The organism is Candidatus Hydrogenedentota bacterium, from assembly GCA_019695095.1.
Taxonomy (GTDB): Bacteria; Hydrogenedentota; Hydrogenedentia; order Hydrogenedentales; family SLHB01; genus JAIBAQ01.
Genome location: JAIBAQ010000011.1, coordinates 1 through 57,671, shown reverse-complemented (window position 1 = coordinate 57,671; position 57,671 = coordinate 1). Strand labels below are relative to the sequence as shown.

Here is a 57,671-nt window from a genome sequence, read left to right as displayed (position 1 = left end):
TTGCGGGGCTGTTCCTCAATTATGTTGTAATGATTGTAGTGGGGTATTTGACACTTCGCGGTAAACCCTCAGGTCAGACTACCGTTCGATAGGCGGATTCCTCGGGACTGAATTCCGACTCGAACACACCACGGCGGTAGCACGAGAATTTCCACGATGGTCGGCATAGGAGTCTTGCATCCAACGGTTGAAGACCGGCGGACCGCCCTCCGGATTCTTCTCGCCTGAACGAGGACTGAGTCATGACATCGCTTATAGATAACGTGCTAGCGCTGGAATCACAAGCCGATCAGGTCTTGTCGGACGCACGCAAAGAGGCAGACCGCATCGGTCAACGCGCGTCTGAAGAGATTGATAAGCAGCGCCACGAAATCGATATGGCCGCGAAGGCAAAGACAGAGTCGCAGCGCGCCGCCATCGAGGAGCAACTGGCGGCGGACCTTGCGCGCATAAAGTCGGAACACTCCGCAGCCCTCGCGCGATTGGACCAGATTGCCGCTCAGGTCATCCCGAAGCAGGCCGATCGCATCGTTCACGCGTTTCTTGAGGATTGACCATGGCCATCGATCGGATGAAGAAGATCTCGATTGCCTGCCCCCGGAACGCGGCTTCGCGTCTCTGCAAGACGCTTCACGGGCTGGGGACGGTCGAACTGGTCGATACCCTTGACGCACACGGCGTGGCGGATGATGTCCCGTTGAAGCATCACGAGTCTTCGACCAAGGATTGCGATCAGCAATTGGCGAAGATCACGGCGATTCTTGCGCTTATCGACGAGTTTGTGCCGGAGCAGAAGGGGTTTGTCGAAGGGTTGACCCCGTTGCCGATGCTCATTGAAGCATCCGAACTGGACCACGCGGTCAATTCGTTCAATTTGGATGCGGTACACGCGGAAGCGAACGAGCTGGAGGAAGCCTACAAGCGCACGTTGCGGCGTGAAGCGGAAATACGGTCACTAGTCGAGACTTTGTTGCCGTTCGAGGCCTTGCCTTTCCAGGTGACGGACCTGACTCGGCCCAAGCGGGTGCGATTGATATACGGTTCCGTTCCCACTCCGGCGCTGGGATCGCTGTCAGCCAACTCGGAGCTGGGGTCGCTGGCGGTGTGGGAAACGGTGTTGTTTGGCACTGCGTCTCGCAAGGATGCTCCAAGCTTGCCACCCAAGGCGGCACGCAAAGGACACACCTATCTCGTAGTTGCGTGCCTGGTCGCCGATGAAGATACGGTGCGCCGGAATCTTGGTGACTGTGGTTTCGAAGAGATTACGCTGCCTGACGTACATGGTAAAGTGCGCGACCGCATTCGTGAGTTGAGCGCCGATCTGTCGGCCAGCGAGGAGCGCGTCGCCGCAACGCGGGCGCGCGTCGAGGAGCTGGCGAAATATCGCCGTTCGTTGCAGACGCTCAAAGCCTATTGGGACAGTATCCGGCGGCGGTCTGTCGCGGCGGGGCTTTGCGCGGACAGCCGGTGGGTTCACGTGGTAACAGGATTCACGCGGGCCGCCGACCTGCCGAAACTTGAGCAAGCGCTGCAGCATGCGCATCCGGAGGCGTCGTTGTTGGTGGAGGATCCGGCTCCGGGTGAAGCCGTTCCCGTCAGTATCACGCTGCCACCGCTCATTCGCCCGATTCGGATGCTGATCGATCTTTTTGGATTTCCCGCGTACGACGATTTCGATCCGTCGCCGTTCATCATATGGCCGTTCCTGCTGTTCTTCGGAATCTGTTTTGGCGACGTTGGCTATGGTCTGATGCTGACTGCTTTGGGCGCATACATTGCGTACAAGGCGCGCGCTTACGATTCCGTTTACAACTTCGCGAAGCTTCTCTTATACGCGGGCGTATTCACAACGGTTTGCGGCGCTCTTCTTGGCTCCTGGTTCGGAGATTTGTATGCGCCGCAGTATCTTGGTGAAGGCAACCCCATTCTGAAGTTAAAAGAGAAGACGATGCTTCTTGACCCGCTTCAGGAGCCGGTTGTGATGCTGGTGATCGCGCTGTTTATTGGCGTGCTGAATCAGATGTTCGGCATTGCGCTGAAGATGCACGGGTCGATCAAGAAAAGGGATTGGGCCGGGGCGCTGTTCGATGGTTTGTTGTGGATGGTTGCGCTGCCCGGGCTCGTGCTGTTGATCGCGGCATTCATGGCGCCGTTGCCGGCGATTGTGCCCAAGATTGGGGCGATTCTGTTCCTTGGCGGCGCAATAGGGCTGGTCCTGACGCAAGGACGCGAAGAGAGCGGGATTGCAGGGCGCGCCATAACGGGAGTCGTCAGCATCTACGGAATCCTGGGGAGCTACGGGTGTGCGGCGTTTATCGGCGACACGCTTTCCTACTGCCGCTTGCTGGCGCTGGGTCTCACGACAGGCATCGTCGCCATGTGCGTCAACATGGTCGCCGATATCGTGCGGTCGATCCCGGTGGTGGGCGTGGTCTTGTTTGTGGTGGTGCTGGTGTTTGGACATGTATTCAATTTCGCCATAAGTTTGTTGGGCGCATTCGTGCACTCGATGCGTTTGATTCTGGTTGAAATGTTCGGGCGATTCTATTCGGGAGGAACGAAGCCGTTCCGGCCGATGGGATTCGATTCGCCCGAATATCAGATGAAGGTTTTGACCCCCAAGACGAGGGGCTGATTTTTTCGAATACGAAGCAATATAACTGGCCCAACGGAGCCGGCGAGGAGGAGTTGACGATGGATTACCAAATGTCGATAGAAGTGGCGCGCGGACTTGCGCTTGCCGGCGCGGCCTTCGCCTTTGGTCTGGGAGGCTGCGGGTCAGCCAAAGGAATCTATATTGCGTCGCAGCAGGCGACCGGCGTGCTGAGCGAGAAACCGGATCTGTTCGGCAAGCTGCTGATCATGGTGGCGCTTCCCGGCACGCAGGGATTCTACGGGTTCATCATCGCCATCATGATGGCCATTCGAACCGGTCTCATGGCAGGCAAGATCATCATCACGCCGAGCACGGGCATTGCGCTGTTGTTTGTGGGCGCGCTGGCGGGACTTGTGCAATACGTCAGCGCGATCAACCAGGGGCAGGCATCCGCGGCCGGTATTGCGCTTACGGGACGCCATCCCGACAAGTCCGGCCAGGCTTTGTTGTTCCCGGCGCTTGTCGAGACCTACGCCGTGGTGGCCCTGTTGGCTTCGATTCTCCTTATCATGTGGCTGACCAATCCCGGCGCGAATCCGCCCGAACTGCCTGTGAACGTGCTTGAATACCTCAAGCCCGCCGCATAATAGGACTTCAGATCGTGACGTTTACCAACATAGAGAAATCGGTTCTGGAGGCGGCCCGCCACGAAGCCGAAAAGATCGTGAAAGCGGCGGAACAAGCCGCGCGCGATCGTGTCGCGCGCGAAGTGGATGCCTTCCGGCATGAAGCGGAGCAAGGACAGCAGTTGGCGGTGCGCGCGGCCGAAGAAAGCGCCGCGCGGCAGTTGTTGCAGGCGAAGGGCGCGCAATCCAAGCAGCTTCTGGAGAAACGCAACGCGTTGTTGGCGGGTGTGTTTGAGGAGGCGGGCAAGCGGATTCTGGAACTGCCCGCGGACAAGTATGAAGCTGTTATGGCACGCCGATTGACGCGGACAGCCGGAAAGGACGGCGGGCGGCTTCGGGTGCACCCGCAAGACAAGCCCGTCTTCGACAAGCTGTTGGCGGCATGGAATGCATCGCGGTCCGCAGACAGCCGAGTCACCATCGACGACGGCGCGCCGCTGGAGAAGCGGGGCGGGTTCATCTTTGTCAGCAAGGCGTACGAAGTGGATCAGACGCTGGATGCGATCCTTGGCGACATGGAGTATGCCCTGGCTCCCGAAATAGGCGCGGAGATTCTTCATGAATAGCGAGGCTCAAGCGCCGTGATTGCCATATCGGAACATCAGCCCGCGTGGGGTTTCGCGTGCGGACGAATCAGCGTGCTGGAAGGCAAGCTGTTGTCGCACGAGTTCTTTTTGGGGCTTCTGTCGCAGACGCGCATCGAGGACATGCTGCGTCAGCTTCAAGACACGCCGTTGCGCGACCACGTGACATCGGGCGCGGCGTGGAACGATTGGAGCGCCATCATCGATGCCTATTTCCACGACGAGGTCGTGTCGATTCGGAACGACTGTCCGAGTCCCCATATTGCGAACCTGTTTCTTTTGCAGCGCGATTACCTCAATTTGAAGCGCGCGATTCTTCGCCGTTCGGACTTTCCGTTTGCGCCGGGCGCGGTGAGCGCGCAGGAACTGGCGCAGATTGCCGCGGGCGACCTGGGAAGCGTTGAGTCGCCCACGAAGGAATCGGTTCAAGAGGTGTGGGAACGGTCGCAGGCCGAGAATTTCGACGCGCAACTCGATTTGCTGATGGACGGTGTTTTTTTGCGTCATTTGCTGGCGATTGCGACCGCCGCGGACGTTGAACTTGTGACCGAGAGCATACGCGAGTACGTGTTGGTGCGCGCCATGCTCGCGCTGTGGCGCGGCTTGGAGCAGGGAGTGCCGGTTTCGGAGTTTCGACAGTGTGTGTTGCCGCTGGATGGAGTTGGTGAGACCGTCGAACGCTTGATTGAGGCTGGGGCAGCGGAGAATTGGCCCGCTGTGCTGCCTTTCGCGATTGCGGATCGGTTGCGCGAAGCGCTGGAAATGCCCAAGACCGAGCGCATCCAGCACTTCGACCTGGCATCGGCGAATGCGTTGACGACGTTGGCAAGTCTCGGCCGCTATCAAGTAGCGGGACCTGAGCGTGTGTTCTCGTATCTCAGCGCGCTGGATGCGGATGTGTATAACCTGAAACTGGCCGTGTGCGGCCGTCTGAGCCGAATCGACAGCGAACTGCTGCGGCGGCGTTTGCGAGCATACCATGTCTAAAGCGGTTGCATTGGGAGAAAAACACCTCATTCTCGGGTTCAAGGGCGTAGGTTTTGAGGTGATCGCGTGCAAGGACGGCGCGGCACTTTTGCATGAGCTGGGAACGTTATCGCGCGATCCCGAGGTGGCCCTGGTGCTTGTTACGGAAAGCATGGCCGAGGAGACGCCTCAGGCGTTGGACCTGTTTCGCGAACGGAGCAAGGCCATTCTGACGGTGATTCCGACGCACGAAGGCAGCAAGCATACGAACTTCAATGAGATGAAAAAGTCCGTGGAAAAGTCCATCGGCGTGGATATCTTGGGCAAAGACTAAGAATTCGAGAGCAAGAGCGCTTGTGAAGCGATTGGAGCAAGAACGGAAATGGCGGTAGCGACAGACGTCAATCAAGGAGTGGTCGTCAAGGTATCCGGACCATTGGTGGTCGCCACGGGACTTGGCAGCGCGCGCATGTATGAGATGGTGCGCGTGGGTGAACCGAGGCTGTTCGGCGAGATCATCGAAATTCGCGGCGACGAGTTCTCGATTCAGGTGTACGAAGAGACGGAAGGGATCGGGCCCGGACAACCGGTGTTCCGCACCGGAGAAGCGCTGAGCGTGGAGCTTGGGCCGGGTCTCATCAAATCCATCTATGACGGCGTGCAGCGGCCGCTCGACAAGCTGGCGGAAGACTTTGGCGATTTCATCGTGCGCGGCGCGGAACGGCCCGCTCTCGATCGCGCGGTTCAGTGGAAGTTCGAACCGGTTGCCAAGACCGGCGACAAGGTCGCGCCCGGCGACGTGCTAGGAACGGTCGTCGAGAGCAAGCTTGTGGTTCACAAGATTATGGTTCCGCCGGGTGTATCCGGTTCCGTTACCCGCATTGCGGCGGTTACGGGCAATGTCGATACCGAGGTGGCTGTCATTGAGACTGCGTCGGGTGCGCGCCCGGTGACCATGGTGCAGCGCTGGCCGGTGCGTTACGGCCGGCCCGTGGCAAGCAAGCTGCCGCCGTCGCAGCCTTTGGTGACGGGTCAGCGCGTGATTGACATGTTTTTTCCGCTCGCACAAGGCGGGACGGCATGCGTTCCGGGACCTTTCGGAAGCGGCAAGACCGTGGTGCAGCATCAGCTCGCGAAGTGGTCCAATGCACGTATCATCGTATACGTCGGCTGCGGCGAACGCGGCAACGAAATGACCGACGTGCTTATGGAATTCCCGCACTTGAAGGACCCCGAATCCGGCGAGCCGCTGATGGAGCGCACGGTGCTGATTGCGAATACATCGAATATGCCGGTGGCCGCGCGCGAAGCGAGCGTGTTTACGGGCATTACGATTGCCGAGTACTTCCGCGACATGGGGTATTCCGTGGCGCTGATGGCCGACTCGACCAGCCGTTGGGCCGAGGCTATGCGCGAGATTTCGGGCCGCCTCGAGGAAATGCCCGGTGAAGAAGGCTATCCCGCGTATCTCAGCTCGCGTATTGCGAGTTTCTACGAACGATCCGGCAACGTCGTTTGCGTTGGATCGGACAAGCGTCCCGGTTCGTTGTCGCTGATCGGCGCGGTGTCGCCTCCCGGCGGTGACTTGTCCGAGCCGGTCGTGCAGGCCACGCTGCGCGTGGTGAAGGTGTTCTGGGGTCTGGACGACAAACTTGCGTTTGCACGCCACTTCCCAGCGATCAACTGGCTCACGTCGTATTCGCTGTACCAAGACACGATCGATGAATATGCGAACGAAAAAGTGGACGCGGCGTGGGAAGGCGTTCGCAGGCAGGCGATGGCCATTCTGCAGCGCGAAGCCGAGTTGGAAGAGTTGGTGCGCCTTGTGGGTATCGACGCGCTGGCGGTGGAGGATCGCCTTTTGATGCAGGCGGCGAAAATGATTCGCGAAGACTTCCTGCACCAAAACGCATTCGACGAGCGCGACAGTTACACGTCGTTGAAGAAGCAAATGCGTATCTTGCAGGTCATCCAGCATTACTACAAGGAAGCGCGCGCCGGCTTGAAGGAAGGCGTAGCGCTGAACGCGTTGCTGAGCCTGAAAGCGCTTGACGAGATCGCGCGCGCGAAACTAATTCCGGAAGACAAGCTCGCTGATTTTGCCGTCCTAGAATCCAACATCACCGAAGAGATTAAGGCGCTGCCGAGAGTCTGATGATTTTGGATTTTGGATTTTGGATTTTAGATTGAAGAGAGTTGATGCCCGGATTTCGGATGACTTTGTAGGGTACGGCTAGTATTAGGAAGGCCCTGGAAAGAGTGACAGAGGAGCAGTTCAAAGAACGGACTCGCAAACTCGCGCTCAGGGTAATCGCGTTAGTTGAATCGCTTGGACGAACAGGAACTGCCGGAGTGATAGGGCGGCAAGTTGTGCGCTCGGGCACTTCGATAGGCGCCAATTATCGTGCAGCATGTCGCGCGAAGAGCCGCGCGGACATTGCGGCGAAGTTGGCCATTGTGGAAGAGGAAGCAGACGAGACGGTTTATTGGTTGGAGTTGTTAGTCGAGTCGGGAATCGTATCTGGTAAGCGACTTCAACCGCTAATTGACGAGACAAATGAGATACTGGCGATGACAGTGGCATCCATAAAGACGTTGAAACGCGGTCTGCTGACGGAGTCCAAAAGGCTCGTCAATCTAAAATCCAAAATCTAAAATCTAAAATCCAAAATAGCTTGGGAGTCAAGAATTGGTTACCAGAGAGTATCGCACAGTCCGGCAAGTCATCGGTCCGCTTATCCTTGTGGAAGGCGTGGAAGGAATCACGTATGGCGAGCTGACGGACATCAAGTTGGACGACGGGAACATCCGTCGCGGTCGCGTGTTGGAAGTCAACGGCGACAAGGCGATGGTGCAGGTGTTCGAAGGAACGAGCGGACTGTCGCCCAAAGAGGTGCGCGTCAAGTTTCTTGGCAAGGGCATCGAACTCGGCGTGTCGCAAGACATGTTGGGCCGCGTGTTCGACGGATTCGGCCGGCCTATCGACAATGGACCCGCGCTGATTCCCGAGAAGTGGTTGAACATCAACGGCAGCCCGATGAATCCGTTTGCGCGCGACTATCCCAACGAATTCATTCAGACGGGCGTGTCGACGGTTGACTTGCTGAACACGTTGGTGCGCGGGCAGAAGTTGCCCATTTTCTCCGCGTCCGGTTTGCCGCATTCGCGGCTTGCGGCGCAGATCGCGCGGCAAGCCACAACGCTGAAGAGCGGCGAGAAGTTCGCCGTGATTTTCGCGGCCATGGGCATCACGTTCGAAGAATCCGAATTCTTCATCGCGGACTTCCGCCGCACGGGCGCCCTCGAGCGCGCCGTGTTGTTCATGAATCTTGCGGATGACCCGCCCATCGAACGTATCGCGGTGCCGCGCATGGCGCTGACTGCCGCCGAATACCTCGCGTATGAGAAAGACATGCACGTGCTGGTTATCCTCACGGACCTGACCAACTACTGCGAAGCGCTGCGCGAGATTTCCGCCGCGCGCAAGGAAGTGCCGGGCCGCCGCGGATATCCGGGCTATTTGTACACCGACCTTTCGACGCTGTACGAACGCGCGGGCCGCATCAAGGGCAAGGGCGGTTCGATCACGCAGATTCCGGTGTTGACCATGCCGGAAGACGACAAGACGCACCCGATTCCCGACCTGACGGGTTATATCACAGAAGGTCAGGTTATCCTGAGCCGCCCGATTCACACGCAGGGTATCTACCCGCCGGTGGACGTGCTTCCTTCGCTGTCGCGATTGAAGGACAAGGGTATCGGCAACGGCAAGACGCGCGAAGACCATGCGGACGTGATGAATCAGCTCTATTCCGCGTATGCGCGCGGCAAGAACGCGAAAGAACTCGCGGTGGTGTTGGGCGAATCCGCGTTGAGCGAGACGGACTTGTTGTTTGTGAAGTTTGCCGACGAGTTCGAGGCGAAGTTCGTGACTCAGCGTGAAGACGAGAACCGCACGATTGAAGAGAGTCTCGCGATTGGATGGAATTTGTTGGCGCTGTTGCCGCGCGGCGAACTCAAGCGCGTGCGCGATGCTTGGATCGAGAAGTATCACCCGAACGGGAAGGCGAGCGCGTAAGCGCCGAACCGGGCACCGGGATAGAGGAGCTAGGACGTAAGGGATTATGGCAACGCGTTTAGCGGTAAATCCGACTCGTATGGAGTTGCTCCGGCTGCGGCGCAGACTGGCCGTGGCCATGCGCGGGCACAAGCTGCTGAAAGACAAGCTGGACGGGCTGATGAAGGAATTCATGCAGCTTGCGAAGGCGTACAAGGAAGCCCGGCTTGCGGTCGATGCGGATTTGCCCCAGGTACTCAAGCTATTCGTGTTGGCGGAAGTGACGTCGTCGCGAGTAGTCATCGAAGACGCGCTCGAACGGACGAAACAAGAGTTGGAACTGGTGCAGAAGCCGCGGCGCATCATGAGCGTGGTGATTCCGCACTTGGAAGTCTCGTTCGGGAAATCCACCGGGGGATACTCGCGAATTCACACGCCCCTCGAACTGGACACAGCCATAGACGATCTGAAAGACTTTCTCCCGACGCTGCTGAAGATGGCGGAGTTGGAGCAGACCGTGCGTCTGTTGTGCGAAGAGATTGAGAAGACGAGGCGGCGGGTGAACGCTTTGGAGCATACGTTCATACCCCGCATGACCGAGACCATCAAGTACATTAAGAGCAAGTTGGACGAAATGGAGCGTTCCAACACAAGCAGGTTGATGAAGATAAAGGAGCAGCGGCTGGCGCAGGGCGCCTAGCCCGCATTTTGAACCAAGCGCGAACGGGCGCTGGCGCAAAATGTTCACGAGCAAGACTCTGAGGTTGTGCCAAGAGCGAATGATCAAACACCTCCGCATATTAGTCGTCGATGATGACCCTGAGATTCCAGAGCTTCTTGGGGGCTACCTGGAGACATGCGGATATGCGGTGCGCACCTGCTCCAACGGGGCTGAGGCCTTAGCGGCGTTGCGGGCGGCTGAATACGACCTTCTGGTAAGCGACATCAACATGTCGGGCATGAATGGGTTTGAGCTGTTGCGCGAGACCCGCAAGACTTACCCGCGCATTGGCATCATTCTGATGACCGCGTACGACGACGCGCACCCCATTCAGGAAGCGCTGCAGGCGGGTGCGGACGGCTACATTCCAAAGCCGTTCAGCCTGCGCAAATTCTCGCGCATTTTCGAGCAAGCCTACTGGCAGGCCCTCTCCCGGGAAGATTGGTGGGAAGACGTCAACACGCGGGGTTCAAAGAAGGCGTAGTCCGGCGTCAGCCTGTCATTTGCACCGGATCAGGAGCCGTTGTTTTCCGCGATGTAGACCGTGGGATCAATGCGAACGAAGTGGTGCAGCACCAATTCCGCGAGCAAGCCCAGGCTCACCGTCAATGTGCCCGTTGAACAGACCACCATGCCCGCCGCGCAGAGTCCGGCTCCGGCCGCCTGCGACCACACAAACCACGAGATGATTCCGATCAGGATGGCCAGCGCCCCGCCGGCGAACTGCCAGAACCCGAGTTTGCCGAAGAAGTGCGCGGGAGCCTGCGAATGGCGGCGCAGGAACCACATGGTAATCACGTCGATGGCGCCGCGAGAGAAGCGCTCGAACCCGTATTTCGATTTGCCGTAGCGGCGGCGGTGATGCTCGACGGGAATCTCGCCGACGCGGAAATTCAGCGTGTGCGCCATGACGGGGATGAGCCGGTGCATTTCGCCGTAGACTTGGATGCGTTTCACGACGTCGATGCGGAAGATCTTGAAGCCGCAGTTCACGTCGTGCAGGGGGACTTCAAAGAGCCACGACACGAAGCGGTTGTACAAATGCGAGGGAAAGGTCTTGTGCCAGGGATCGTGACGCACCGCTTTCCAGCCGCATACCACGTCGTACCCTTCGTTGAGTTTCTCGATAAAGCGCGGGATTTCCTTGGGCTCATCCTGCAGATCCGAATCCATGGTGAACACGAGGTCGCCGTCAACGTGCGCGAACCCAGCCGCCAACGCCGCGGATTTGCCGAAGTTGCCACGCAGCCGGAGTACTTCGATGGACGGGTACTTTTCCTTCAACGCGCACATCACGTCGTAGGATCCGTCGCGGCTTCCGTCGTCGACAAAAAGGATGCGATGCTCGTGAGGCTGTACGTGCTCGGTGATGCCCGCGACAAGCGGCTCCAGAGTCTCACGCTCGTTGTACACCGGTATGACGAAGGTGATTTTCATAGGCTCCGTTACCCCCCGGCGCATTCTAGCATGGAGGCTTGCACGATCCTACATCGGGAGCGGCTGCTGGACATACTCGCCCAAATGCTGCCACAGTATCCGTGGAGTGTCGCGGGCCGAACTGGGCCGAGGACCACTACGTTAACAACGCGAGGCACCCAGCTATGAACATCATGTATATACTGGCGATTATCGTTGTGTTGTACATCGTGTTAGGCTTGCTTAAGCGACGTCTAGGTAGTAGTGGCACTCGTCCAATTCCGCAGATTGCCCTTTCCCCGGAGGCAGAAGCCGAAGCCCGCGAATTGCTTGCCGAAGGACAGAAGATCGAAGCCATAAAAGTCGTTCGAGACAATTCCGGTTGCGGACTGGCCGAAGCGAAGGATTTTGTTGAACGGGGACTGACTTCAGGTGTCAAACCAATTCTGCCCACAGAACCTCTTCCCGAGAACCTCGACCGCGAAGTGCGGCGCCTGCTGGATCGAGGTGAAACGATCGAAGCCGTCCGGTTGCTGCACACCCAACTTAAGTGGGGACTTAAGGAATCCAAGGAGTACGTTGACCGCTTACAAGGGGGCAGCTAGCCCGTACTCCTTTCGCGTCTAGTCCTGCGCTCGTGCTATGCTACGTGGTCGCTGTCCTGACCAAATTCCGTAAGATGATTACTATTGCCGTGGGAGGTTGCCATGCTGTCTTCCGAGCAGGTTGCGTCGTATCACGAACTCGGATACCTTCACATTCCCGAAGTGTTCACGCCGTCCGAAATGGACGAATTGGAGGAGCACCTCGACTTCTTGATGGACCAATGGGCCATCACGGAACTGGGCTGGACGGGTCCGTGGCGGAAGGTGTACATGGATGCGGCTACGGAGAAGAAGTCGAAGCTGACGTCGCTCCACGATCTGCATTTTTATTCGGATGCATGGATGCGGGCGGTGACTCATCCGCGGCTTGCGGAGGCTATGGCAGACCTGCTTGGACCCAACGTGGAGTTGCACCACACGACGCTTCATGCCAAACCGCCAGAGACGGGACACCCTTTCCCGATGCATCAGGACAATGCCTTCTACGAGCATATGAACGGGCAATACGTGGACGTGCTGGTGCATCTCGATGACACGTGTCACGCCAACGGAGAGATCCGTTTTCTGGCGGGTTCGCACAAGGCGGGCGCGTTGCCTCATATCACGCGAACGGAAGAAGGCGAATGCACGCCGCACTTGAATACAAGCGAGTATCGTTTGGAGGATACCGTGCCCGTTCCCGCGAAGCGCGGCGATGTGGTCTGTTTCAGCATCTTCACGATACACGGCAGTTACGTGAACACGACCGACAAGGTGCGAAGGCTCGTGCGTTGTGGTTACCGCGACCCGCTCAATACACAGATTTCCGGGCAAAGCAAAGGCCGGCCCAACATCATGGTGAAGGGCCGGCGCATCCGGTCGACGGAAACGGCTCCGCTTACGAACGAAGCCGTCGTTTGAGAGACTAGGCCCCTGCTTTCTTTTCCTCGGGTTTCGCGGCAAGCGCGTCTTCGACAGCCTTGGTGACCTGATCGTCAGACGGTTTCACGGAAGATTCGTAGCGCGCGACGATCTTGCCATCGCGGCCCACGAGGAACTTCGTGAAATTCCATTTGATTTCGCCGGGAGAGGCGGGATTCGTCTTGGCGTCCGTCAGGAACTGATACAGCGGAACCTTGGCATCGCCCTTGACGGGCACTTTCGAAAACAAGGGAAACGTCACGTTGAACTTCGTCGAGCAGAACTCCTTGATTTCGGACTCAGAGCCGGGCTCCTGACCGCCAAAATCGTTCGACGGAAATGCCAGGATTTCGAGTCCTTTGTCGTGGTACTTCTGATAGAGTGATTCGAGGTCGGCGTATTGGGGCGTGTAGCCGCATTTCGATGCGGTGTTGACGATGAGCAGGACTTTGCCCGCGTATTTGTCGCCCAGTTTAACCGGGTTGCCATCGATGTCTTTCACTTCGAATCCGAGCACGGAATCGGGCATCTTCTTGTCCTCGTTGGATTTGGCGGAGTCGTCGGCCAAAGCAGGGGCCAACGCGCTTACGCACAAAATGGCAATGCCGCATAATGCAGACCTAACGTTCATGGACTAGCCTCCGGAGTTGTGATGGTTGGCGCTTGCCGCCTTTGAAGAAAACCCCAGAGAGGGGAAGCGTATTTCCCGATAGAACGCACCGAAGAGGGTACAAGGGAGGGAGAATCGTGGTGAAGGCAATGCGGAGACTCTCGATTGTCGCGGCGTTTGCGATCGCCGCGCTGAATGGCTGGACGTTGCCGCCCATCACTCCGGAAGAGGCAGTCCAGCTTGTCTCGTACAAAATGGACTCTCTGCAGAATTCAAAAGTGGAGCGTGTTGCCGACAAGACGCCGGTTACGTATCACGTGACCTGCAAGGCGAAGGGCGAGCAATTCGAAGCCGTGGTGGATGGGCAGGTTGCGCGTGTGCTTTCGATAACGAGCGGAAACGGGCAAGCAATCTACACGTGGCCGGGCATTCTGGCGGTGGGGCATCGCGGGACCGTTACCTTTGCACCGGAGAACACCATCCCCGCGTTCAATAAGGCGATTGAACTCGGGGCGGATCTGCTGGAGATGGATGTGCGTGAGACGAAGGATGGTCATTTGGTCATCATGCACGATGGAACCGTGAAGAGGACCACGGGTGAAAAGGGCGCAATCTCACAGATGACCTTGGGCGAGATTCGCAAGCTGGACGCGGGGGCTTTGTTCGGACCCGAGTTCAAGGGTACGCGCGTGCCGACCTTTGAAGAGGCGATGGAGGCCATCAAGGGGCGCGCGTTGCCTGACATCGATTTCAAGATGGGGACGCCGCGAAAGGTTGTTGAAGCCGTGCGCGAGGCGGGACTGTTGGGTAAGGTCACGTTGTATTGCGGCAACCTCGAAACGATGAAACAGACAGTTGCCATCGACCCCGGGTTCCTTACGCGTCCCACGGTTCCCACGGAGGAGAAAGCGCTGAAAGCGTTTCTCAAGGAAATAAATCCAAGCATCGTCAACATGGGATGGGATGATACAAGCTTGTCGGTTGTGCGAACGGCGCACCTCGCCGGGAAGCTGGCCTTTGTCAATGCAATGGGCAAGGAAGACAACGAGACGCTCTACGTGAAGGCAATAGAAGGCGGAGCCGATTACATTCAAACGGACCGGTTGGATTTGTTGCTGCCTGCGCTTCGCAAACACGGGGTACACAAGTAGAAGCGCAAGGACAGAGAAATCATTATGGCGCGGCAGTGGCACAACTCAAGTAATTCAACCACCGATGAACACCGATAGGAAGGCCAATTGACTTCAAAACACGGGGAACACGGACGGAATCTGCGCGTAGCGTAGGTTGCCGGGTAGCGCCGCGCTCGCCGAGCACGGCGTGGTGTACACCGTAGGTTGCGGGGTATTAAGTTGGAGTTTGGTTGGCGTTGATGTGGTGGTGGGGAGGAGACCTGCGGTCGCGGGGAGTGGTCCGCCTCGGCGGATCAGGAGACCCCGCCACAACACAGTGGTGATGGTGGGGAGAGACCTGCGGTCGCGGGGAGTGGTCCGCCTCGGCGGATCAGGAGACCCCGCCACAATACGGTGGTGGTGGGCGGGGGAGACCTGCGGTCGCGGGGAGTGGTCTGCCTCGGCGGATCAGGAGAACCAGTCACAACGCAGGGCACAACGAATGGCACTTGAGCAGTCATTGCCGGAGGAAGTCGCGGGCTAACGCCGCGAACTCACTTCGTTGGTTGGAGTTGGGTCGAAGTCATCCGGGTAAATGGGATCTTTCTTGCCGTCCTTTTCGGCAACCTTCAGTACGGTTCCGTCAAAGATTCCGGAATCGTTGATGTCCCCAGCCGTCAAGGTGAACGTTCCGTCCTCAGCAAGCGTGAACATACCTGGAATGCCCGCTTCGGGCGCGTCCCCGCCCTTTAGCGTCACGTTCGCGTCGCTGGTGAACTCCAGTCGCTTGTACGTGGTGTTGTCCCACGTGAAATCCCATGCTGTGTCCTTGAGCGACTTCTTTCGCTCTACCTTTACTTCAGTCGTCGGTGACGATGTGGTTTCGGTGGTTGACGGGGTCTCCTTCTCGACCGCTGGAGGTGCAGTCTCCGTCTTCTCCGGCGAAGTCGGTGGAGTTCGCACTGTGTCGCGCTCCGATGTCTTCTCGTTGTTGCATGCTCCCACGAGAGTTACGGTGAAGGCGATGGCGAGTACAACTGCCAGCTTTTTCATATGTGTCTCCTTCTCTCTGCACTGTTTCATGCCGCAGGCGTCCTGGTCCACAACTTAGACACCGTCAGCGTGCACGAGTTCGAGGATCCCCCTTGCGGTTGTCTTGCAGGGCTTTTCGCTACCCTTTCTCGTGGTCCGCCCAAATAGAAACCGGCCTGCGAGTGTCGAGACTCGCAGACCGGTCGTAATCGTTATTCGTTGGCAGACGCTTTTTGACTAACGACGTGCGCTAGCGGAGCCGCCACCCTTCGTGTAGTCAAATTCGTCGAAATCATCGGTCTTCGCCGCAGGAGCGGCGGCGGGAGCAGCGCCTTCGGCAGGAGCCGGGGCCGCCGGGGCGGCAGCATCGGCCGGTGCGGCAGGAGCAGCAGCCGCTTCCACCTTCTTCGCTTCGTTGCCGTCGAGCTTCAAGACGGTGCCGTCGTATTCACCGACGATGGTCATACCGACCGACGGAATATCAACGGTAAGCTTGCCGTCGGCAACTTTGTACGAGCCAACAAGGCCGTCCGGAGCTTGGGCATCGGCTTCGCCGCCCGAAATCTTCACTTCGGTGTCGCTCGTGAAGTTGACGGTGTATTCGCTGCCCTGGTACTGGACTTTCCAGGACGTGCCAGCCAAGCCAGCGGCTGGTGTGCTTACGGGCATCTCAGCGGCGGGTTCAGCAGGCATAGCGCTTTCCGGCAGCTTTTCCGGAGCCGGAGCTTCGGGCTTCACATCCGCGGGCGGAGCCGGGGGCGTGACGTTTTCACCGGGGGCCGGAGCCGGGGTGGTCGGGGCAGGCGAGCAAGCGCCAATGCACACGGCCATGACGAGCACCGCACAAATCGCAGCAATCTTCTTCATCGTAATTCTCCTCTTTCCGAATCGGTTGAGCCTGTTCCGGCGGTGGGCGAACGCCGGAAGGTACATTGCGGCCCGGCTCATTTCCCTTCGGAACAAGCTCAATGTCCACGGGGGAAAGGCACCCACGCCCTTCCTGAGAACGTCCTCGTGCTGCGGAATCGTTCTCACGCCAGAGCCTCGCCCGTTATTACGGGCAATGTCATTGTAGCGTTCTGGGAGTCTCGTCGCAACATTGCCGGAAGGCGCAGTCAGAGCGGTCACGATTCAATTGGATTGACCTTTAGTCAGTGAACCGTTATGGAAGTCCTCGCCATGTCCATACGAAATACCCGTAAGTTACTTGCAGGGAGTCCTTTCCGCATACACGGCTCACCGGAGGAAGTTTCCTTGATTGATGGTCCGCAGGCGGATATACTGCGAGGGCTGGCTCCATTGGCGCGGGCCAGAGTGGCCATACGGTTTGACGCGATATGAGTCAATAAGGGGAGGTTCGAACAGTGCGTAAGGCAATGATTCTGACGATGAGTTTGGCGATTGTGATGGCATTGGTGTCGGGGTGCGCCACGGCTGCGAAGGGCCCGAGCGACGAAGAGCTGATCAAGGGTGTGCTTGGCAACTGGAAGGCCGGAATCGAAGGCAAAGACATCGCAAAGGTTGAGAGCGGCATATCCAGCGAGTTCAAGCACTATGAGTGGGGCGACAAAGCCGGTTTGGTTGGATTCCTGAAGCAGTCCTTCGATCAGGGTGACTTGAACAATGCGAAGGTGAACATCGACAACGCGAAGATCACGATCGAGAAGGGCACCGCGACGGTGTATCCGGTCGAGATGTCGGCCTCGTTCGGCAGCGCGACGATCGAGTTCAACATGAAGAAAGAAGCCGACGGCCAGTGGCGCGCAGTCGGCGTGACGGTTGAAGGCGTCTAGTTCAGTCTGAAACCGAGCGATAGTATTTCAACGGGCCGATGGAACGGTAACTCCATTCCATCGGCCCGTATCGTTTTTCGTGTTGACTGCAATCGAGTCTACATCTCAGTTCGCGAATCGCATCAGCGCGATAGATATTCGCTGCGCGGCAGTCATTTCTTCTGACTTAACAGCCATTTGACGACATCGAGGTCTCTGTAGGTTTGATCCCATGAATTGTGGTCGACACCGGGATACTCGGTGTACTGGATGTTGCCACCGGCTTCTTTGACGGCCTGCACCATCGATTGTGATGCAAGCGGTTTGACCACGGAATCGGCTCCGCCGTGAAAGGCCCAGATGGGCACTTTCGCCAGCGCAGGCGCATCGGATACCTTGCCGCCGCCGCAGATTGGAATGATTGCGGCAAACACGTCGTTGTGCAGCGCGCCGTAGGCCCACGATCCGTACCCGCCCATGGAGAGGCCGGTCAAGTAGATGCGCGACGAGTCGATCGAATACTCCTTCAGGGTCTGTTCCATCGCGACATCGATATGCTGGAAGGCATTCAACCAAACGGTGTCGCCAGGGCACTGGGGCATCACGACGATGCACGGATACAAGCTCGCTTGACGGCGAATGGCGCTGCCAATGCCGACCTCGGTTTGAAGCAAGCCGTCTCTGCCGCGCTCACCCATGCCGTGGAGAAACACGACCATCGGCCATTTCTTTCCGGGGTCGTAGTCGGACGGCACGTACACAACGTAATTGCGCGTATTGCCGTCCACGGTCATGGTTTTATTCAGGAAGCCGGTTGGCGTCATCTTGGAACTCACGTTACACCTCTCTTTTGATTGCGTAGTTGCGCAGCCCAGTGCCATCAATGCGCCGAGCACAACTACGCCGCACGAAACCAAGGGTTTCATAGACGTTCTCCTTCCACTTCAGCATGCGCGGGCCGCGTTAGTGCGACACGCGGATACAGATCTTCCCGAAATGTCCGCCGGAGGCCATCAGCTCGAAGGATTCTTTGGCTTCCTCGAACGCAAACACGCGATCGATGGCCGGTTTGAGGGTGCGCGCGGCAATAGCGCGATTCATCTCTTCAAAACTCTCACGATGGCCTACAATCACCCCCTGGAGGCGAATATCCTGCATGAGCAGCGGTGTCAGATTGAGCGAGGATTCCGCACCGGCCAGCACTCCAATGAGGCTGATGGTTCCCCCCATCCGCACGGCGCGCATCGATTGCGTCAGCGTGCCGACGCCTCCGACCTCGATAACATGGTCCACGCCCTCGCCGCCTGTCAACTCGCGCACGGTCTTTGCCCAGTTCGCGTTTTCGCGGTAGTTCACGCAGTGGTGCGCGCCGAGGGCCTTTGCGCGCTCGAGTTTTTCGTTGCTGCTCGAAGTCACGATCACGGTCGCGCCCAGCAACTTGGCGAACTGCAGCGCGAATATGGACACGCCACCCGTTCCCAGTACAAGCACCACGTCGCCGGGCTTGACGTCTCCATGCCGCACGAGCGCGCTCCATGCCGTCAAACCCGCGCACGGAAGCGTGGCGGCCTCCTCGTATGAAAGATGGTCCGGAATGTGAACAACCCCTTCCGCGCCGAGCAGCGCAAACTCGCGCAGCATACCGTCAAGAGGTCCACCGAGCGTTGTGTCGAGCAGCTTGGCGCGGCTGGGGCGGCCGGATATCCAGCCCTGAGCAAACGCGCCGGCGACACGGTCGCCTACCTTGACGCGCGTTACACCGGGACCCACGGCCACGACCTCGCCAGCACCGTCGGACAGCGGCACCAGGGGCAGCGGCTGGCGCGGGTTATAGAAGCCTTGGACGGTGAGCAAGTCCCGATAGTTCAGCGAGGCGGCATGGACTTTAACGACCACTTGGCCGGGGCCGGGATCAGGCTCGGGGCGTTCCGTCACAGCCAGGTTGTCCAACCCGAAGGCGTTTTCGATGACTACGGCTTTCATAGCGGTATCCTTTCACGACTCCCCCGGTTGCGCCCATTCCCCCGGATACTCCGTGGAGTATAGCAGGGAAGGACGGATGGGAATTATCGCGACTTGATGCGACCGGCAGGAGACGGTATTATTCTTACAAGTAAGAATATGAGGAGGGCGCCTCGTGAAGGTTACTACAAAAGGTCAAGTTACGATCCCGCTTCACATACGGGAGAAGACCGGCATCGCACCGGGATGCGAAGTGGAATTCTTTGAGGAAAAGGGGCGCCTCTTCCTCAAGAAGGTTGCCGACTCGGGACGGGGCAAAGCCTTGGTGGAGAGAATGGCGGGTAAGGGTTCTGTAAACATGACGACAGACGAGATCATGGCTCTGACAAGGGGAAAAGCCTGATGCCCTTTATGTTGGATTCGTGTGTCTATCTGGATGTCTTCACGCGAGACTCGAAATGGTTTTCCTGGTCGTCGCGCGCGTTGAGTTCAGCGGCTGACGTTGGGGCCATCATTCTGAATCCAGTGATCTATGCGGAGATTTCCGTGCGATTCGAACGCATCGAGGAATTGGAGGAGGTGCTGCCGTCTGGCGTGTTCGAGTATCGTGCAATCCCGCGTGAAGCGGCATTTCTTGCGGCCAAGTGTTTCGCCCGATACCGGCGGCGAGGGGGGTCGAAGCTTCATCCCTTGCCAGACTTCTTCATAGGCGCTCACGCTGCCGTGGAGAACCATACTCTGGTTACACGCGATCCGCTTCGATTCAGCAGGTACTTTCCGAGTGTCAAGCTTGTAAAACCGTAGGTCTGGTTGATTCTATTGAGAGTCACTTGCTCTTGCACCAGAGTATTCTGAGAGTAACCCAACTGCCGCAATCCACCCGGCTGCTTTGAGCGCGGCAGCAAACGCATCATTGCTTTGCATCAATCGCACGAACTCGGGTGGAACAGCCGAACCGGAGGCCCACGCTTCCAGCGTGTCGAAGAACGGATGGGGTTTGGTTCCGCTTCCTTCCGAGAGTTTTACAAGCGCGGGATCGACAAATCCAAGACGGTGGTACGTCAGCAGGCTCAACAGGGCCACTTCGAGTCGCGCGTGCCACGAGTGGCGCCCGAACCGATTCAGGTTCAGCAGGGCGAGGGCTTCGTCGGTCTTGCGCGTTCGCAGGGCTTCCAGCAGGCGCAACCAGAACACTTCCTGGCGCGACGCGAGGTCCGGACGCGCTTCCGCGACGGGGCCGAATGCGCGCTCATTCCAGAAACAGGTTGGGGGCAGGGCGCGCACAAACTGCACGAGCGGCCGCAACGTGTCTTGCGGCGGATCGAGGGTCTGCCAGTCCACCGGCGCGGGCGCTGCCACGCGGCACCAGAACAGCGTCTTGGTCCAGACGAATCCCATCGACGGGGCGGTCAGTCCCTGCGACCACACGTGAACCGCTTCCGCGAAGCGGCCTTCGGTTCGCAATAGTTCGGCAAGCGCATCGCGAATGAAGAGATCGCGCGGATTCGCGGTCAGGGCCGCTTTGTATGCGGCTTCCGCTCGTGGCGCGTCGCCATGCGCCTGCGCAATCCTTCCCTGAAACAGGCGGACTTCCCAAGCCTGCGCTCCCAAGGCCTCTGCGCGCGCAAGCGCGGCATGCGCGGCCGCGGGATCGTCGTGTGCCGTGGCAAGGGCCAAACGGATCAGCCTTCGCGCATCGGCGGCGCCTTCGAAGCGAGCCGCCTCCAAGATTTCGCGGGCATCCTCGGACTTGTCCTGTCTCATGAGGACGTCCGCATCCAATGCGAGCCAGTCCTGCGGGGCGGTTTCGCGTTCCCGCCACGACTCGCGCATGGTCTGGAAGAGGTCGAAGCGATCCGTTTCGATAGCGGCGCGCGCGACGTCTAGCGACGGTGTTTCGTGGCGTGTGAAGGCATCGGGTGATTCCTTGTACAGCTCGGTTAGGTCGCCCACGGCGCCAAGCTGATTCAGGCAGGTGATTTCGAGGTCTTCCCACTCTGCGGACCGCGTGCGCCCGGCGAGTTTCTTTCGGGCGCGAATGAGGGGCAAGGCGGCTTCCGGTTGGGACGACGTGAGGAGTTCGCCGGCGCGGTTCAGGTCGGCGGCGAGGCGCGCTAAGCGGATTCGCCTGCGCATGTACAGGAATCCCAAGGGCCCGCCCACGAAGACCATTAGGAACCCGACTATCGCCGCGATGCGTTTCGCTTGGCGCAAAGGGTCGATCTTCCCAATCAACGCCTGGATATTGCCCTCGCCCACTTCCACCATGAACACGCAGTCGCTGTAGTCCTTATCGCCGCCATTTAGCAGGTCCTCGAAGCTGATTAGCAGGTAGGGACTGTCCTCGATGGCCACCGCGACCACGTGGACGATACCGTCGGGGTTCGCTTCAGGATGCGTGGTAAATACGTTGGGGTCTTCGTTTATGAGAAAGAAGTTCAGGGGCGTGCCCGCCGGGAGATGGCCGAGATCGACGAAGTCGCCGGGCATCAGCGGCGCTTCCTCGCTGCGTTCACCCATGGCGCTCACGTCGAAGGTATTCTCTTCGACGTTGACGTGTTGTGCGGCTTGATACAGGTCAAGGTTCGAGCTCGCATTGGGAAAGATATACATCGGCTTGCCGGACTTGATGCCGATTCCTTCGAAATTGATGCCGAGAATGTTGCGGAATCCCGACGACTCGCTGACGTAATAGAGCCGGACCTTGCCTCCCTCTGCCATGACGAGCTTGTTCGGATCCAGGGCGATCTGGTTCAAGTTCTGCTCCAGCGCGGCGGCGGTGAACTCCTGCGCGCCCTTCACGATGAGCTTCGGCAGCAGTGTCTTGTTAAACCGTTCAGACGCCCAGTCGGAACCGCTCTCCTGCACCAACCCCACCAATGGAAAATCGAACCGCCGTAACGACGATTGGACGGGGGATGGCTTTGGTCCGCAGGAAGAGAGGAGCGCGGCGAGACACAGCGCGGCGGTAAGAGCAGCGGACTGCTTGTAGCCAAGCCCACGCATTCGCGACATCGTTTTCGTGGCTCCCCTTGATCGCTATAGTGCCGGTTGAGTGTATTCGGAACCCGAGTAGTGACGCCAGTAGGATTGATTGCGGCTACGCTGCGCCACTAGACGCTACCCCCGCTGCACCAACTCCTCAGGCAACACCTCACACTCCTCAATAATGACTCGTGCGAGTTGCTTTCGCCCTGACAGGGCTCCCGTTGGGGGGTGCTGGTGCCTGGGGTTTCGATTCGCGTCGTTGCCGCGAATCTCACCCGGGGCTGGAGTCTACCGTGCCTACGGCTCTCCGGAGAATGAGGTGGTGAAGAAGGAGGTGTCGCGCGGCGTGGATTGCATTAAGGCAAAGCGCAGGTTGCCGAGTAGCCGCGATCGCCGAGCGCGGCGTGGTGTACACCGTGGGTTGCGGGTAATGCGTAGCGTGGCGTGAACCTGAAAGCCATCGAGTGCGGGATATTGAGTCGGCCTTTGGTTGGCGTTGTTGTGGCGATGGAACCGAGACCTGCCGGTCGCCTGCCGACAAGTGTGTCGGCGGAGTGGCTGGGCCAAGACCCTGCCACAACACGGTCCGCAGACTTCGTAATCGCTGTCGGCTACTTCGCTGTCTTATCGTCGCCGATTCCAGATAGGATCACCGGTTTGCGGTCGGGAAACTCGGCGATGATAGTCAGTCTGCCGCCCATGGCTTTGATGGTTTTTCGAAGGGTCGAGATCATAAGGTCGCTGCGGCGTTCGAGCCGGGAGACGCTATCTTGGGTAATGCCGAGCATTCTGGACATTTTCACTTGCGTGAGTTTTCGAGCACGCCGCAAGTCACGCAGTGTCATTTCTTCCGCAATGAGCTGTGCCGCGCGAGCCTCGACTTTCTTGCGCTGGGAGGGGCTTAGACTCCTGATTATGTCGTCTATGTTGGTGGGCATGGCTACAGACCTTTTCGTTTCAGCCGGGCGAGATGAGCGTCGAAACGATCATCCGCCTTGCGGATCAATTCTCGATAGAATCGCCTTTCGTTCACACCCGCTTTGTCTCCGGCCACGAGCAGAATAGCCTTGCGCTTCGTGTCGAAAGCGAATGCGACTCTCCAGGCGCCGCCCGACGCGGCGAATCGTAGCTCCTTCATATTTGCGTGCCGCGAGTCCTTCAGCGTGTCAACATGAGGACGCCGTAATTGCGGGCCGAACTGCTGCAAAAGGCGGGCTAATGCTAGCAACTCCACTTTCACGTCCTTGTGAAATTCGTCGAATTCAGGTTTGAACTCATCGCCCATTTCGACAACCCAACTCATGCAAGAATTATGGATTGTAATCCATATGTTGTCAAGGTCATTATTTCAGCAGGTCGGGATATGCTCGTTCCTGGGGTTCGATGACGGTCCGCAGGCATAGATCGCCCAGTTCGTTTTGACTTCCCCCGGATTGTGTGTCAGTCTACGTGCCGGGGCTGCATTCCCTAAACGATTTCTTGTTACGCATGTCGTGTTTCCCTGGTTTTCTTGGCGCAGAAAGGGTGTTTGCATTATGGCGATAGACAATTTGAAGGATATGTATCGGACGAAGACGGTGGGGGATTTCCCCGCGGCGTTCGAGGCGCTGGGGCGGCGTTACGAGAAGGTTGAGGATCTGCGCTACGGAACCAACCCGCATCAGCCGGCGGCATTCTACCGGCCCGTCAACGGCGAGAAGTTGGTGTTGGGAGCGTACGAGATCCTCAAGACCGGCAAGAGCGGCCTTTCGCAGACGAACATCGAAGACATGCACCACGCCATCGGTATTCTGAAATACATGCAGCGGCCGGCGTGCGCCGTGATGAAGCACTGCAATCCTTCGGGAGTCGCCATTCAGGTGGATACGATGCCGTTGGTGGAAGTGTACCAGCGGGCGCGCGACGCGGATGCCCAGGCCGCGTTCGGCGGTACAGTGGTGTTTAACCGGACTGTGGACGGCGATACGGCGAGCGAAATCATGCAGTCGATCGTGGAGGGTGTGGCGGCGCCGGCGTTTGAGCCGGAGGCATTGGAGGCCCTCAACAACTTCGAGAAATTTCGCCGTAACAAGGAAATGCGGATTATCAAGGTCCCCGAATTCATGGGGCTTCCGAAGTATGTGGGCGACGTTGTGAACGCGCTCGAAATGAAGGTGTTCGACGACGGCAGCATCGTTTTGGCAACGCCTTACCTGTCGCGCATCCGCGGAGTGAATGATCTGTTGCCGGCGTATTGCGAGCACGCGAAGCATGGGCGTATCGACATCGCGCGCGCGGCAACGGACCGGGAACTCGACGACCTGCTTTTCGCGTGGTACGTGAACATCCACGTGCGGTCTAACGGCGTGGTTATTGCGCGCAACGGCCAGACGCTCGCGGTGGGCACGGGCGAGCAGGATCGTGTCGGGGCGGTGGAGCAGGCCGTCTCCAAGGCAAAGGCGAAGTACAAGGGCGTGGAGACGCTGCAAGGGGCCGTTCTGGCGTCGGACGGGTTCTTCCCCTTCCGGGATGCCATTGTCGCCGCAGCGAGCCAAGGCGTGGCCGCATTTGCGCAGCCAGGCGGCAGCGTCAATGACTATGACGCGATAGCCGCGTGCAACGAGGCAGGTGCGGCGATGGTCTTCACGCAGGAGCGTTGCTTCTCCCATCACTGAAACTTCGGAAGCAGTGTGGGGATAGGTTTTCAAGCGAAGGCACGCCTGGTGGCGGACTGCGAATAATGCGCAAATTGCAAATGGTCATATTGGCGAATTTTTGTCAATGGGTTTTGGGATTTCTGCCGAATATTCCGAAAAATAAGTATGTAAATCAATGAAAGAGGTGATTAAGCGGTCAAAATCGTCTGCGAGCATATGGCACAATATAAGCAATGGAATCCTGAGCGGACTGATGTGAACTCGTTCAGATTCACAGGGAGTGTTTGCTTCTATGAAGTTTTTCGGCAAGACAAGTCCCAGAGTTCTTCTGGCCACGGCCTTGGCGTTGCTCGCGGTCTTCCTGTTGGACTGCCGGTTGCTCCAGGGAACGGCGGGGGGCGTGTTGTACGCCGGTATCGTATTGTTCTCGCTGTGGTCGCCCCAACGTGCTTTCACAGGCGCAGTCACGGTGCTTTGCGTGACTCTAGCCATCTTGGGACTGATGTATACCTCACCGGACGGGCCGGACAGCGTTGCGATCCTCAATCGTTCATTTTCAGTGCTAGCCATCGTGATTACCGGTATCGTGGCCGTGAAGCGGCAGGCGGCCGATGAGCGCAGGGCGGAAACGGAAGCGAAGCTCTCGTCGATCATCACGTACGCGGGATACGGGATTCTGTCGTTTGACGCCAACGGAGTGGTAGATTCGGTGAATCCGGCGGCAGCGACGATGTTTGGATATGCGCCGGGCGAAATGACCAATCGTTCCATTGAAGGGCTGATCGACCCCTCGTATCGCGCGGATTACAAGGATTACCTTATCTCTTACTTGGACAATGACCAGCGCAACATTGTTCAGCAGGACATTGAGGTGCTGGGACTGCGCAAGAACGGGTCAACGTTTCCGATGGAGATCAACGTCAATGAGGTTCCGTCGGGGCGCGGCATCTTGTTTATCGCGCTGGTCCGCGACGTGACGGAGCGGTCACGCGTGGAGCAAGAGCGCGTAAAGCTCATTGGCGAATTGAAGGAAGCCCTGGCCCAGGTCAAGACGTTGCGAGGTTTGATCCCGATTTGCGCTTCGTGCAAGAAGATTCGAGATGACCAGGGGTACTGGGAGCAGATCGAGGTTTATATCCACAACCACTCCGACGCGGAGTTTTCGCACGGATTCTGCCCGGAATGCCTTGGGCGTTTGTATCCGGACTTGTTTCCGTCTGGAGTGCCGGACGAAGAAGAAGGACCTCGCAAGAGGCAGGCCTCGTAGAGGTCATTGCGCTGCGCGGATATCCTTCACCACCAATTGGACGACCGTTTCGCCACGCCACGTATTGAACTGCGGGTTAAACGCGACGTCGATGGCATCCACAGACTGCAGCGCACTCAGCCGGTCACCCATACGAAATCCAATGGTATCGAAGGTGCGGGTTCCGTCCGTCACGGCAAACTTGAGGTGGCCGCCGCGAAGTTCTCTACACGACTGCCGGGCGACGCGCACCCCGTAGGCGGCCAAGACCGGCGAAGGATTCGCCGCGCCGCACGGTTGCAGGCGGTCGAGAAGCGTCACGAGTTTCCCGTCGATTTCGGTCAGCGCGACTTGCGCATCGATGGAAAGCGGCCGCTTCAAATCGTGTGCGGGGAGACGGGAGGCAGCTTCCGATTCAAAGGCGTTTTGAAAGGCTTCCACTTTTGTCTCTTCGATGGTGATACCCGCGGCTGCCGCGTGGCCGCCGCATGCAACGAGGTGCGTTTCGCAGGCCTTCAGCGCCTCGGCGATATTGAGCCCATCGACGCTACGCGCGGACCCACGGCCCAGGCCGTCGCCGTTGATGGCGACGAGCACGACCGGGCGATAGTAGCGCGATTGGATACGGCTGGCGACGATGCCCACGACGCCGGGATGCCACCCGCGCCGCGCCAGTACGATGCTGCGTTGCGATTCGGTGTAACCGCTTTCGATCATCTCCAACGCTTCGTTGTAGGTGGCCTGCTCATGCTCTTTACGCTCTTGGTTCGCGGCATCCAATTCCTCGGCCAGTTCTGCGGCTTCCACCGCGGAATCGGTAAGCAACAGATTCAGACCCGCGAGCCCGTCGCCCATGCGTCCCCCGGCGTTGATGCGAGGCGCAAGCTGGAACGATAGGTCCTCGGCGGTGACCTTCTTCAGATCAATGCCCGCGACTTTCGCCAATTGGATTAGGCCGGTGCGCGGAGCGCGCGCCAAGGCCGCGAGGCCAACTGCGACCAAGTCCCGGTTTTCGCCGCGCAACGGCACAATATCGGCGACGGTCGCTAGCGCCACCAAATCAAGATCGGCTTGTTCGCCGGTCAAAGCCCAAGCCAGTCGAAACGCGACCCCGGCGCCGCAGGAGTCCACCCCGGGGTATCCGCTGGCCTGGCGTTTGGGATTCATCACCGCAAACGCTTTGGGCAAGGGGCCATCAATTTGATGGTGGTCCGTGACGATCACATCGATGCCGAGCGATTGAGCCCGCTCGATGGGCTCGTGCGCCGCTATGCCGTTGTCGACGGTGATGATGAGCGAAACGCCTTCGGCGCGCGCCTGATCGATGTGATCGATGCCGATGCCATACCCTTCGGTTAGGCGCTTGGGCATGGCGTGCGTGCTCTGTTCGATTCCAAAGCGGCGGAGTGCGCGCAGCATAAGAGCCGCCCCGGCAATGCCATCCACGTCGTAGTCGCCGAAGACCAGGACGCGCTCGTTGTTCTTTCGCGCCGCCGAAATGCGTTCGACGGCCCGGTCAAGGTCGTCCAGCAGGCTTGGTGCGCTCAGGTAGTCGAGGGAAGGATTCAGAAATCGTTCAGCGTCTTCCACTGACGCCGCGCCGCGTGTACGAAGGATATGCGCCACAATGTGCGGCACGCCGATTCGATCGGCCAAAGCCTGGCTCGCGGTGCGATCTTCTTCTGCGACTCGCCAATCGCACCGCGCGGTCAATGCGCTCATGCCCGCTCCTTCGCGAGGCGCACGATGCGGTCCACGACTTCGTCGGGGGTGAGACCGTCCGTTTCGACGACCACGGCATCGTCCGCTTTCTTGAGCGGTCCGACACTGCGCGACATATCCCGATGGTCCCGCTGGCGGATGTCCTCCATCAACTGCTTGGAATCGAAGGCGATGCCTTTCTTTTCGAACTCCAGCGCGCGCCGGCGCGTGCGTTCTTCGAGAGACGCATCCAGATAGATCTTGCATTTTGCGTGCGGGAAGACGACGGTCCCGATATCGCGTCCCTCCGCGACAGTTGGACGGCGCGCCCCAAACGCCTGCTGCAGTGCCACGAGATGCGCGCGCACCTCGGGATTGTGATCCAGTTTGCTAATCTGACGCGTCACTTCGGGCGTGCGAATCGCGTGGGTAATGTCTTCGTCTCCGACGAGGACCTGCTGACGGCCATCCACTTCGCGAAGATCCAGGTTCATGGAACGTGTGGTGTTTGCCAATGCCTGCGCGTCATCCAGGTCCACGCCATTTGTGAGCGCGAGCCACGTTGCCGCGCGGTACATGGCGCCGGTGTCCAAGAATGCGTAGCCGAGTACTTCAGCGACCTTTCGCGCCACAGTGCTTTTGCCCGCGCCGGCGGGCCCGTCGATAGCCACGATTTCCGTGGTCAATGTGCTTTCCATTCCGTTTACTTCATCTCCACAATGAAACCGTCTTGTCGGCAGTAGGTGCGGGGTGATTCTCCACTCTCGGGAGTCAGCACACAGCTTCCCGCGGGCGGTTGAGGTTCGTTCAGCAGGAAGGGGTCTGCGTAGATGCGAACACGCGCGTCGAAGCAACCGCTGACGCGCGGAGCGCCTTGCGAGCGGTCGATACCCTCGCTGATGATAATCTGGAAATCTTTGCGAAGGAGCTGCGCCACGTCCGCCAAATCGCGTTGCAGCGCCGCGACGTTGGTCTCGTGAGTGGACGCGCGCGACAGGCTGTTGTTCACGGTGCGGAGAGCCATTCGCATCGGAACGCTCTGCAGTTTCTTGGCAATCGCCTCATCGCTGCCCATGCCGCGCTCACGAACGGTCGCAAGGAGCCGGCGCAGTAGATGGACGTTGGAGCGGGTGGCTCGGCCCGAATTCTCGCCATTCGAAGCGTTCTGCAATTCCTTTTCATAGTAGCCGATGGTCTGAGTGAGCTCGTCGCGTTCGCGCCGCCATTTTGCGATCTTCTCACGAATCTGCATGAGGAGTGCGGCAATCCTGCGTTGGTCCGCCGTGGCGTTTAGCAGGCGCTCTTTCAGGGCCGATAGCTCGACGAACTCGTCATTGACATCCCGGTCAAGCTGGCCTTCGTCCTTGATGCCGGCCAACTCCGCGTGAATTGCATCCAATTGGGAGAAGGGCTCCTCTGCCGTAGTGATATCGGGTATGTCCGGGATGCTTCCCGAATGCCGGACGACTTGATTGAGCCGGTCTTCTGCCATGACGGCCAAGGTCTGCATGGCGGATACAATGCGATTGACAAGAGCAAGACGGTGTTCGGCTTTGTGCAGCCGCTCGGCAATGGGGTGCATGTTTTCGACGGAGTTGAGGTACACGAGTGCGCAACTGGCGGCGTGCTCGGCCTCTTGATTGGCATAGTCAATGGCTGTGCGTTCGTTTCCAAGTTGCCGTCGCAGCCGGGCCGCCCTGCCGAGGTACTTGCTGGCGTCGGGTCCGGGCTCTTCGCCGTAATCCGTGCACGATAACTCGCGGCGCAAAACAATAGAGAGGTCGCGCACTTCCGAACGGCGGAATCGCGCGGCGGTGAGGAGCGAAGCCGCCTCGAACAGACCGCCGTGGATATCTCCTTTTACGCGGATTTTGTCGGCCACATAGCGTCCCATCAGGGCGGACGTCTCGACTCGGATCTCGTTGCCCGCAAAAACGAGATCGGGCGATTCGGCATTCATGCAAAACACGTTGCCCCATTTGGAGACAACGTATGCGCGCACGATGATGTTGCGCGCGCGTATGTCGCCCTGGCGCACGACAACAACACCGGAGATGTTCTCCTGAACTTCACAGTGTTGCGTGGCGGCGAGCTTACCCATGACGAAGCCTTCGACGGAGCACGAGCCGTTTTCGACGACGACGGTGCAGTTCTCGGGCACGCTGTCGAGTATCTTCAGGTGGCCGGACTTGTGGGTGAACACGGGCCCTCGCCCGGGCTTTGCGATACCAGCGAACAGCTTGATCTCGCGAGGTCTGGCGCGCATCAAGTCCTCCGACGTGACGACGTGCAGGCGGTCGGAGAGAATGGGGAGGCCTGGTCTAAGCAGGAGTCCTCGCACGCGGGAATCGAGGGAAATCCGGTGATTGCCAAGTATTGAACGAACGCGCTCGAATAGACCGGCGTCTTTTACGTTGTTGGTAAGGTCGTGAACGCGGCACAGAAAATAGGTTTCATCCCAGGCCAACGCCATGACACCATTGGACTGGAGGGTGTCGATGAGTTCACGAAGGATCCACTGGTGACGGCGGCCTTCGGTGACGATCGTGGGTTTGCCCGCGCATGAGGACCACGTGGAGACGATAGCGGGAATGGCAGCCCAAAGCTGCTGTTGCAGTGGATCTTCGGCATATGAATCGTGCCACGCCCAGCAGAGTGCCATGTCTTGCAGCGAGATGCGCGAGAGTCTCTCCTCGGGCAGAGGCAACACATATTCCAGCAAGCGGTCCAGCATGGCTTAGTAACGCCCAAACCAACGACGCGCCGAAGACCGGAAAGTCTCCGGGGCTGTTCGACGCGCGTGCAAACGGCCGAAACGAGAAGCGCCAGTGTTTACTGGTCTAGAAAGTGGCAAACTCGACTCCTGTGTAGGCTGCGATACCATCTCGATACGGCGCGCGGATAATGCCCCGCTCCGTAATGATTCCCGAAATCAGGGAAGCCGGCGTCACGTCGAATGCCGGGTTGTACACCTTGACCCCTTCAGGGGCCGTTTGCTTGCCGAAGCCGTGAGTGACTTCATCGGGCAGGCGCTGCTCGATTGGAATCTGATCGCCCGTGTCGAGGGTTGGGTCGATGGTGGAAATCGGCGCGGCAACATAGAAGGGAATGCCGTGGGCCTTTGCGATGAGGGCCACGCTGTACGTGCCGATCTTATTCGCGGTATCGCCGTTGGCGGCAATGCGGTCCGCGCCGACGACGACCAATTGAATCCGGCCTTCCTTCATTACTTGCGCGGCCATGTTGTCGCAGATGAGCGTGACGTCGATGCCCGCCTGGAGGAGTTCCCATGCGGTTAACCTTGCGCCCTGAAGCAAGGGGCGCGTTTCATCCGCAAACACCTGAAACGAGCGCCCCAATTCATGTGCGCGGAACATAACGGCCAAGGCCGTACCGTAGGAGGCCGTGGCGAGACCACCAGCATTGCAGTGAGTGAGCACGCCGTCTCCGTCGCGAATCAACGGCGCACCGTGCTCTCCGATAGCCCGGCAGCGGCGCGTGTCTTCGTCGTAGATTTCTAGGGCTTCCTGTTCGAGGATTGACAGCAGATCGTGGCCATGGCCGCCGGCGAACGCGCGTTCGGCGACGTCGCGCATGCGATCCAATGCCCAGAAGAGATTGACAGCCGTTGGCCGGGAAGTAGCAAGGTAGCCGGCCGTCTCGCGAACCGCTTCAATGATGCGCTCGGGGGAACTGGCTTCCTTTTCACGCACGCCAACGAGAACACCAAACGCGGCGCAGACGCCAATGGCAGGCGCGCCACGCACACGAAGAGACTTGATGGCTTCCCAAACGTCTTCAGACGTGCGGAGTTCAATTTCCTTGAACTCCGTAGGCAGAAGAGTCTGATCGATAATGATCAAGCGGCCTTGATCCCAGCGGACAGTACTTGAGGGCACGAAAAAGACCTCCACACTTCCAGTATGCCCCATATGCTACCCGAAACCCTCGCGAAGGACAATGCGAGCGTAGGTAGCACTCGCCGGGAGAGGGCGCGTGTTCCCTCGGAAAGCGTTGCAAATGCCGTGGATGTACAGTACGATGAAGCATACGACTGGAAATTGCTTACAGGCTCACGGAGGTGGAGGAAGCTGGCATGCGGTATTCGGGCGAGGAACGGCGGCGATACGCGAGGAGCCGTCAGGGATTTCCGGTAGTTGTCGACAATGGCGGACCGGGAGTGTTGAACCATATCGACAACATCAGCGCTAACGGTGTGCTATGTCACACGGTCAAGCCGATTCCGCTGATGACCCGTATGAGCATCGCAATCGAACTGCCCAAACCTCACAATCGCCGAGTCGAGTGCGAAGGGATCGTTGTCCGTTGCGATCCGCACGAAGTGGGAGACGACCACTTCAAAGTTGCCATTTTGTACTCGAAGATCAATGACGAAGACCGGGAAGCGATTTTCGACTTTGTCGAGCACGATTTGGCGCAGCCCCCCGTTGACGATGAGTGAGGGATGGCGTGGCCGATGGGGTGCGGCGCATAGCCGCGGGTTCGCGATTCCCCGATAGGGTCCTCCTCGTATCAACCCTGCTCGTATTAGGGCTAACCATCGTTTATCCCGTCTCCAGGATGGTGGTGCAAGCCGTCGCGCATTGGCAATTCGAAGCCTTGACCCGCGGCGCGGGCGTGGCGGCGGTCCGCAATACCCTCGTGATTTCCATGCTCTCGGTGTTGACGTCGGGACTCGTCGGGACATGCATGGCTTTCGCGTTTGCCCGCATTTCGTTTCCGGGCCGGGCCATCTTCGCGGGGTTAGCCTATCTGCCATTCACGTTGCCGCCGCTCGTGGGCGTTGTGAGCTTCTACTACATCATCGGCCGGGACGGATTTGTGCCTCGCATGCTGGAGCAAGTGTCAGGCGTTCAAGGGATACACTTTGACGGGCCCGGTGCGATACTTCTGATCCACACCTATTCCTTCTGTGTGTTTTTCTACGCCATGGTTTCTGCAGCACTCGAATCGCTCGATTCCGCCCAACTCGAAGCGGCGCGAACGCTTGGCGCGTCACGGGCACGAGTGTTCTTTCGCGTTACCGTTCCTCAGATTATGCCCGCGCTCTCGGGCGCGGCCCTGCTCACCTTCATGTCGTCGGGCGCTTCATTCAGTGCGCCGCTCATATTCGGAAACAACTATCCGATGTTGAGCGTGAGCGTCTATGAAGCGCAGAACCGCCACGATCTGGCCGATTCCATGACTCTGACGGTAACGCTCGCCGCCGTGTCGTTGCTGGGGGTGCTGCTGTTTCGGTCAAGGCAGAAGACACGGGGCGGGGCGTCGAAAGGCGTGCGTGTTGCGCTACGCAGCGCTCCAGCGAGGCGCTTTGCCACGGTCGCGGGATTGCTGGCCGTTTTCCTGCTCTTGCTGCCACATCTGACAATTATCTGGCTGTCGTTTGTGGATCATCGGGCGTGGCACACGGAGATTGTTCCCACTGCGATGACCATTGAAAACTACAGCACCATCTTTCGCGATGCGACGGCGTTTCGTCCGATACGCAACAGCCTATGGATGAGCGCGTTTGCCGCGGCCGCTACATTGGCTGTGGCCGTTCCCGCCGCCTATCTCATTGCGCGAAAGCGGCCGGGCGGACGTCTGCTGAATGCCGTCGTCATGATTCCCTGGGCCCTGCCGGGTACGGTGATTGCCGTGAATCTCATCGTCGCGTTCAATGATCGGTGGTTGCCGCTGGTCGGCACGGTCTGGATGATTCCGATGGCCTACTTTGTGCGGAACATACCGTTGCTTACGCGCATGGCCGCCGCCGCGATCGAGCCGTTCGACGCAACCCTCATCGAGGCGGGGCGTACGCTGGGCGGAACGCCGGCTTTCTGTTTCAAGCGTGTGGTATTGCCGCTGCTTGCGCCGGCCATCGTGGCGGGCGGGGCGCTTGTGTTTGCGACGTGCCTGGGCGAGTTTGTGTCGTCAATTCTATTGTTTTCGCCGGCAAACATCCCCATTGCCGTGCGAATCAATGAGGTGTTGCGAGGATCGGGGATTGGTGTGGCGTTCGCCTACAGTGTGTTCCTTATGCTGCTGGTTGGCATGACGTTCGTGCTGGCGCGCCGATTTGCATCCCGTGTCATCTGAGTGCGATCCTTTCGGACACGACTTACCGAAAGACGGGGCTATGAATACCATCTTATTTGGGGCGGAAGCCGATACCCTTAGACCCCTCATTGAACGTCAACCAGCTCTGAAACTCGTCAGCGCTTACCCCGACGTTATTGTGTGTTACGGGGGCGATGGGACGCTGCTGAGCGCGGAGTTGCGGTGGCCTGGAGTCCCCAAAGTGCCGATTCGCAACAGCCGCCGTGGGAACCGATGCATTCCGCATCCCGCGGAAGCGGTGATAGAGCGCATGGCGGCGGGAACGCTGGTCCGCACGGAATTCACCAAGATCGAATGTTTGGTGTTTCTTAAGGGCAATGAGCCTCCGGCTCGGCGTCTCACTTCGATGAACGAGTTCAACATCCACATGGGCCACATCAACGCGGCCGTTCGCTTCAAGCTGTGGCTGGACAACGATCCGTACCTGGAGGGGCGCGAAATTCTTGGGGACGGATTGGTGGTGAGCACGCCGTTCGGAAGCACGGCTTACTTCACACAAATCACGCGAGGGATCTTTCACGCGGGGCTTGGTATTGCGTTCAAGAATACGACGGAATTGACCAGTCATCTCGTAGTGCCCGAGACCACCGTAGTGCGCATCTTGATCACGCGCGGGCCATCGGTTCTGGCATTCGACAATTCTCCCGAATACATCGACCTTGGCGAGGGAGATGTGTTGGAAGTCCGCAAGCACGACCATAGCGCGACGATTCTCACATGGGATCCCGTTGCGCATCCGACAGACGCGTTCTAATTCGCAATGTGCACCGGCGCGACTGAGCGCCGACGAAGACCGCTATTTGCATACGGCTCAGAGCGCAAAGGGGGGTGGAGATGAAACGGACTGGATTTGCTCCTCGCATCACGCGGCGGACATTTCTTGCCGCAGCCTCGGCGGGGTGCCTGGGCGCCATGATATCTGGCGGCGCGAGGGCCGAGTCGATTGCTGAGTTGCCCGAACCGACAGCGGCCAAGCTTCCGCGGTGGCGTGGGTTCAACCTCCATTCGAAGTTTGCAGGGCGCAACGACAAATTCGACGAGCGGGAGTTCGCGCTCATTCAGGAACTGGGTTTCAACTTCGTGCGCCTTCCCATGGACTATCGCGGCTGGGTCGAACCCGGCGATTGGACCGTGTTTCGCGAATCGGTGCTGAAGGAGATCGACGAAGCCGTGGGGTTTGGCGAGAAGCACGGAATCCACGTGCAGCTGAACTTCCACCGCGCGCCAGGGTACACCGTGGCGCAGCCCGCGGAAGAGAAAGACCTGTGGAAAGACGAGGAGGCCCAACGTGTTTGCGCGCTGCACTGGGCGGCGTTTGCCAAACGCTACCAGGGGATTCCGAACCGGCGGCTCAGCTTCAACTTGCTCAACGAGCCCGCGATCATTTCCGGCGACGTACACCGCAAGGTCATCGAACGCATTGTAGGTGAGATTCGAAAGGAAGATGCATCGCGCTTAATCGTGTGCGACGGTCGCTATTGGGCGCGAACGGCGCCCACCGAACTGCTGGGCTTAGGCGTGGCAGCGGCGACGCGAGGGTACGAGCCGATGCGCATCTCGCACCACAAGGCCGGTTGGGTCGACGGGGCTGACAAGTGGGAGACTCCCACCTACCCGTTGCAGACCGGAACCGGACGTATCGACAAGCAGGCCCTCTACGAGAGAAACATCGTGCCGTGGAAGGATCTGGAGGCCAAGGGTGTCGGGGTCATGGTTGGCGAGTTTGGCGCGCACAACCAGACTCCGCACGGCGTCGTGCTCGCGTGGCTCAAGGACAACCTCGAGCTTTGGCGCGAGGCCGGATGGGGTTGGGCGCAGTGGTGCTTCACCGGGTCATTTGGGATCTTGGATAGTGAGCGCGCGGATGTGACGTACGAAGAGTGGAACGGGCACAAGCTCGACCGCGCTATGCTGGACCTGCTGAAGGCGGAGAGTTGAGTCTGTACCCGGCGCACAAGATTACCGCCATCCGGGCGTGTAGAATACATCGCCCGTAAGCGTTTTGTGCCGACGATCGGTTGCGCCGATGCAAAGCGCGGGAATGCAGGGTCTCGTGGGTGAGGGTGACCGCGTATGAACTCGTTTCGCTTCCCAGGATGGCGTCTTCCGGTATTCGTGTCGCTTTGTGCTTTGACTATTCTGGCGTTGCTGGTTCTTCGGGCCGGTGCAGGGGGGACCTACGCCGCCGAAATCTCCCCGGAACGGAGGAATGTCGTCACCGATCTTGCCCGTCGCTTCTCCGACGCCGTGGTCAGATTGGATGTGGACCGCGCGTACGCTCTACTGTCGACTCGCGGCAAGGAAACCATGACGCGCGAGCAGTTCGACAAAGAGCTGCAAGCTGGCCTGGCCACGTTTACCCTTTGGGACGAGCGGCCTATCTGGATAGAGGTGGCCGAGCCGACCGAGATGCCCGATTGGTATGGCGTGCCGAAAGATATAGATGCAGCGAGCATGGAGGCGTGGGTGGTGGTGACGGTGGGGATTGAGAAGAATCCTCCGGAAGGAATTGAACCGCGCCCCTGCGATCTGTACCTTCTGCTGGTTGCCGACGAAGGGGGGCTCCGAATCGGCACGTTCAGTTTCGAGTGGTGCGATTGACGTCGCACGTCCGAAAGAGCAGCCCGACAGTCCCATGAACAAGTGGTTTCAGCCTAAAGAGACAATCGCACCCGTCGAGGTGGCCCACGGCCTTCGTATGCTTTTGTACGATGGCGCATTTGCCCAGACGATGACCGTGTTTACGACGGGGGCATTCCTGATCAGTTTTGCGTTGGAGTTGGGGGCGTCCAACGCCCTTGTGGGGATGATCGCTGCAGTAACGCCGCTGTCTCAGATGTTTCAAATCCCCGCCATGTTTCTTGTGGAGAAAGTCCGCAACCGCAAGCGGGTTGTCATGTTGACGGCCTTGATCAGCCGGACCTTCTGGATTGCCATCGCATCCATTCCCTGGATTGTTCCTGAACCGTTCCGACTCTGGTGTCTGCTGGGCTTTCTCGTGATGTTCTTCGGGCTGGCCAATATCGCGGGGTGCGCCTGGAATTCGTGGATGCGCGATTTTGTGCCGATTACGGGTTTTGGGACCTTCTTCGGGCGCCGCATGGCGCTGGCGACCTTTGTGGGGGCCGTCCTCAGTCTGGCCGCGGGATTCGGCGTAGACACGTACCGGCATTACTACGAAAACGCATTCGGCGCCTACACGGCCCTATTTCTGGTTGCCACGTTGTCGGGTTATCTCAGCGTGTATTTTGTTAGCCGCGTGCCGGAGCCCGTCATGCAGCCCAATGTTGAGCTGAGCCTATGGACGATACTCGGCCAGCCATTTCGCGATGTGAACTTCCGAAAGGTACTGGTCTTCTTGGGGTGCTGGAATTGCGCTGTGAACTTTGCCACCCCGTTCTTCGCAGTCTATCTGTTGAAGGAACTGCACATGTCGATGGCGTGGGTGATCGGGCTTACGGTTGTCAGCCAGTCGTTTAACGTCCTCTTTTACCGGATATGGGGACGGTTAGCGGATCGCTTCAGCAACAAGTCGGTCTTGTCCGTATCAGCTCCGCTTTACTTAATTTGCTTCCTTATGTGGCCGTTCACCACCATGCCCGAGCCTACCGTGCTGACGATTCCGTTGCTGTTTGCGATACACATCCTGGCAGGCATTTCCACCGCGGGTGTGACACTTTGCACCGCCAATATTGCGCTCAAGCTCGCCCCCTATGGGAAAGCGACGGCCTACGTGGCGGTGAATGCGCTTGTCTCCGGAATGGTGGCCACGTTGGCGCCGATATGCGCGGGAATTGTCGCGGATTACTTCACCCCCTACGAGTTGATGGTATCGTTGACCTGGCTTTATTGGAAGGAAGGCCGAGTGGCATTCGAGATGCCGACGGTGGATGTGCGCGGTCTGGATTTTGTGTTCCTGATTGCGTTTGCGCTGGGCGTCATTGCCATGCAGCGTTTGATTCGGGTCAAGGAAGAGGGCGAGGTGGAAGAAGGGATCATCCGCCAGGCTCTTTTCTCAGAAATGCGTCAGATGGTGCAGAACATGTCCACCGTGCCTGGCGTGCGCCATATTACAAACTTCCCCTACGGCTCCCTGAAGCAGTGGCGCAAACGCCGCCGTGAAGAGGATCGCTGGCGGCCCTGAGACGTTTCACGGACGGGGCGAGCCGTCATCTCAGCCGGCGGTTATGCAAAAGAGAACCGCCCGCCGGTGAGGGCGGGCGGTTGTTGTCGTAGGATTCGAGAATGGGGCTATACGCCGCTTCCGCCGCCTGCGCCAGACGCCATCAAGCCATCCAGCAGCGAAATCATCGGCACGAAGAGCGCCGCAAACAGCGTCATGACGATCAAGCCGATGACGATGGTCAGAATGGGTTGCAGCAATTCGCCCAAGGTGGCGATGGAGATTTCGACCTCTTCCTCATAGGTCTCGGCAATATGCTCGGCAATCTGCTCGAGCTGACCGGATTCTTCACCGGTTACCAGCATGTCGGTGACTACCGCCGGGACCAGGGCCTTCGCTTCGCGCAAGGGTTGTTCGATGCCCTCGCCGCGCTCGACCGAGTCACGAATGCGTTGCATGACCTGAGCGACGGCCTGGTTCTGGATGGCCCCACGCACCAGATCGAGCGTGACCATCATGGAGATACCGCTGCGCAGCAACAGTGACATCGAGCGCGTGAACTCGATAATGGCCGATTTGCGCAGAATGCTCTTGCCCACGACCGGAATCATCAGTTTTATGCGGTCGGCGCGCAGGCGGTTAAGCGGGCTGCGTACCCAAAACCGATAGAAGGTGTAAAGCGCCACGAGCGCAATTACGACAGGCACAATGAACTTCATCGAACTGACAAACTCGACGAACGCGATGAAGTCGGTTGTGTACCAAGGCAAGCTGGCGCCGAGACGCTCGAACAATTCTTTGAATTCCGGAATAACCACCTTCGCAATGAGCAGCAGCACGAGCATGCAGACGGTTACCAGGATAGCGGGATACCACATCGCGCCTGCCAGCCGGCGTCCCATCATCTCTTCGCTTTCCCGGTACTTCACAACGCGGCGCAGGACGGTCGTCAGCGTACCGCTTGCCTCACCCGCTTTGATGAGGTTGACGAACACGGGGTCGAACTCGCGGGGATGTCGTTCGAAGGCTTGCCACAGCGCGTTGCCGTTTTCGACGTACCGGGTGATGTCGGTAATCAGTTCGCGAAGAGCGCGTTGTTCGCTGCGTTCGGAAAGGATGGTCAGTGACTTGAGCAGCGACGTGCCAGCGTCCAACAGCATAATCAGCTGGCGCAGGAAGTCATTGACGTATTTCTTCTTTACCGTGCTGCCAAACAGCGGCTTCGTCATGACGGCAGGAAGTGAAGACGTGTAACTTGCCGGGGCCTCAACTGCTGCCACGGCCTCGTCGAGGTCAAAAGTCGCCTTCGCGCCCGTCTTGCGGGTAACGCCTTTCTTTGCGGCGCCCACACGCTTGAGCCCGGGAGCGCCCGGCTTATCGCCCTTAATGGCCATTCGATCGTCCTCCCTAACCAACCGGCTATGATTGCTCTTCAGGGCCCCGGCGGGACAGATGCCCCGCGCCCGGCGTCCAACGGACGGCTACGAGCGCCCTTGATTCCAATACGTAATATGCGAAGCGCCTTGCGCATCGAGCGCAACCACAGCTTCGACGCGCGCCGACCCCATCGACTTCGATGGGCGGTCGGTATACGTGTGCTGTACTTCGCTCTCGCTGACAATGCGCCAAGCGCGCGGCGAAAAACTCAGTTCCTGCGGCAGCGTGCCCGGCGCGGCCGTTTCCTGGCGCAGGTTGAATGCCTCGGGTCCCTTGCCCGCAGCCGCGGCAAGCGCGTCGATGGATTCGAATGGACGCGCACTGGCGACGGCGGCCGCAGTTTCCGGCGTGATGTCCAAGATGGCTTCCAGCACCGGAATCGGCGCCGTGTTCACATTGATAAATGCAGCGGCATTGTTCGGATCCGCCACAGAATGTACGGTAATCAGACTGGCGTCGACCGCCGCGTACGCGCTGGGTTTCATGAGACCGCGCAGCACCAATTCGTCCGCATTGCTGAGCCAGCGGCGGCTGACGGCATCTTCCGGAGACGCCGGACTGCCATCGATACGCGGCAGGTTGCTGCGGATCTGGCGGGCCTGATCGAGGCTTACGCCCAATACGCGGCACAACACCTTGGGCGGCGCGAAATTCAGATTGACCTTCGACGATTCTTCGGTCACGGTCACTGTCGTTTTGACGAGAATGTTCTCGTTGGCGACCAAGGAATTCTGAGCCGGAAGATCCTTGGTGTAGACCGGGAATTCCAGTTCGATCGGGGAGGCTACCGCTGTGGCTGATGTTCCCGCTGCGACGGCCGCCTCCAGAGATGCCAACGCGTTTTGTACACCGCCCGCCGCAGCCTGTTCCGCGCGCATGGCCGCCAGGTCCAGTTCCGTGTCTTTGTTCTCAATGACCATGAAGTCCACCCACGCGACGGACAGCATGGCGAAAACGGCGAGCAAACCCAGCGCCAGAACGAGCGCTGTGCCCGCGTCGGAACGGCGGAAGTGTGAATTCACGGCGTATCGCGGTTTAGTCGACATGGATGTTAAACACCGCCTTTCGGGCGACCTGCTCTTGTTCAGGATTGTCGGTATCGACGACGGCAAGGCTCACGCGGACTGATTTGGGCAGTACGGGCTCGTTCCACGTGCTTTGCCACGCTCCATTCGCCCCGGAGTATTCCACGCGAAATTGCGTGACCCCGCTGCCCAGGACGGTCGCGGAGAGCTGCGATTCGGGGCTCAACGGATCGGCCAAGGCTCGCTTAAGTCCAGAATCAAGACTATATTTGACGATAGAAGCGGTCTTCTGACCGTTCGCTGTCTGCGATTCAATCGGAAACGAAAGGACGGACACCCCAGAGGCGGCCTCTTCGCCGACCAGGCGCGCGGCGATGAGCTTGGTGGAAACTACGGCGCCAAAGTCTTGGCGCATGTTATCGAGGATGTTGTCGGCTTCACGCTCAAGGGCCGTCCGGGTCCGGAGGTCGCCCCAATACCCGTTCATGCGGCCGAAGATGACAAAACCGACCGTGGATACGACGCCCAAAATGGCGAGAACCACAAGCAGCTCGATGAGCGTAAAACCGCGGGAAGCATTCTTGCCGTTCATGCGCCACTCCCCGCCGGGTGCTTGGGCATCGCGGTGGTCAGTACGACCAACTGTTCGCGTCCTCCCAGGGTCCATTTAACCTTCACGCTTACTTCGTATACGAGCGAATCGGGCTTGGGCAGCCTCGCATACGCTTCCCATGAGAGTCTTTCGTATACGTTCTGCTCCCGTTTCTTGAGCCGTTCGACCGAAGGGAGTGTTTCCGGAGGTGTAGCCGTATTGACGGTCGCTGCCGCGTCTGCATTCTTGGGAGTGATTTTGCCGAACGTGCCGCCTGCAATGGCGGTTTCGTCGGGCCAATTAAATGCGCCGGGATTCCGTTGGAGTTCGGCGAGTTGCTCTTCCGCAAACTCGGCGGCAACGGTACTGGTGATACTTCGTTCACCCAGTTGAACGCTGCCCGTGAAGGCTCCAACAATCAGGTAGGTTGCTGCGCTCAAGACCGCCAGGGCCACAATGACTTCCATCAATGTGTAGCCGGCGTCTCGCCGCGTCCCCGAACCGCACATTCCTCGCTTGAATCGAACCACCGTAGGCCGCTTCCCTTTCCACCGGGCGCGTCTTCCGAGCAGTACGCTACCCGCCGCGAATCCTATCCGCCGTCGATTGAGAGTGTCGTGTGCGAAGTGAATCGAAGGGAGTAAATAACGCCCCCGTTGCGACTCCTTCCACGGTGGCTATCGTAACGCAGGTTTCGCCGCAAGTCAATCGATCTATTTGGCGACGTACTCAATATCACTTGAATAGTCCGATGAAGCATAGATAGAGTGCAGGTGTGACAATGCGGAAAATCGACATGATGCTCACGGCACTTCTGCTAGCGCTTGCCATGCAGGCAGGCGCGGACGAACCGAATGTGACGCGGTCATTCGTGTTCCAGGGGGCCGGTGAAAATGCGTTGGCGTGCGGCCCGGTATTGACGGTTGCGCCGAACGGGGATTGGTTGTGCGCGTGGCTGGGCGGTGGCAGGGCGGAGCCGGCCCCGGAAAATGGGGCCGTCGTCACGCGTTCTGCCGATGGCGGCAAGACATGGTCAACGCCCGCCGTGGTATTGCCGCGACCCGGCACAATACTTGAGCTTTATTGCGTGGGCGCGCGTGTGTGGGCGCTGGGATTCGAATACGACGCCGACTCGAACTACACGGTCAAACGGCCCTGCCGGATGTTTAGCGACGACAACGGGACGACGTGGAGCGCGCCGGAATACCTCCAAACGACGCGCCAGAACGTGGCAATCGAATCGCATGTCCTTCTCGCAAACGGCGAGTGGCTGTCTCCCGCCTACTTCATGGAACCGCGCGCCGAGCCGCTACCCGGCGGCACGCGCCGCGAGTACACGCACACCATCGGTTGTTGCGTTGCGATCAGCAAGGACGAGGGCGCGACGTTCGAAACGAACGACGAGGGCCGCGTGGTGCTGCACGGTTCCATCGACAACCGGCCGTTGGGACTTCACGAACCACGCCTGGTGCAACTGGGTTCGGGGCGCGTGCTGATGCTGATGCGGGCAAATTTTGACGGGCATTTGTGGCAGGCGCATAGCGACGATAACGGGCGCACATGGAGCGAGGCCACCCAGATGAGCATTCCGAACCCTTCTGCGAAAGTATGGGTGGGACAAATCGGCGACGGACGGATCGGCCTTGCGCTTAACCCTTCGGAGAAGCGCCGCGATCCGCTTGAGTTGTGGGTCTCTTCCGACGATGCGCAGACGTGGCCCGTGCACGTGGCGCTTGACCGCTACGAGAACTATACGGCGCTGACCGCGCCCGGAGAACGTCACGACGCCGGTCCGGGATGGGGAAAGGGCGGCGCTTGGCCGGGTAATCTCTCCTACCCCTTTGCCATGCTGCGCGACGGCACGCTGCACATCGTTTACGATGTGGCCCGTCGTGACGTGGTCATGGCGAATATTCGAGTCCATGCCATCCCGCAGAACTGACGAGGCGCGACTCGACCCTCGTGTTTCCTCCTGCTACTTCGCGCAATAGAGGACCAAATCCGCGAGATCGCAGGGCGGAGGCGTAGCCACATATTTCAGGTAGAACGTCTCTACGCGCTTGCGCACTTCCTGGTCGTACCGAGACAGCGGCAACCAGAACGCGGGGGATGCAACGTAGTCGGGAGAACTCGAAGGATTCCCGGTGACATCTCCGAAGAAGATGCCGTCTTCCCTGCGTCCAAGCCCCTTTAATACCGTGTTTGCGAATCCCTTCATGGTCTTCTTCTTGAACACCACCCGGTCTTCAGCCAAGACCATCGGAAAGAGCAACGTGAGCGAACCGTGGGAGCTGTCTTCGCCCGATATCGATTCCTTCGGCGCGGGTTCCGTAACGGGCAGTTCTGGCAGCCAATAGGACCAGTAGTATGCGCCGTCGGGCGACGGGGTGAAGCGGCGCTGCATGTAGCGGGCCAACGCTTTGGCGCGGTCGCGGTATAGAGGATTGTGGGTTAGTTTCCAGGCGCTCCACAGCGCGCACCCCATGGCGCTTTGGCGGTTGCCCGGCTGCGGCTTGTTGTCGCATGGAGGCTCTTGATTGAGGCTGATGTAGTGTCCTTCGCCTTTTTCAGGGCCGTCGCGCCATTCGCTATCGTGAAACGCAATGGCCTCTTCCACGGCGGAAAGCATCTGGCCGAATTCCGCTCCCAGTTCTTCGCGCACCTCGCGGCAGTCGCGTGTAAGCACGAGACAGTCGAGAATGACATGAGCAATCATGCCGGTGTGAACCGTGAACACGGCGCGGCCGCGCTCCGTCGCGTACAAATCGCAGCCCCAGGCTTTTGCCACTTCGCCGGTCCAGAGTTTCTTGCCGCGCTTGTCGTCGCGCATCGCGACCACCGCGCGCGCCGCATCCAGATTGGCGCGAAGGTACTTCGGGTCATGCGTAGCGCGGTACATTGTGTTCAGCGACCGCATCCGGTAACAGAGTCCCCATGCAAGCGCGCTCTGATCGTTGTTCGATTGGGTTTCGATGGTCTTGCGAAGCTCGTCGCCCATATACAATTCGTCGTACCGTTTCACGGCTGCGTAGGTCGCGATATCCGGCTGGGGTGTGACCTCTTTGTACTTCTCGAGAAACTTTGCGACATACGCCGCGTCGGGATCGGCAGCTTGCTGGGCCACGGCGCCGGCCTGAATCGCCGCAACGCCAATCGACACAATCGCCAGCCGTCGAAGGCAAGTCATGGAAATCCGAATCATCGAGTTCACTCCCCTGCGTAATCGCGTCCATCGCGACGCGCGCTCTCGAATGAGCGGCTTGTCGCGAAAAGCTTCACTTCGTGCGGCTGCATCCGCACGACCAACGTCCCGTTCACGATTGGCGCTGGCTCATCACCGTATAAAAGAAACAGCTCACGCCCTTCAAGGCCTTCAAGGCCGCTTACTTCCACGCCCATGTGTCGTTTGTCGTCTTCGTTTAGCAATGCAATCAGCCAATCGTCTCCTGCGCGACGGACGGCGAAGGAAATGCCCTTGCCTTCACGCTCTTCCGGCGTTTCCACAAGCCGCACGCTTGCGGACGGCTCGCTGGGGGCCACGAGGAAGGGTTGCAGGGAAGCCAACTCGGACGTGAGAGCATAGAGAGAAGTTCGGAACGGCTGGTTCTTCATGTAGCTCGAACCCCAATATAGGACTCCCTTGGCGCCGTGAAGAACGGATGCGTAGGCCATGAAACGCGATTCCGCGAAACTCGGGTACGCTACGCCCCGGTCTGCATAGCTTTCACCCAACTCGTGCCACGAGAAAGCCTGAAGGACCATCCAAACGGGCATTTCGTTGCCGGTCATTCGCCAGCGGTCCACGGTGCCGCCAATCGATGCAACGGCGCGTTTTTCTTTGCTCACGGGATACGTGTCGCAGCCGGTGATGTCCACAACGGAAAGATACTGGCGCACAAGGCGAACATCGGTCGATTGGGCTTCGTTCATCCAAATGGGCCGCGCTTGCGTATCCATGGCGCGAATCATTTCGACTGCTGCTTTGAACTTCGGGATGATTTCAGCGGCCTTCGTCTCGGAGTAAGCAATGACTTTCGGAGTCTGTTCCCACCATTCGCCTTTCTTGTCGTAGACCCCCGATTTGTGCAAGCCACTGTAGGCCGTGTAGTTCCATGTCATTTCGTCGGGGCCTTCCCAAACGGCGAGCGCAGGATGGTCCAGTACGGACTGAATTTGCGCCTTCAATTCATCCGTTGCGCCGCCGTCCAATGGCAGGGGCATCCAGCCCATCAGATTCGCGGCCTGGGCGCGGTCGAGGTCGGCGCGCGTTCCGCAACGGACGAGATTGACCCCCGCGGACGCCATGTCCGCCAGTCCGGCGTCGTCCCCGGGCAATTCGTAAAACCCAATGGGGAACAACCTTGCACCGTTGTGCGGCAAGAATCCGTCAGCGGCAAATGCCAGCACGCCTGCCCACAAGAAGACCAGGACCATAGCAGCGGAGCGCGGCTTTCCATCGATCGTCATGGCACCTTCTCCTCCATATACGAAGCGGCGGACGCGCACCGGCTGTTCTGGCGCGTCCGCCGCAATTGCGTCTGCTCACGTGTTATCGGGATACGCGCACTACCCCTGCCACTTGCCAAGAATCTGCTCGGCGGTCTGCTTAATCTCCGGCTCGGAAGACGATGCGGCGGCCTTCACGGTCTCCAGCGCCTTCGGACTCGCCGTCGTGCCGAGTATACGAATCAGCGCAGCTTTGGCCGGCGTGGGCGCGCTCTCAAACGCTGCACACAGCGGTTCGACGACGGCGGGCGGCGTGGCCGAAGCGCTCAGCCGCAGGCTTTCGCCTTCCTTCACCGTGCGGTCCACGGTAACGCCGTTTTCGGTAAACACGACTTGAAGCTGCTTGACCTTGCCGGGAGCCGTGTCGCCAAACACCCCATTCGAGGCAGAAACAGAACCTGCCCCGGAATCGGCGAACTCTTTTACCTTTGCGGCCACGTCGGCTTTCGGGCCGCCAGGCAGTACGCCATACTCGGCCTTCTGGATGACGATTTCACCGCCGGTGCGATCCTTCTCGCGCTGGCAAAGCGCGCTCAACACGCTCTCCGCAGCCTGAATCTCGGCTTGCGAACGCGCGGAAACCAACAGGTCCAGTACGTCCGGCAGTTCGTTTGCGCCAATCTGATCCCGCAACGCGTCCAGCGCTGCCGCGCGCACCGACTCGTCGGCGTCGGACTTGGCTGCGCCCAGCAGCACCGCGACAGGCTTTTCGAGGCCGCCCTTGCTGATGAGCTCGACGGCAATCGTGCGCACGGGTGCCTGGTCGCTTGCGAGCATCGCGCTGATGGCCGCATCACCCGCTTGACCCGGGAAGTAACTCAGAGACTCGCGCGCGACTTTGGACAGGTCGGCATCGTCGCTGCTCACCAGCCCTTGAATCACGGCGACAGCGGGCTCAAACCCGATCTGAGTAAGCGCCTTGATGGCGGCGGCGCGTACAACGGTTGAACCCGATTCGGCCTGCGCAAGCATCGCCTGACCGGCCGCCTGACCACCCCGATATCCCAGGACACTCAACAGAAGGCACTTCCGCTCGTCAGTAAGATCGGGCAACGCGGCGGCAAGCCCCGCTGACACTTGGTCGCCTCCGCCCAGTTCGCGGGCGGCGCGCAGAGCGGCATCCGCCAGATTCCAGTCTTCAGCTTTCAGCCCTTCGATCAGGACAGGAAGCCCCTCTTCGGGTCCGAGGCTCAATGCGGCGCCCCGCAATGCGGCAGCCTTAACCTGTGCGGGGGCCTTTTCGACACCGCGTACCGCTTCGTACAGCGCAGCAGCCTTCTTCTCTTTGCCCTTCGCAACCAACGATTCCGCGCACGCCAGCAATCCGTCGCAGCGCGCCAACAACAGGAGTGGCGGCACATCGGCTTGGGCCACGGCATCCTCCAAGGCGTCCGCCGCCTTCGGCGAAGCGATCTTGCCGAGGGCGCGCGCTGCTGCCTGGGCTACTTCCGCGTCGCCGTCGGACAACAAAGCGACAAGGGAAGGCACGGCTTGTTCATCTTTGCGGGCGGCTACGGAACCGATCATTCCGATGCGAAGCGCGCCGGTGGTGGCATCCAAGGCGGCGCGCAGTGCGTCGCCTGCTTCAGAGCACGGCATGGGCTCCAAGGCCATCCGGGCAAAATGGGACATCTTTTCGTCGGTGAGCAGGGCCGCCAGCGCAGGTACGGCTTCCTTCCCGCCGGTAAGCGCCAATGCACGGCACGCTTCGGATTTCTCGCGCAGTGAAGCGTTCGACTGCAACACGGCAACGGGGTCTGGGGTTTGCGCCAGCGCGGGCGAGATGCAGGCCAAGGCCATTAAACCGGCCAACAAGAGCGGCGTAACTACGTTCCGCATGGTTTTGCGTTCTCCTCTTGCTATGTTCTTCATATCGTCCACGGTCCTCGCTCGGCGCGCGACCGCAGCCGGTTGGCCTCGTCATCACCCACGAACTCTTCTTTTACGGGGTCGAACTGCATGTCTCGTTCGAGCCACATGCAGATGTTGGCGGCATGAACCGTGCTCATCGAACGATGCATGACCGACGCGTTCGCGACCGTCTGCTCGCGCGACTTCACGCAGTCCAGGAAATTGCGCATGTGGTCGAGCGACCGGCCCGTACGCGCGACGTATTCGCCGATTACCGTCTTGTATTCGGCCAGCAGTTCCGGCGACGAGACGGCGGGCATCGTATACCCGTCGGCCGCGGCAACCCAGCCGCGCTCCCCGTCAAACCGTTCGCCGCACGACCCGTACCAGTATTTGTCGCCGCGCGAGAGAATGAGTTTCTGACCGTTGGCCATCGTGCAGACCATGCCGTCGCCCGTCTCGTTGTCGACGTACTCGTACTTCACCGGCGACGTGTCGCCCGCTTCGAGACCCGCTTGTGCTTGGGCGAACGTGTGCGCGCCCCACTCGCCGATGCAGCTCGTATGGAAGTCGTAGTCGCCGTGCCACGCACCCTGCGCGACGTAGGCCTTGTTGAAGGGACGCCACGGGCACGGGCCCAACCAGATGTCCCAATCGATCTCGTCTTGAGGAGGCAGCGGTTCCTCGGGTTTCCAATCGTGCTTCATCTTGGCGGCATCCCAGGGCGCGATGTGCGCGTAGGCGGTGTGCACCTTGCCGAGACGCCCTGTCCGGGCCATTTCAATGCAGAATACGTGGTTGGCTTCGCTGAGACGCTGCGTACCGGTTTGATAAACGCGTCCGTATCGCTTTGCCGTTTCAACGACAGCCTGGCCTTCCGCGATCGTCATGGAAGAAGGCTTTTCCGAGTACACGTCTTTCCCGGCGCGCATTGCACGGACCGCGGCCTGGGCGTGCCAATGGTCGCCGGTGGCGATGAGCACGGCGTCAATGTCGTCGCGTTCGGCGAGAAATTCGCGGATATCGCGGTACATGGCGCAGTCTTTGTTGCCGTTGTGCTCGTCCACAAAGGCTTTTACGGCTTCGCGCTGCTGTTTCCAGATGTCGCAGATTGCGAGAACCTGCACATCGTCATTTCCGATGATCCAGCGCAGGTCATGAAACCCGCGTCCGTGAATACCGATACCGCCCACGGTAATGCGTTCCGAAGGGGGAGTAGCGCCACCCCTGCCCAATACCGATGCCGGCACAATGTTTGGGACGGCCACGGCGGCCGCCGCCCTGCGCATGAAACTTCTGCGCGAGATTGTCTTGTCCATTCGACCGTCTCCTGATGCCATCCGAAATCCTCCACGTAGATCTGGCCCGGACCTCCCCAACACGAATAGACGCCCATCCTAGAGTATTTCCAAGTTGTCATCAATGTGCGGGCCGTGCTGTCAACTTGGCGTGACCGTACAGGGGGGGAGTGAGTAGGACATGTTACGAGCGTGGGCAGAAACTACAGCGTATCGCATCAGGGAAGCTTTCGCTATAATGACACGCCGTCGGATGTCCCATTGTGCCATGGGCGTCTAACCCAGAGGAAGTACGTAGTCTCTGAGTTTATTCGTGGAACAACTGGAGGTATGGACTTGCCGGGAATGGTTTCGGATTGGTGTTTCCACGCACGGCTGCCATTCGACGCAGCGCTTCCCGGCCCCCAATCCACGAGCTCCCCATCAGTTTCAAGACGTTCCCGTCGACATACCAGAACAAGCCGATTCGCGCCGCTTCAACGTCCTGGAATCTCAACGAAACTTGCCGCCTTTGCCGTGTTGTGTCTGGCGTTGTCTCACGCAGCCTATGGAGCCGAGCCAGGAGAGGTACTGGGCGCGGACCTCCGGGGATTGGAATGGTGGCAGGTCATCGTGGCGGCGTTCATGGGTGGGGCAGTCGCTTACCTTCTGGGCCGCCGATGGCTGTGGAAGCCTGAGTCAACGGCCTCACAAACGCTGCGCGAAAGCGAGAACAAGTTTCACGCCCTGGCCGACCTGTCGGCAGCGGCCATCTTCATTCACCGCGGTCAGAAGTTCTGTTACATGAATCGCGCCGCCACGATTATCTCGGGGTTTTCCACCGAAGAACTGCTCAATATGAATTTCTGGGACCTGGTGGTGCCCGAATGGCGAGAACTTGCGCGCGAACGGGGACTGGCACGGCTCAGGGGCGAGGAAACGCGCGAACGGTATGAATTGGCCATTCGCTGCAAGGATGGCGGCGACCGATGGATTGCGTTGACCAATCAGGTCATCGATTATGAGGGCAAAGCCGCGGTGCTTGGCACGTTCCAGGATATTACGGAACACAGAAGCACGGAAGAGGCGCTGCGGCAGCGAAACGAAGAGTTGGAGGCGCTAAACCGCCGCCTAAGAAAGGTCATTGATGCCTCCAAGCGCATGGCCGTGAGTTCCTCGGTGGAGGAGCTTGGGCGGATCGCGATGGATCAGTTCGCTGACATGGTGGGCGCGGAAGGGGGATGCCTCTTCATAAAGCGAGGGGATGCCCTTGTGCGCGTCTATTCGCTGGACGGCGACCACGTGCCGGCCCAGATTCCGCTCCCGCTTCGTGAGCACAGTGTATTTGGGCGGGTGTGGGAGACCAAGACTTCGATTCTGATTGAGGATATCAAAGCGCGGACGGACATTGACCGCAGCGGGTGGGACGGGTATTTCGAACAGTCTGTGCTTTCGCTTCCGTTGCTCAGCGACCAGGGTGATGTGTCGGGGATCATCGCGCTGCACAACAAGAAGCTCGCGCCGTTTACCGTGCAAGATCGCGACTTGGCCATGATCCTCGGATCGCTGTGTTGCGAGACCATGAAGTCCATGGAAGCCTCCGCGGCGATGAAGACCAGCGAATCGAAGTATCGCGACCTTGTGGAGAGCGCAAACACCATCATTCTCCGGATGAACACGAAGGGCGAGGTCACGTTCATCAACGAATACGCCCAATCGTTTTTTGGCTATTCGGAAAATGAAATCATTGGACAGAATGTCGTGGGGACTATTGTCCCGGATCACGACCGTGCGGGAAGAGACTTGGCCGCGATGGTTGCCGACATCGTCCGGTATCCCGACCGCTACAATCCCAACGAAAACGAAAACATGCGCCGCAACGGAGAGCGCGTGTGGGTATCATGGTCGAACAAGCCGCTTCAACGGCCCGACGGCAGTTTCTCCGAGCTGCTCTGCGTTGGGACCGATGTGACTCAGCGCAGACTCTCGGAGCAACTGCTCCGCGAAAGCGAGGAGCGTTACCGCAGTTTCTTCGAGAACACTTCCGAGGGCATTTATCGATACGAGACAAAGAAGCCCATCCCCATTTCGGCTTCCGTCGATGAGCAGTTCGACTTAATCATGGAGAATGTCTATCTGGCGGAATGCAATGACGCCATGGCGCGCATGCACGGGCTTAGCCGTGCGGAAGAGTTCATCGGCGTAAGCCTCAAGCAGTTTTCGGCGGAGGACCCCCGCAACATCAAGTATGTCAGGGAGTTCATACAGGCCGGGTATCGGCTCGACGACTTTCCAACGATCATCACCGATGCCAAGGGTAACGCCCATCACTTCATCAACAGCCTTGTCGGCTTTGTGGAAGATGGCTATGTCGTCCGAGCCTGGGGAGTCCAACGGGACATTACCGATCGCATACGGAATGCGGAAGCATTACGCGAGCGGGATGAGATGATCCGGTCATTGGTCGAAACGTCGCGCGACTGGATTTGGACCGTGGACGTAAACGGCGTTCACACCTTCAGCAATCCGGCGGTCGAGTCCATTCTCGGATACAAACCGGAAGAGATTGTCGGACGGAGTGGAACGGACCTGACGCACGAGGAAGATCGAGCCATCTTCGAGGACCAGTTCCCCAGATGGGTCGCGGAGCGGCGCGGATGGCGGAACATTATGGTCCGCTGGAAACACAAGGAAGGGGCATGGCGCTTCCTTGAGAGTACCGCGGTTCCTATTGTGGATTCGGACGGCAACTTGACGGGATTTCGCGGCGTCGACCGCGACGTAACCGACCGCAGGCAGCTTCAGGAGCAGTTGCTGCAATCGCAGAAGATGGAGGCCGTCGGCCAGTTGGCAGGGGGAATCGCGCACGATTTTAACAACCTCCTTCAGGCCATACTCGGCTACACGGATTTGATTCTCGAAGATTTGGCCCCGGGGGACAATCACCGCTCCGAGTTGGAGCAGGTGCGGCTTGCGGCCGAACGCGCCAGCACCCTCACGCGTCAGTTGCTTACCTTCAGCCGACGTCAGGTTATCCAGCCTGTCCCCGTTGACTTGAACGAACTGGTTGCGGGACTGATGAAGATGCTGCGCCGCATTATCGGCGAACACATCCAGCTCGACATCATTCCCGGACACCGCCTTGGGACGGTTCACGCGGACGTCAGCCAGATCGAGCAAGTCTTGCTGAATCTCTGCGTCAATGCCCGCGACGCGATGCCCGATGGCGGGCGGCTCACCATCGAAACCGAGAACGTTGTCGTGGATCACGAGTTCAAAGTGAATCACCCGTGGGCCAAAGAAGGCCGCTACGTATTGCTCAGCGTGACGGACACCGGCTGCGGTATGGAGAAGACCGTGCTGGAGCACGTATTCGAGCCGTTCTTCACAACGAAAGGCGAAGGTGAGGGTACGGGGCTCGGTCTTGCTACGGTCTACGGTATCGTCAAGCACCACGACGGCATGATTCACACGTACAGCGAAGTCGGGAAAGGCACGACCTTCAAGGTCTATCTGCCCATTTCACAACGGGCCGCCGTGACGATCGGCGATAAGGTAACCGGCATGGCGCCCGGTGGAACGGAGACGATTCTCCTCGCCGAAGACGAAGAGATGATTCTCAACCTCGCGGCGCGGCTCCTGCGCGATGCCGGCTACACGGTGCTGACCGCGTCCGACGGTATTGAAGCCATGTACATGTTCGACGCGCACGCGGATGCGATCGATCTGGCCTTGCTCGATGTCGTGATGCCACGCATGGGCGGTCGCGAAGTGCAGAAGCGAATCCGAGAGAAAAAGCCGCACGTGAAGTTTCTCTTTGCGAGCGGTTACAGCGCCAACGCCATTCACACGAACTTTGTATTGGCCGAGGATCTGCAGCTTATTCAGAAGCCGTATCAACGCGACGCGCTGCTGCGAAAAGTCCGGGAAGTCCTCGACTCCGCATAGGATCTCCTGGAATTCGCGAAGGGAATCCTCTGCGCGTTACTGCGCCGTACAGTTGTGGGCTGCGAATCTCCTTGGTCCGTGCAGGTTCTGAATTCGATAGTTGACGTTCCGGAGAACGCGTCTGGGCGTAATCGTGAACAGACAGGGGAGGCGCTGAAATGCTGGGACTGCAATTCATTAAGGTACAACCCACCGAATACATTCTTCAGTACCGAAAAGGGGTTCTTGTGCGGGAAGGGGAGGGGCTTTCCTTTTTCTATTTCGCTCCCACCACGTCGTTGGTTCGAATTCCGATAGCAAGCGTAGATTTGCCGTTCATCTTCGAGGAAGTGACGGCTGACTTTCAGAAGATTACCATCCAAGGCCAACTCGCGTACCGGGTATCGGATCCAAAGAAGCTCTCCCGGCTCATGAACTTCACCTTGGCGCCGAACGGAAAATCGTATGCATCGGAAGATCCCACGCGACTGCCTCAACGTTTGGTGAATCACACGCAGGTGCTTACGCGTTCCGCATTGAAGGCCATGTCGCTTCGCGACGCCTTGGGAAGCAGTGACACGTTGGTTGCGCAATTGCGCGAAGGCATGCGGAGCGCGGAAGCGATTACGTCGCTGGGAATCGAAGTGCTTGGCTTGTCCATCCTGGCGATCAAGCCGACACCCGAGACGGCTCGCGCGCTGGAAGCGGAGGTTCGAGAGCAGATCCTGCGCCAGGCGGACGAGGCCGTATACCTGCGGCGCAATGCAGCGGTCGAGCAGGAGCGCGCCATCAAGGAGAACGAACTCAATACCGAGATCGCCGTGGAAAACAAGCAACGCCAAATCCGCGAAACCCAGATGGAGGCGGAAAAGTCCGTCCAGCAGAAGAAGAGCGAATTGATGGAAGCGGAAATGGCTGCGCAGATCACGTTGGAAGAGAAGAAGCGCGAACTCGTTGCACTTGCGACACAGAACGCGCGTCAGGAAGCGGACACCCAGGCGTACCAGATTTCCGCGATTATGAAGGCCGTTGCTGACTCCGATCCACGCGTGCTCGAAGTCCTGGCTACTTCGCGAATGGGGTCCAGCGACTTGATCGCCCTGGCCTTCAAAGATCTTGCCAAGAGCGCCGGAAAGATTGGAGAGCTTAACCTTTCGCCCGATTTGCTGCGTGAGTTGATGAATAGACCTGCGGCCGAGTCATGAACCGGATCTCGGAGAACAAGATCGTTCTCATCACGCGCAAGACGCGGTTGGACGAACTTGTCATTCGTTTTAACACGGAGGCGCAGGCTCGCTTCTACATCGAACACCTCGGCGCGGATTTCACGGATTATCAACGAGAGGATGCGCGTTACAAGAAGGCGGTTGCGTCCGCGCAGTTATGTCTCTCCGAAATAGGCCGACTTCAAACCGTGGACCGGTCCTTCCTGCCCAACTTCGTATTTGGCGAAAAGGACGTGATTGTGGCGATAGGCCAGGACGGCCTTGTTGCGAACACGCTCAAGTATCTCGACAAACAACCCGTGATTGGCGTGAATCCCGATCCCGAGCGTTGGGAGGGAGTCCTGTTGCCCTTCCGCGTGGAGCAGCTCAAACGAATCACTCCCGCCGTGTTTGCTGGAGAACTGCCTATCCGCAAGGTGACCATGGCCAAAGCCGAGTTGAACACGGGCCAGACCCTGCTGGCCGTCAATGACCTGTTCATCGGTCCGAAGACGCACACATCCGCCAGGTACCAACTTCAGATAGGGGGGACGAGCGAGCGTCAATCCTCCAGCGGCATTATCGTGTCCACCGGGTTAGGATCTACCGGTTGGCTGCGTAGCATCGTCGCGGGGGCTGCGGGTATTGCGTACGCAATCTCCGGCGTCAAAACGGAATCCAGTCAGGTTCATGCTGTTCCGTGGGACGCCCCATTCCTGTATTTTTCCGTGCGCGAACCGTGGCCCAGCACAACTACTTCGGCAAACGTGACATTCGGAACGGTGACCCCCGCAAGCCCGTTGCAGATTGTTTCTGAGATGCCGGATAGCGGCGTCATATTCAGCGATGGTATCGAGAAGGACTTTCTCGATTTCCAGGCGGGCACACTGGCAAGTATCGGCGTTGCCGAGAGGCAAGGTCACATCGTCGTCGAAAAATAGCGCTGTAGCGGCGCGGAGTACAGCTTCCCCTGTCGTTCCTTAGGTTACGACAATTTTCAGAATCTCACGCGCGCGGTCTCGAGCTTCGATGCGCCGCTCGCGAGGTATTGCGAAGAAGTTCGTTGCGCGGCGCGGGTAAACATGGCTTTCCAGAAACCCTTCCAGTCCCAGTCCGTCGTGATTGTGGGCCACGGCATTCGGCGCCAAGACTGCATAGTCGTGATCGTGCAGGAACTGCCAGAGCGCGGTTTTGGTGTAGCCGAGCCGCTCGTCGGGTCCGCTTTCAAACATCATGAACGGACGCGAATGACTCAGCACGGCCTGAGCGCCACGAAACACGCCCAACTCGGCGCCTTCCACGTCAATCTTGATTACATCGATCTTCTTCGCGCCGAGCAGGTCATCGAGCGTGGCAACCTTGACCCGTATCTCTTTGTTTGCGCTCGAACCGGTCACATCCGATAGACTGCTGTACCCGGTCTGCTCCAAATTGATGAAGAACGACGCTTCCCCGGGCACCTCGCCGACCGCGCACTCGTGCAGCGTGATGCGGGGAAACTTCCTGCGAAGGTTGGCAACCTTCTCCGGAATGGCCTCCACGGCAATGATCTCGACGGATGGATCATGGTGCTGCACGGCGTCGATCATAATGCCGATGTGCGCGCCGACATCCACGAACACTTGCCCCGCGCGACACAGGCGCGTGACCAGCACCATGGCGATATAATCGTTGGCGATGCAGCCAATGCTTTCCGGATTCGTCAACGCGGATTGTACGAGCTGCAACGAATCGCGTGCCGACATCAGGAATCGTCCAGCGAGTGTGCCCACCAAATTCTGTTTCAGCGACTGCAGACCACTCATGTTCAACAACTCCTTGCGGAAACGGCAAACGCCGATACATAGTCGATCAGATAAGAAGGACTGCGTGGCCCTCCGAATTCGGGCGCAGCATTGCGTCGCGAGTGTACACGTTGACCAGGCACGCGGCAACCGGCTTCTCACGGCCCGCGCGACGCTCTCGCCTTATTTCATCTGTTCCCCGATGTAGTTGCCGTAGGTCAGCAACAGCACGGCGGAGAGCAGGATGGTCAACGCGATAGCCAAGGTCCTTCGGGTAAGGCGGCGGCAATCGATCCATTCGCGCAAGAAGAGGCCGACGAGATTGCTAATGAGCACGAGCATGACCATGTGGATGGCCCAACTCGTGAACTTGTAGTTGCCCATCCGGACGTGGCCGAGGTTGTAGAAGAAGAACTGGCCGTACCAGAAGACGCCGGTGGTGATGGCCATGGCCCAGTTCACCCGGAGCGATGCCTCGGGCTGTCCCGCGGGCAGCGCGACAATCTCGCCGAGGGTCTTGTGCCGCGCGTGCAGGTAGAGGCAGTAGATTGAGGTCGTCACAAACGCGCCGGTGTTGGAGAAGATGTACACGACGTTGCCGCGCCAGATGCCCGCCCCGTGCGCGGTCGCCACGTCGGCGATGGGTTCACCGGCTTCCAGCGCAAAACCGTAGACCGCCGACAAGACGCCAGCCAGCAGCGATAGGAGCAGTCCCTTCAAGAGCGAGAATTGTCCAGTCAATTCCTGGGAACTGAGGTCCTTCTCCTTGAGGCGTCCCGCAACGCCCGTGAACGCGATGCCCAATGTGCCCGCAACGATACCCGCAATAATCCACCCCGCGCCGGGGCGGCTCAACGTCGATACGAGCGTGCCTTTCACGATTGGCGGAATGAGGGTGCCGAGGACGCTCGATAGGCCAACCGCAATCGCATACGTGAGCGAAAACCCGATATACCGAATCGAAATCCCAAACGCCGTGCCGCCAATTCCGTAGGCCGCGCCCAGCAGGAACGAGCGGAGCATCGCGTCCCTGGGGGCTTCGCGCAACACGTCGGCGAGCTGGGGAATCGTGAGCCACGCGCCGATGATCGGCAAGAGAAACCAGCAGAACGAGGCCTGCGTGATCCAGTAGGTTTGCCAGGACCATCCCTTGACTCGCTTCTCCGGCGTGTAGCACGTCGCGGCGAACATCGCGCCAATTGCGTGCATCGCCACACCCAGGAATGGATTGGCCGCTACCGTCTCCATGTGTTCCCCCTTCTTGCGCTGCCGTCCCCCACGGAAGTTGGGAGCTATACTATCATCTTTTTCGGGTAATCGCCTTGCGTTTTCACGCGTGCCCCCTCACAATACGCCCGTGCCGCGCCAAGACGGCCTCAGTCGTTCGGCCCTATTGTTCGAACCGCGGTGCGCCACACACTCATAACCGCGTGGAGTTTCATTCATATGGGTTTCTTGACCGTTGTCCGCCACGGACAGGCCTCGTTTCATGAAGACGAGTACGACAGGCTTTCGTCCCTCGGCGAAGAGCAGGCGCGCTGTCTGGGCGCGTACTGGGCGCGGCACGGAATCCGGTTCGATCGTGTGGTCTCGGGGCCGCTGATCCGCCAGCGTCGCAGCGCGGAGATCGCGGGCGAAGTGTACGCATCTGAGGGCTTTCATTGGCCGGGTGTGGAAGTCGTCGACGAACTGGCGGAACTGCCGGGAGAGGCGTTGGCGGCAAAGTTCATGCCGCAACTGTGCATGGAAGACCCGTTTGTGCTCGAAGCGATGCAGCGGTTTGGCGAGTCCGACGACCGAGCGGAACGCGAGCGGCTCTTTCAAAAGGCCTTCGAGAAATTGCTGTTGAAGTGGGCGCGCGAGGAATACGCTCACACGGATATCGAGTCGTTTGCGGCGTTCATCCAGCGCGTGCGCGACAGCTACGAGCGCGTGACGCTATCGGGCGAGAACGGCCAACGCGTCGCCGTGTTTACCTCGGGCGGGCCGACCGCCGTCGCCATGTACATGGCCCTCGGCACGTCGCTGGAGACGACGCTCGAACTCGCGTGGCAAGTCCGCAACGGTTCGTTCACCGAGTTTCAGTTCACGAAGGATCGGTTCTCGCTCAACACGTTCAATGCGACGCCTCACTTGTCCGAGCCGCGTCTGTGGACGTATCGGTAAGCGACTGGCCGCGCGCGTCACACCCCGCGCAGCCGTTCAATAAGCGGCGGTAGAACATCCATTAATCG

The 57,671-nt window shown here is 59.1% G+C and carries 53 protein-coding genes and 1 pseudogene (1 of these 54 running past the window's edge); 31 read left to right on the top strand and 23 right to left on the bottom strand.

The window, feature by feature from the left end; genetic code table 11:
* The 12 genes from K1Y02_03595 to K1Y02_03540 form a co-directional block, all read left to right on the top strand.
* Positions 1–92: the final stretch of a hypothetical protein gene (locus tag K1Y02_03595; protein ID MBX7255424.1), read on the top strand. 307 nt of this gene lie to the left of the window's left edge; only the last 92 of its 399 coding nucleotides appear in the window; its start codon lies off the left edge, out of view; its stop codon occupies positions 90–92.
* A gap of 150 nt (positions 93–242) precedes the next feature.
* Positions 243–554, top strand: coding sequence for a hypothetical protein (locus tag K1Y02_03590; protein ID MBX7255423.1), 312 nt, complete (start codon positions 243–245; stop codon positions 552–554).
* 2 nt (positions 555–556) lie between these two features.
* Positions 557–2,635, top strand: coding sequence for a hypothetical protein (locus K1Y02_03585; GenBank protein MBX7255422.1), 2,079 nt, complete (start codon positions 557–559; stop codon positions 2,633–2,635).
* 59 nt (positions 2,636–2,694) lie between these two features.
* Positions 2,695–3,243: a V-type ATP synthase subunit K gene (locus tag K1Y02_03580; GenBank protein MBX7255421.1), complete on the top strand. Its 549-nt coding sequence runs from the start codon at positions 2,695–2,697 to the stop codon at positions 3,241–3,243.
* 14 nt (positions 3,244–3,257) lie between these two features.
* Positions 3,258–3,848 (top strand): hypothetical protein, encoded by a 591-nt coding sequence (locus K1Y02_03575; GenBank protein ID MBX7255420.1) that lies wholly within the window; start codon positions 3,258–3,260, stop codon positions 3,846–3,848.
* A 15-nt stretch (positions 3,849–3,863) separates the two neighbouring features.
* Positions 3,864–4,853, top strand: coding sequence for a V-type ATPase subunit (locus K1Y02_03570; GenBank protein MBX7255419.1), 990 nt, complete (start codon positions 3,864–3,866; stop codon positions 4,851–4,853).
* Entirely contained in the window at positions 4,846–5,166 is a 321-nt protein-coding gene (locus K1Y02_03565; protein MBX7255418.1) for a hypothetical protein, read from the top strand. The genes K1Y02_03570 and K1Y02_03565 overlap by 8 nt, the downstream gene beginning before the upstream one ends.
* Positions 5,167–5,214: 48 nt before the next feature.
* Positions 5,215–6,987: a V-type ATP synthase subunit A gene (locus tag K1Y02_03560; protein ID MBX7255417.1), complete on the top strand. Its 1,773-nt coding sequence runs from the start codon at positions 5,215–5,217 to the stop codon at positions 6,985–6,987.
* A gap of 104 nt (positions 6,988–7,091) precedes the next feature.
* Complete coding sequence (locus K1Y02_03555) at positions 7,092–7,487, top strand: four helix bundle protein (GenBank protein MBX7255416.1); 396 nt, start codon at positions 7,092–7,094, stop codon at positions 7,485–7,487.
* Positions 7,488–7,521: 34 nt separating this feature from the next.
* Positions 7,522–8,910, top strand: coding sequence for a V-type ATP synthase subunit B (locus K1Y02_03550; GenBank protein ID MBX7255415.1), 1,389 nt, complete (start codon positions 7,522–7,524; stop codon positions 8,908–8,910).
* A gap of 46 nt (positions 8,911–8,956) precedes the next feature.
* Positions 8,957–9,589, top strand: coding sequence for a V-type ATP synthase subunit D (locus K1Y02_03545; GenBank protein ID MBX7255414.1), 633 nt, complete (start codon positions 8,957–8,959; stop codon positions 9,587–9,589).
* A gap of 79 nt (positions 9,590–9,668) precedes the next feature.
* Positions 9,669–10,094 (top strand): response regulator, encoded by a 426-nt coding sequence (locus tag K1Y02_03540; GenBank protein MBX7255413.1) that lies wholly within the window; start codon positions 9,669–9,671, stop codon positions 10,092–10,094.
* Between the two features lie 29 nt (positions 10,095–10,123).
* Here the strand turns inward: K1Y02_03540 and K1Y02_03535 are convergent, their stop codons facing one another.
* On the bottom strand, positions 10,124–11,047 hold the full coding sequence (locus tag K1Y02_03535) for a glycosyltransferase family 2 protein (protein ID MBX7255412.1): 924 nt from the start codon (positions 11,045–11,047) through the stop codon (positions 10,124–10,126).
* Between the two features lie 173 nt (positions 11,048–11,220).
* Between K1Y02_03535 and K1Y02_03530 the strand changes: the two genes are divergently transcribed.
* Positions 11,221–11,631: a ribosomal protein L7/L12 gene (locus tag K1Y02_03530; GenBank protein MBX7255411.1), complete on the top strand. Its 411-nt coding sequence runs from the start codon at positions 11,221–11,223 to the stop codon at positions 11,629–11,631.
* Positions 11,632–11,733: 102 nt separating this feature from the next.
* Positions 11,734–12,531: a phytanoyl-CoA dioxygenase family protein gene (locus K1Y02_03525; GenBank protein ID MBX7255410.1), complete on the top strand. Its 798-nt coding sequence runs from the start codon at positions 11,734–11,736 to the stop codon at positions 12,529–12,531.
* Positions 12,532–12,535: 4 nt separating this feature from the next.
* Here the strand turns inward: K1Y02_03525 and K1Y02_03520 are convergent, their stop codons facing one another.
* Positions 12,536–13,060, bottom strand: a complete 525-nt coding sequence (locus K1Y02_03520; protein MBX7255409.1) for a glutathione peroxidase — start codon at positions 13,058–13,060, stop codon at positions 12,536–12,538.
* Positions 13,061–13,278: 218 nt separating this feature from the next.
* Here K1Y02_03520 and K1Y02_03515 point away from each other — a divergent pair, with 218 nt between their 5' ends.
* Positions 13,279–14,292, top strand: coding sequence for a glycerophosphodiester phosphodiesterase family protein (locus K1Y02_03515; protein MBX7255408.1), 1,014 nt, complete (start codon positions 13,279–13,281; stop codon positions 14,290–14,292).
* A 501-nt stretch (positions 14,293–14,793) separates the two neighbouring features.
* Here the strand turns inward: K1Y02_03515 and K1Y02_03510 are convergent.
* Together K1Y02_03510 and K1Y02_03505 are read right to left on the bottom strand one after the other, a co-directional pair.
* Entirely contained in the window at positions 14,794–15,306 is a 513-nt protein-coding gene (locus K1Y02_03510; GenBank protein ID MBX7255407.1) for a hypothetical protein, read from the bottom strand.
* Between the two features lie 285 nt (positions 15,307–15,591).
* A pseudogene (locus tag K1Y02_03505) lies at positions 15,592–15,678 on the bottom strand (acetyl-CoA carboxylase biotin carboxyl carrier protein subunit).
* A 971-nt stretch (positions 15,679–16,649) separates the two neighbouring features.
* On the opposite strand from K1Y02_03505, the gene K1Y02_03500 reads away from it, so the two are divergent.
* Positions 16,650–17,078 carry a hypothetical protein gene (locus K1Y02_03500; protein ID MBX7255406.1) on the top strand — a complete coding sequence of 143 codons (429 nt, stop codon included), beginning with the start codon at positions 16,650–16,652 and terminating at the stop codon, positions 17,076–17,078.
* A 152-nt stretch (positions 17,079–17,230) separates the two neighbouring features.
* Here the strand turns inward: K1Y02_03500 and K1Y02_03495 are convergent, their stop codons facing one another.
* Both K1Y02_03495 and K1Y02_03490 read right to left on the bottom strand, forming a co-directional pair.
* Complete coding sequence (locus tag K1Y02_03495; protein ID MBX7255405.1) at positions 17,231–17,983, bottom strand: dienelactone hydrolase family protein; 753 nt, start codon at positions 17,981–17,983, stop codon at positions 17,231–17,233.
* 37 nt (positions 17,984–18,020) lie between these two features.
* Entirely contained in the window at positions 18,021–19,040 is a 1,020-nt protein-coding gene (locus K1Y02_03490; protein ID MBX7255404.1) for an NAD(P)-dependent alcohol dehydrogenase, read from the bottom strand.
* Positions 19,041–19,194: 154 nt separating this feature from the next.
* On the opposite strand from K1Y02_03490, the gene K1Y02_03485 reads away from it, so the two are divergent.
* Together K1Y02_03485 and K1Y02_03480 are read left to right on the top strand one after the other, a co-directional pair.
* The gene (locus tag K1Y02_03485) at positions 19,195–19,422 is read left to right on the top strand and encodes an AbrB/MazE/SpoVT family DNA-binding domain-containing protein (GenBank protein MBX7255403.1); all 228 of its coding nucleotides are present in this window, start codon (positions 19,195–19,197) and stop codon (positions 19,420–19,422) included.
* Positions 19,422–19,823, top strand: a complete 402-nt coding sequence (locus tag K1Y02_03480; protein MBX7255402.1) for a type II toxin-antitoxin system VapC family toxin — start codon at positions 19,422–19,424, stop codon at positions 19,821–19,823. Before K1Y02_03485 ends, K1Y02_03480 begins: the two co-directional genes overlap by 1 nt.
* A gap of 12 nt (positions 19,824–19,835) precedes the next feature.
* Here K1Y02_03480 and K1Y02_03475 read toward each other — a convergent pair whose 3' ends face one another.
* From K1Y02_03475 to K1Y02_03465, 3 genes are all read right to left on the bottom strand, one after another.
* Complete coding sequence (locus K1Y02_03475; protein MBX7255401.1) at positions 19,836–22,034, bottom strand: DUF4114 domain-containing protein; 2,199 nt, start codon at positions 22,032–22,034, stop codon at positions 19,836–19,838.
* Positions 22,035–22,618: 584 nt separating this feature from the next.
* On the bottom strand, positions 22,619–22,945 hold the full coding sequence (locus tag K1Y02_03470; GenBank protein MBX7255400.1) for a helix-turn-helix domain-containing protein: 327 nt from the start codon (positions 22,943–22,945) through the stop codon (positions 22,619–22,621).
* Positions 22,946–22,947: 2 nt separating this feature from the next.
* Positions 22,948–23,310, bottom strand: coding sequence for a type II toxin-antitoxin system RelE/ParE family toxin (locus tag K1Y02_03465; protein ID MBX7255399.1), 363 nt, complete (start codon positions 23,308–23,310; stop codon positions 22,948–22,950).
* A gap of 232 nt (positions 23,311–23,542) precedes the next feature.
* Between K1Y02_03465 and K1Y02_03460 the strand changes: the two genes are divergently transcribed.
* Together K1Y02_03460 and K1Y02_03455 are read left to right on the top strand one after the other, a co-directional pair.
* Positions 23,543–24,661 (top strand): IMP cyclohydrolase, encoded by a 1,119-nt coding sequence (locus tag K1Y02_03460; GenBank protein ID MBX7255398.1) that lies wholly within the window; start codon positions 23,543–23,545, stop codon positions 24,659–24,661.
* 274 nt (positions 24,662–24,935) lie between these two features.
* The gene (locus K1Y02_03455) at positions 24,936–25,910 is read left to right on the top strand and encodes a PAS domain S-box protein (GenBank protein ID MBX7255397.1); all 975 of its coding nucleotides are present in this window, start codon (positions 24,936–24,938) and stop codon (positions 25,908–25,910) included.
* Between the two features lie 3 nt (positions 25,911–25,913).
* Here K1Y02_03455 and recJ read toward each other — a convergent pair whose 3' ends face one another.
* The 4 genes from recJ to mtnA form a co-directional block, all read right to left on the bottom strand.
* Positions 25,914–27,611, bottom strand: coding sequence for a single-stranded-DNA-specific exonuclease RecJ (recJ, locus tag K1Y02_03450; GenBank protein ID MBX7255396.1), 1,698 nt, complete (start codon positions 27,609–27,611; stop codon positions 25,914–25,916).
* Positions 27,608–28,288 (bottom strand): (d)CMP kinase, encoded by a 681-nt coding sequence (cmk, locus tag K1Y02_03445; GenBank protein MBX7255395.1) that lies wholly within the window; start codon positions 28,286–28,288, stop codon positions 27,608–27,610. Before cmk ends, recJ begins: the two co-directional genes overlap by 4 nt.
* A 5-nt stretch (positions 28,289–28,293) precedes the next feature.
* A complete protein-coding gene (locus K1Y02_03440; GenBank protein ID MBX7255394.1) occupies positions 28,294–30,324 on the bottom strand; it encodes a hypothetical protein in 2,031 nt (676 codons plus the stop codon).
* 106 nt (positions 30,325–30,430) lie between these two features.
* Entirely contained in the window at positions 30,431–31,522 is a 1,092-nt protein-coding gene (gene mtnA, locus K1Y02_03435; protein MBX7255393.1) for an S-methyl-5-thioribose-1-phosphate isomerase, read from the bottom strand.
* Between the two features lie 164 nt (positions 31,523–31,686).
* Between mtnA and K1Y02_03430 the strand changes: the two genes are divergently transcribed.
* The 6 genes from K1Y02_03430 (at position 31,687) to K1Y02_03405 (ending at position 37,854) form a co-directional block, all read left to right on the top strand.
* Positions 31,687–32,052 carry a PilZ domain-containing protein gene (locus K1Y02_03430; GenBank protein MBX7255392.1) on the top strand — a complete coding sequence of 122 codons (366 nt, stop codon included), beginning with the start codon at positions 31,687–31,689 and terminating at the stop codon, positions 32,050–32,052.
* A gap of 8 nt (positions 32,053–32,060) precedes the next feature.
* Entirely contained in the window at positions 32,061–33,689 is a 1,629-nt protein-coding gene (locus tag K1Y02_03425) for an iron ABC transporter permease (protein MBX7255391.1), read from the top strand.
* A 40-nt stretch (positions 33,690–33,729) separates the two neighbouring features.
* Entirely contained in the window at positions 33,730–34,464 is a 735-nt protein-coding gene (locus tag K1Y02_03420) for a hypothetical protein (protein MBX7255390.1), read from the top strand.
* Positions 34,465–34,622: 158 nt separating this feature from the next.
* Positions 34,623–35,648, top strand: coding sequence for a cellulase family glycosylhydrolase (locus K1Y02_03415; GenBank protein MBX7255389.1), 1,026 nt, complete (start codon positions 34,623–34,625; stop codon positions 35,646–35,648).
* 135 nt (positions 35,649–35,783) lie between these two features.
* A complete protein-coding gene (locus K1Y02_03410) occupies positions 35,784–36,311 on the top strand; it encodes a hypothetical protein (protein ID MBX7255388.1) in 528 nt (175 codons plus the stop codon).
* Positions 36,312–36,345: 34 nt separating this feature from the next.
* Entirely contained in the window at positions 36,346–37,854 is a 1,509-nt protein-coding gene (locus K1Y02_03405) for an MFS transporter (protein MBX7255387.1), read from the top strand.
* Between the two features lie 107 nt (positions 37,855–37,961).
* Here K1Y02_03405 and K1Y02_03400 read toward each other — a convergent pair whose 3' ends face one another.
* From K1Y02_03400 to K1Y02_03385, 4 genes are all read right to left on the bottom strand, one after another.
* Entirely contained in the window at positions 37,962–39,227 is a 1,266-nt protein-coding gene (locus K1Y02_03400; protein MBX7255386.1) for a type II secretion system F family protein, read from the bottom strand.
* 87 nt (positions 39,228–39,314) lie between these two features.
* Positions 39,315–40,316 (bottom strand): general secretion pathway protein GspK, encoded by a 1,002-nt coding sequence (locus tag K1Y02_03395; protein MBX7255385.1) that lies wholly within the window; start codon positions 40,314–40,316, stop codon positions 39,315–39,317.
* Complete coding sequence (locus K1Y02_03390; GenBank protein ID MBX7255384.1) at positions 40,306–40,887, bottom strand: prepilin-type N-terminal cleavage/methylation domain-containing protein; 582 nt, start codon at positions 40,885–40,887, stop codon at positions 40,306–40,308. Before K1Y02_03390 ends, K1Y02_03395 begins: the two co-directional genes overlap by 11 nt.
* Entirely contained in the window at positions 40,884–41,417 is a 534-nt protein-coding gene (locus K1Y02_03385; protein ID MBX7255383.1) for a type II secretion system GspH family protein, read from the bottom strand. Before K1Y02_03385 ends, K1Y02_03390 begins: the two co-directional genes overlap by 4 nt.
* Positions 41,418–41,662: 245 nt before the next feature.
* On the opposite strand from K1Y02_03385, the gene K1Y02_03380 reads away from it, so the two are divergent.
* A complete protein-coding gene (locus K1Y02_03380; GenBank protein ID MBX7255382.1) occupies positions 41,663–42,829 on the top strand; it encodes a glycoside hydrolase in 1,167 nt (388 codons plus the stop codon).
* Between the two features lie 33 nt (positions 42,830–42,862).
* Here the strand turns inward: K1Y02_03380 and K1Y02_03375 are convergent, their stop codons facing one another.
* From K1Y02_03375 to K1Y02_03360, 4 genes are all read right to left on the bottom strand, one after another.
* Complete coding sequence (locus K1Y02_03375; protein ID MBX7255381.1) at positions 42,863–44,089, bottom strand: hypothetical protein; 1,227 nt, start codon at positions 44,087–44,089, stop codon at positions 42,863–42,865.
* A 5-nt stretch (positions 44,090–44,094) separates the two neighbouring features.
* A complete protein-coding gene (locus K1Y02_03370) occupies positions 44,095–45,354 on the bottom strand; it encodes a hypothetical protein (GenBank protein MBX7255380.1) in 1,260 nt (419 codons plus the stop codon).
* Between the two features lie 99 nt (positions 45,355–45,453).
* Positions 45,454–47,232 carry a HEAT repeat domain-containing protein gene (locus K1Y02_03365; protein MBX7255379.1) on the bottom strand — a complete coding sequence of 593 codons (1,779 nt, stop codon included), beginning with the start codon at positions 47,230–47,232 and terminating at the stop codon, positions 45,454–45,456.
* Positions 47,233–47,261: 29 nt separating this feature from the next.
* Positions 47,262–48,563 (bottom strand): Gfo/Idh/MocA family oxidoreductase, encoded by a 1,302-nt coding sequence (locus tag K1Y02_03360; GenBank protein ID MBX7255378.1) that lies wholly within the window; start codon positions 48,561–48,563, stop codon positions 47,262–47,264.
* 510 nt (positions 48,564–49,073) lie between these two features.
* Here K1Y02_03360 and K1Y02_03355 point away from each other — a divergent pair.
* The 3 genes from K1Y02_03355 to K1Y02_03345 all read left to right on the top strand — a co-directional run bounded on the left by K1Y02_03355 (position 49,074) and on the right by K1Y02_03345 (position 54,594).
* Positions 49,074–52,469, top strand: a complete 3,396-nt coding sequence (locus K1Y02_03355; protein ID MBX7255377.1) for a PAS domain S-box protein — start codon at positions 49,074–49,076, stop codon at positions 52,467–52,469.
* Positions 52,470–52,627: 158 nt separating this feature from the next.
* The gene (locus tag K1Y02_03350) at positions 52,628–53,653 is read left to right on the top strand and encodes an SPFH domain-containing protein (GenBank protein ID MBX7255376.1); all 1,026 of its coding nucleotides are present in this window, start codon (positions 52,628–52,630) and stop codon (positions 53,651–53,653) included.
* Positions 53,650–54,594 (top strand): sugar kinase, encoded by a 945-nt coding sequence (locus tag K1Y02_03345; protein MBX7255375.1) that lies wholly within the window; start codon positions 53,650–53,652, stop codon positions 54,592–54,594. The genes K1Y02_03350 and K1Y02_03345 overlap by 4 nt, the downstream gene beginning before the upstream one ends.
* A gap of 39 nt (positions 54,595–54,633) precedes the next feature.
* On the opposite strand, the gene K1Y02_03340 is transcribed toward K1Y02_03345, so the two are convergent.
* Together K1Y02_03340 and K1Y02_03335 are read right to left on the bottom strand one after the other, a co-directional pair.
* Complete coding sequence (locus tag K1Y02_03340; protein ID MBX7255374.1) at positions 54,634–55,398, bottom strand: FkbM family methyltransferase; 765 nt, start codon at positions 55,396–55,398, stop codon at positions 54,634–54,636.
* A gap of 222 nt (positions 55,399–55,620) precedes the next feature.
* Positions 55,621–56,685: a rhamnose:proton symporter gene (locus K1Y02_03335; GenBank protein ID MBX7255373.1), complete on the bottom strand. Its 1,065-nt coding sequence runs from the start codon at positions 56,683–56,685 to the stop codon at positions 55,621–55,623.
* Positions 56,686–56,883: 198 nt separating this feature from the next.
* Between K1Y02_03335 and K1Y02_03330 the strand changes: the two genes are divergently transcribed.
* On the top strand, positions 56,884–57,603 hold the full coding sequence (locus K1Y02_03330) for a histidine phosphatase family protein (GenBank protein MBX7255372.1): 720 nt from the start codon (positions 56,884–56,886) through the stop codon (positions 57,601–57,603).
* Positions 57,604–57,671 lie beyond the last annotated feature (68 nt).

Excerpts from the sequence above, each read along its gene's own strand:
- K1Y02_03545 (MBX7255414.1), top strand. The coding sequence starts at position 8,957 with ATGGCAACGCGTTTAGCGGTAAATCCGACTCGTATGGAGTTGCTCCGG.
- K1Y02_03390 (MBX7255384.1), bottom strand. The coding sequence starts at position 40,887 with ATGAACGGCAAGAATGCTTCCCGCGGTTTTACGCTCATCGAGCTGCTT.
- K1Y02_03470 (MBX7255400.1), bottom strand. The coding sequence starts at position 22,945 with ATGCCCACCAACATAGACGACATAATCAGGAGTCTAAGCCCCTCCCAG.
- K1Y02_03565 (MBX7255418.1), top strand. The coding sequence starts at position 4,846 with ATGTCTAAAGCGGTTGCATTGGGAGAAAAACACCTCATTCTCGGGTTC.
- K1Y02_03330 (MBX7255372.1), top strand. The coding sequence starts at position 56,884 with ATGGGTTTCTTGACCGTTGTCCGCCACGGACAGGCCTCGTTTCATGAA.
- K1Y02_03580 (MBX7255421.1), top strand. The coding sequence starts at position 2,695 with ATGGATTACCAAATGTCGATAGAAGTGGCGCGCGGACTTGCGCTTGCC.
- K1Y02_03480 (MBX7255402.1), top strand. The coding sequence starts at position 19,422 with ATGCCCTTTATGTTGGATTCGTGTGTCTATCTGGATGTCTTCACGCGA.
- K1Y02_03375 (MBX7255381.1), bottom strand. The coding sequence starts at position 44,089 with ATGATTCGGATTTCCATGACTTGCCTTCGACGGCTGGCGATTGTGTCG.
- K1Y02_03510 (MBX7255407.1), bottom strand. The coding sequence starts at position 15,306 with ATGAAAAAGCTGGCAGTTGTACTCGCCATCGCCTTCACCGTAACTCTC.
- K1Y02_03365 (MBX7255379.1), bottom strand. The coding sequence starts at position 47,232 with ATGCGGAACGTAGTTACGCCGCTCTTGTTGGCCGGTTTAATGGCCTTG.
- K1Y02_03475 (MBX7255401.1), bottom strand. The coding sequence starts at position 22,034 with ATGTCGCGAATGCGTGGGCTTGGCTACAAGCAGTCCGCTGCTCTTACC.
- K1Y02_03415 (MBX7255389.1), top strand. The coding sequence starts at position 34,623 with ATGATATCTGGCGGCGCGAGGGCCGAGTCGATTGCTGAGTTGCCCGAA.
- K1Y02_03335 (MBX7255373.1), bottom strand. The coding sequence starts at position 56,685 with ATGGAGACGGTAGCGGCCAATCCATTCCTGGGTGTGGCGATGCACGCA.
- K1Y02_03400 (MBX7255386.1), bottom strand. The coding sequence starts at position 39,227 with ATGGCCATTAAGGGCGATAAGCCGGGCGCTCCCGGGCTCAAGCGTGTG.
- recJ (MBX7255396.1), bottom strand. The coding sequence starts at position 27,611 with ATGAGCGCATTGACCGCGCGGTGCGATTGGCGAGTCGCAGAAGAAGAT.
- K1Y02_03525 (MBX7255410.1), top strand. The coding sequence starts at position 11,734 with ATGCTGTCTTCCGAGCAGGTTGCGTCGTATCACGAACTCGGATACCTT.
- K1Y02_03535 (MBX7255412.1), bottom strand. The coding sequence starts at position 11,047 with ATGAAAATCACCTTCGTCATACCGGTGTACAACGAGCGTGAGACTCTG.
- K1Y02_03345 (MBX7255375.1), top strand. The coding sequence starts at position 53,650 with ATGAACCGGATCTCGGAGAACAAGATCGTTCTCATCACGCGCAAGACG.
- K1Y02_03460 (MBX7255398.1), top strand. The coding sequence starts at position 23,543 with ATGGCGATAGACAATTTGAAGGATATGTATCGGACGAAGACGGTGGGG.
- K1Y02_03440 (MBX7255394.1), bottom strand. The coding sequence starts at position 30,324 with ATGCTGGACCGCTTGCTGGAATATGTGTTGCCTCTGCCCGAGGAGAGA.
- mtnA (MBX7255393.1), bottom strand. The coding sequence starts at position 31,522 with ATGGGGCATACTGGAAGTGTGGAGGTCTTTTTCGTGCCCTCAAGTACT.
- K1Y02_03340 (MBX7255374.1), bottom strand. The coding sequence starts at position 55,398 with ATGTCGGCACGCGATTCGTTGCAGCTCGTACAATCCGCGTTGACGAAT.
- K1Y02_03465 (MBX7255399.1), bottom strand. The coding sequence starts at position 23,310 with ATGAGTTGGGTTGTCGAAATGGGCGATGAGTTCAAACCTGAATTCGAC.
- cmk (MBX7255395.1), bottom strand. The coding sequence starts at position 28,288 with ATGGAAAGCACATTGACCACGGAAATCGTGGCTATCGACGGGCCCGCC.
- K1Y02_03495 (MBX7255405.1), bottom strand. The coding sequence starts at position 17,983 with ATGAAACCCTTGGTTTCGTGCGGCGTAGTTGTGCTCGGCGCATTGATG.
- K1Y02_03430 (MBX7255392.1), top strand. The coding sequence starts at position 31,687 with ATGCGGTATTCGGGCGAGGAACGGCGGCGATACGCGAGGAGCCGTCAG.
- K1Y02_03590 (MBX7255423.1), top strand. The coding sequence starts at position 243 with ATGACATCGCTTATAGATAACGTGCTAGCGCTGGAATCACAAGCCGAT.
- K1Y02_03490 (MBX7255404.1), bottom strand. The coding sequence starts at position 19,040 with ATGAAAGCCGTAGTCATCGAAAACGCCTTCGGGTTGGACAACCTGGCT.
- K1Y02_03540 (MBX7255413.1), top strand. The coding sequence starts at position 9,669 with ATGATCAAACACCTCCGCATATTAGTCGTCGATGATGACCCTGAGATT.
- K1Y02_03405 (MBX7255387.1), top strand. The coding sequence starts at position 36,346 with ATGAACAAGTGGTTTCAGCCTAAAGAGACAATCGCACCCGTCGAGGTG.
- K1Y02_03360 (MBX7255378.1), bottom strand. The coding sequence starts at position 48,563 with ATGGACAAGACAATCTCGCGCAGAAGTTTCATGCGCAGGGCGGCGGCC.
- K1Y02_03350 (MBX7255376.1), top strand. The coding sequence starts at position 52,628 with ATGCTGGGACTGCAATTCATTAAGGTACAACCCACCGAATACATTCTT.
- K1Y02_03530 (MBX7255411.1), top strand. The coding sequence starts at position 11,221 with ATGTATATACTGGCGATTATCGTTGTGTTGTACATCGTGTTAGGCTTG.
- K1Y02_03560 (MBX7255417.1), top strand. The coding sequence starts at position 5,215 with ATGGCGGTAGCGACAGACGTCAATCAAGGAGTGGTCGTCAAGGTATCC.
- K1Y02_03420 (MBX7255390.1), top strand. The coding sequence starts at position 33,730 with ATGAATACCATCTTATTTGGGGCGGAAGCCGATACCCTTAGACCCCTC.
- K1Y02_03455 (MBX7255397.1), top strand. The coding sequence starts at position 24,936 with ATGAAGTTTTTCGGCAAGACAAGTCCCAGAGTTCTTCTGGCCACGGCC.
- K1Y02_03370 (MBX7255380.1), bottom strand. The coding sequence starts at position 45,354 with ATGACGATCGATGGAAAGCCGCGCTCCGCTGCTATGGTCCTGGTCTTC.
- K1Y02_03520 (MBX7255409.1), bottom strand. The coding sequence starts at position 13,060 with ATGCCCGATTCCGTGCTCGGATTCGAAGTGAAAGACATCGATGGCAAC.
- K1Y02_03585 (MBX7255422.1), top strand. The coding sequence starts at position 557 with ATGGCCATCGATCGGATGAAGAAGATCTCGATTGCCTGCCCCCGGAAC.
- K1Y02_03410 (MBX7255388.1), top strand. The coding sequence starts at position 35,784 with ATGAACTCGTTTCGCTTCCCAGGATGGCGTCTTCCGGTATTCGTGTCG.
- K1Y02_03395 (MBX7255385.1), bottom strand. The coding sequence starts at position 40,316 with ATGTCGACTAAACCGCGATACGCCGTGAATTCACACTTCCGCCGTTCC.